Raw genomic sequence first — 57,671 nt, forward strand, 5'->3', positions numbered from 1 at the left:
AATGGTATTGTTGCGCAGGTAAAGATAATGCCCCAAACCGTCATACAGTGGCATGTTCAATTTCGTGGTCCCCATACCCAGAATCATCTCAGTGGCATTGCTGCTGAGATCCGCCACTTTGGCATTGGGGAAGTCGCAAACCCGCTTCAGATAATCCACCACCGCGGCCGGCGGCATCCCTATGCCAAATTTAGGATCACGCTGGTCCGCCCCATTGACGACCACGGCATTAATACGCTCGATGTAGGAAGCGATGGTCCAATTATTAAACCCGGCAAAGCTTTGGGTAAACTGCTCGATTGAATCCAGAATGTCCTGCCGCCCATCGGCCTGCAACATGCGCAGATAGGTTTTGATTTCAGCCAGGATTTTAGTGGGGCTTTCGCCACCCGCCTCCAGCGCCGCATGCTTACTCTGGGGGCTGTGGTTATGCAGGGCATACAGTGAACTGGTGAACCCACAAATGCCCCATGGCGCATTCATGAGTCCCATCTTGTTTATTGGCATTGCTTTGTCCTCAAGCACGTTCTTATGGTCGATGTCGATGATCTGCGCTGACACATCCGCAGGGGTTATCTGACAACTGAGTATAGGTGGGAAAGGCTGCTTCGTCTTAGGTGATATTGCCGGTTTTCACTGGTCAATTACTACAATCCGATCACAGTCTGTCCGGCCACAACCAAAGCACCCCCACCGTGACCGGCGGGGGCCTTTGGCAACGCCCATGAACGGGTTGTCGCCTAAGGATGGACACTATTGCCAACGGGAACCGAAACGCTCATCCCCATCGGCCACACCATCGGCGTCACGATCGATGGCGATTCGGTAGCCTGTCCCCACCGGCACGCAGGTGAACGTAATCGCGTGCCGGTCGCTGGTGGCAAGGCTCAGCAGTTGCGCCGGGGTCAATGGCGGGAACAGCGAGCTGTCACTACGGTACAGGCCGGATTCGTAAATAAAGCCACGTTCGCGCCCTAACAGATTGGCTTTGGCCACCAGATCGCATTCCCCCATTGCTGCCCGCGAGGCCATCAAACCGATGCGATCGCCGGCATCGCCACCGGCCTGGCGGGTATAGGTTACCTGCTGCCCGACAATGGGCTTGAAGTTGGAATCGAACGCAAACAGGTAAGCACTCAGTGCCCGGCGCGCCTGGAACCCGGCGGGATCGGGAATCGGCAAAGGCTCGCCGAATTCGTCCAGCTTGAAGGTGGGCAAACCACCGGGATTGGGCCCGATTGGATTACTGAAATTCATATTTTTCACGAATACCTGGCCGGTGAGGTGATGTTCCACACTGCCCACGGCACCATCGGGCTGGAAACCATAACCCCGCACCGCCGGAATGGAGGGATTGATCTGCGGACTGGGTGTCAGGGTGCGGTTGCTGTCCGGCGAGGACGCAAACATACCCACCTTCTGGTACATATTGCGGAAGTGCGCCACCTTAAACACCATCGGCAGATTTTCGAACGAGAGGCGGCCACTGGTACCAAAGAACCCGGGCTTGTCCGTGAACCCAAGATTACCCTGCGGATCATAGGTGTGGCAGCCATTGCAGTTATGCAATCGGTCCACCGGTAACTCGGTCATCACCATATTGCCGTTCTCATCCAAAACCGGAATACCGTCTTCATCCAATTGCGGCATCTTCTGGTGATAGATGGCTTCCCCCATGGCTTCAATGGGCGACAGGGAATTATCCAGCGCCCGGATTGGATTGGGTGGGTACATCAGCTCCAGGGCAAAGCGGGTGAAGGCGCTCATCTCAGCCTCGGTCAACATGTCATCACGGCCCACCAGGCCGGGGAACGCAACATTGAACGAGCTGAACGCCAGAAACTCGTTGAACATACCGGAATCAGGCTGTGCGGATACTACCGGGTTGCCGCTGTCATCCAGGTAAGGGGTACCGTCCTGCTGAATGGCGCCATTACGGTCGCCCCGCCAGTGCATGGCACCGTGGTTGGCCAGCCCACGCAGACTTTGGGTGGTCATAGGCCCCTTCACCGGCAGGAATGCGTCAAACAACGGCGCGGCTGTGGGCAACAATGAAATGATGATCTCGGGAATAAAGGTGAAAATGCCTTCCGGCTCACCGTTGCGGGTAATGGGTAAAGGCCCGCCTCCGGGGTTGCCCAGATCCCAGGACAGGTGATCCATATCGCCGCCTACATGGCAACTGGCACAGGCCTGGGTACCGTTGGCCGAGGTATAGCGGGCGTCATACAGAAACCTGCGGCCGGCGATGATGTGTTCCGGCTCCGGGTTATACAGGGTGGTGTGCGCAACCTCTTTGCGCCCGGCCACATCCACCACGGAGATGCCGTTGTCAAAGCGGGTCATCACATAGGCTTGGCCGGTTTTATCATTGTAAACAACACCGCTGGGGCCACCGGCACTCAATGAAATCTGGTTATTCGCGTTGGCGGTAATGCTGCCTCCTTCCAGGTCCGCGGTATCGTAGATGGCCAGTTTTCCAGAGCCCTGGGCCACCACCATCAACTTGGCGCCATCGGCACTGACCGCCATGTCCTGGGGAAACGCCAGGCTGAGATCGCCCTCTCCCTCACCGTCTATGATGTGCGGATTGAGATCGTTGTATTGCATGGCGCCGGTGGCCGGATCCAATACCGTAATGCGACTGTCAACGATTTCGCCCCGCACGGAGGTCACCCCCATACCGGGGTTGTGACCTTCAAAGCGCACGTCATTGTTGGCATCGGTGTTGGAAATATACACCTTACCGTTCACCGGGTTTACTGCCATATTGAACAGGGTGGTGCCCACATGGGGATAGGTTTGCGCCTGAATCTGCTGCGGCGGATATTGTGTGGCATCGATGGTAAACACATCGTAATCCGGCAGTTGCACCCGCACCCAGGCATCGAAATTGGTACCCTGATCATCGTACCAATGGTAGCTGCCATCAGCACCGGCCTTGTATTTTACAACGCGCGAAGTCAGGGGCTGGCGGGAGCCGTCATTCTCGAAGAAAAAGAACGGATTGGTGGGGTCCACCCGATCGGCATACACCGTGGCCACCGCCTCCTTGGACGCAACGGTAGTCCGGTTTCCGGAGTAAAACGGTGCGGCATAGACACGGCTGCCATCGGCGCTCACGGCCAACGCCCGCGGAGTATCGGCGAACAATACCAGCTTATTAAGACGCTCACCGCCGGCCGCAGAGCCCAGGTTATCGGCATCAAACACCCAAACATCCGCGCGCCCTGTCGCCGGGTTGTGCAGGTCAGGATCATCCCCCGTATTCTGCCCCCGGTGCGCCGTGGTAATAAAAGCCAGATTGCCGTCCGGGCCGCCAAACACAATATCGCGGGGCTCATCCCCCACGTGCAGGGTACGCACCACTCGGGCCTGACCGTGCCTGCCGTCCAGCCTGATGATGCTGACCGAATCCGACAAATGATTCACCACCCAGACTTCATGTTGGTTGCGTACGGCAACGGATACAGGTTCCATGCCCACGGACACCGAACCCATGGCTTTTAATTTACTGCGCTTTTTGCCATGTACCCGGAACATTTCAAGACGATTATCCGGGGTGTTCACCGCAAACAGCATCTTACCGTCGGGCGATAAGGCCAGTGGACGCACCTGCAGAGTTTCAAACAACCGATAATTGTGTTCCGGCGTGGGCACTGTGTTGAACGCAAACGGCCCCTGGCCGTTATGATTCAGGAACGCAGAGCCCTGCCCGGCCACGGAACCGGTGCTGACTGCGGCTCCCACGCAGAAGGCACCTGCTGATAGTAATCCCAGTATGTTATTCGCTTTAATACTACGCATTGTTTTCTTCCTCAGTCCGACGGTGCGATCCCCAAAGACAGCGCGCAGGGCAGCGCACTAATGCACGGATCGCCGATGCATTGGTGTAAACAAACAATAAAAGTGGTTTGCATTCAGAAGAATAAAGCGAACAACACGTCTGATGATTGAGTCTGTCTGTTAGCGTTAGTGAGTTGCGACGGGCTTTGTTTTTAGTGTTGTGTGCTTCACATCATCATGAACATTATTGATTATAGTTTGACCAGACTGGTGCGCGAGGAAAGCGCAGGTGGATTATGCCAGGCCGTGACCAGGTTGGCACAGACACAACCTGTAACATTAGCTGGCACAGATTTCGCGATCATTGATAGATGCGCTGAAAACCTTTGACGCTAAAACCATTCATGCGCTTTTTACCCACCAGAATAACGGGTACGCCGGTGGCACCCAGCACCAGGGCACACACCATCACCACCCTCAAACTGTACCCACCATTCATATGCACATTCCAACCCTTGATAATCCCGTTTCACACCACAGTATAACCGCAAACAACCCAGCAGCGCCTAAGCCAGGCAAACACAATTTCGCCCCTGGTGTTTTGCCTGATACAACGCCTGATCCGCCTGCTGTATCACCTCCTCGCTGCGCGCGGGAACAGCATCGGGATCCACCACCATCACCCCCACGCTGATGGTCACCATGATGCGCTGGTGCTCGCAAAGGATCGGTGTCTGCGCAATGTAACTGCGTATATTCTCTGCCTTGACCATGGCCTCAGCCTCCCGTGTATCGGGCAGGATCAAGACAAATTCCTCACCGCCATAACGGCAGACTATATCCACACCATTGCGTAACCTGTCCTGCATCAATCGCCCCACGCTGCGAATGCATTCATCACCGGCCAGATGGCCATGGGAATCGTTGACCTGCTTGAAATGATCAATGTCCACCATGACAATGGCGAAAGAGCGTCCCTTGTCCTTGCAGGCTTTCAACTCTTGTTGAAGGCGATCCACCAGGTAGCGACGATTTTTAAGCTTGGTCAGCGCATCCAGTTCACTTACGTGCTCCAGATTCTGTTGCGTGCGTTTCAGTTCCAGTGTTCGCTCACGTACCCGGCGTTCCAACAGGCGAGCGTACTGGTCCTGAGCATCGGCTGCTTCCTGCAGGGCACGTTGAGCCTGCTGCTGTTTACTGATGGCCATTTCTTTCGCGTTCTTCTCCCGGCGCACAGCCTTGATGGCCATTTCCTGCGCCCGAATTTTCAGATTACGCTCATCGTGGAACTTGTCCCCCAAGGCAATGCACAGCAACACCATATCAAATACAGCGCCCCACAAAATCAGATTTTCGGACGTGGGGGTCACCTCAATCAGACCGAATTTGTTGAGCCCCATGACCAGGGCGCCAATGACATACATGGTCCACCCCATTACGAACAGGCGGGAGGGACGGTGACGCAGGGATACCCGCGCCACCATAGCACTGATGACCATCAACACGGCAAAGAAACTCAAGAAGGATGAACTGAATATCGCCCAGCTATAGGGCATAAACGGTGTGACCAACAGCCCCATAAAACCAAGATTCCGCACTAACCAGAACACCCTCGTGCCTTTGAAATTGTGTTGGTTGATGCTGAGAAAAACACCACAGAACCAGGTTGAAAAACCAATGACTGAAAAAGTGGACAAGGCCACGCTCATATTCTGGAAAGCGGGCCAGTGAGGCCATAGATAGCGACTACCCAGCCCCTGCCAGCTGAACACAAAAAACAACAAAGCGCAGGCATGCCCCACGTACAGAAGGAATGATTTATCCCGCACCGATACATACAGCACCAGGTTATACAGCATCATGGAAAACAGAATGCCCACAAACAAACCGAACAATGAATCCTGCTCTTCTTTCAGCGTCAGCAGTTCCGTTTCCGTCACCAGTTCCGCGGGCAACTGTAATGCGGTATTGGACTGAATCCGTAAATACAACACGTAGTCTGATCCGGATTCCAGCCGCAGGGGATACGCCGGCATGCGCATGGCGGCAGGCTGCACTTTAACGGGCGGCATCTGATTGCGCTGCACCCATACATCAACTTCCGTCAGGATGGCATTATGTAACCACAGGTACCAGCTGCCGTCCTGTACCGTCACAGACGGGATGGCGTAGCGAAACCAGTAGGCATGCTGCGTGAAACCCAGATTCGGTGCCTGCCACAGAGAACGCTGCCATTCAAGTTCAGAGGTTGCCACCTCCGTCACCGACAACCCCCTATCCTGCAGGTAGTACCAGGTATCGGTCGTGCCTGCCCCATAGGCACTTTGCATCAGCAGCGTCAGCATCAGACACACGGCACCCAGCAGGCATCTAACCATGATGTTGCCCCTCCTCCTGCTGGTAGGCCAGCACCCGGTTACGCCCACTGCCCTTGGCGGCGTACAGCGCCTCATCCGCCATCGCTACCAATTGTTCCGGCCGTTGCAAACCATCAGGGTACAGGCAGGCGACACCGATACTGATGGTAATGCGCCGTGGTCCATTGGCGTCCACAAAACTGGTGGCCTCCATGGCCGCCCGGATGGTCTGGGCCAGGGCCACGGCCGACTGCTGATCGCTCGCCGCAAGCAGTACCGCAAATTCCTCGCCGCCAAACCGCCACAGCTGCGCTCCGCTGCCCTGTACCAACCGTTTCAACACACTGGCCACTCGGGTCAGACAACGGTCTCCCCCCAGGTGTCCGTATTCATCATTAATCTGTTTGAAATGATCGATGTCTATCATCAGCAGACTACAGGGTGATTTGCTTTCACGGGCCTGCCGAAACAGGGCATGAATGGATTCATTAAAGTGATGCCGGTTCAGGGCACCGGTCAATGAATCCAGTTGCACCACCCGACTCAGTTCTTCGTTGGCGCGCTGCAACTCCACCGTGCGCTGGTCAATTTCCTGTTCCAGTCGAACATTGGCATCCTGTCGTATCTGCAGGGTTTTCTCTTTGGCTTTGCTGGCGGTCTCCTCGCTGATCAGTATTTTTTGCTTTTCCTCCCGCTCAGCGTTTAAGGCATGCAGGAGCGATGCCTTGGCCCGCATGGCCAACTCCTTTTCGTTGTTGATGCGATCACCCAAGGCCATGGAAAACAGGATAACTTCGATAATGGTTCCCACTGACATGGTCTGTTCTGTCCATACATTGACGGAGACCCACCCCAGTTTATTCAGCAAAAACAACATGGAGCCGATCAACAGCACGATCCAACCCGCAGCAAAAATCTGAATAGGCCGATCATCGGTACGGTAGTAGGAAAAGATAGCGATAAAGCCGAGCAGGATGGGCAATATACCCAAAAACACCATCAGGTATAATCGCCAGTCATTGGGAATCCAGCCCACCAGCAGGGCGCAGGCCAACGCACCCCAACGGCAAACCTCCACCAACGGCATCAGCCTGAAACCGCGCTCACGCAGACGCATGAAGCCGCTGGCAAAGGTGGTGGCAAAAAAGATCGTGACGTACGCTGATACAAACACCGCCACCGAGGAGACCGCATACTGATCCGGCCATAGAAACCGCTGCCCGAAGCCTTTAACCGACACCTGCAGCATCATGAATCCAAACACAGACCCCACATAGGCCAGATAAATAGGATCACGCAATGTGGTGTACAGAAACAGGTTGTACAACAACATAATGAACAGCGCACCCAACAACACACCGGTGATGATCGTGTCACGTTCATCGCGGGCGGCGAATGCCTGCAGGGGCCACACCGCCACCGGCAACTGCACTGAATGATCACTCTCAACGCGGATGTAGTAGGTCAGAATGCCCTGTTGACTCATCCTGATGGGCACCACCCAATAACGATGCCGGATTGCCTGATCCGTCTGCTTGCGTTGTGCGCCCCCTGAATACTGAGAGAGCCTGTCTCCGTCCGTGTCGACCCCATATACATCCACCAGGTCGATCAGCGGATTGGAGATAACCAGCACCCAGTTCCGCTCCCGCCGGGCCGCCTGCAGCTCAAGGCGAAACCAGAATACATCGCTGGCATGGCCATAGTTGGGTATCGCATCATTAACCGGTTGCCAGTGGTTTTGCTCCATGACCTGCTGCAAATCCGCCGTGCCGGACGTATCACGCCACACGGTCATGTATTCACCCAGGTACTGGCCTTGTACAGCACTGTCCAACGCCACCACCTGGCCGACGCTCACCATGGCGCCCGTCATCGCCCAGATCAACAACGCAAGCCGGGCGCAGCGGGATACCAGGGTAGCCATAATAGAAGTCAGGTTATTCATTCAGGTCATTTCTTAATCTATTCTTACCAATATAGAAGCCAATAGCATTTTCTCCATTACAAGCTGTAGCGTTTCGTAACCGGCTTATAACCCTTGAGACTAACGCTGCACCGGTCTATGCCTGACCCGGGCTGTACGCCATTGGAATTCAATTGCGGGGTGGGTGACGGAGACAATTTGCGACCCGACAGTCAGACTTGATGTCTCGATTTTAAAGGCCTAATCCACCATTCATTGGATGGGTTACCATTTTTACACCCTCTGTGGAGGTTATCGTCATTGCTATTTGGCCTGCAGCGGGTATGTTTGCCGGCCAGTGGATTATTGAAGAGACATTGAACACATGACCGCTTCATCGGATTCAGCATCGTTTTTGAAACAGACTTATTTTTTTCTGCGCAACGCCATCGAACGGCGCACGCATACCGAGCATTTTATTGTGGCGGACAAAACCAACCACGAAGTGCTGTTCTCGGATGGCCTGATGGAAGTTCGCTACTATCCACACCAGGATGATGCCCCATTCGAACTGGACGGAGATGCCGTCAATCCACAAACCCGGCAACACCGTACACCCATTCTGTTGGTTCCACCCCTGGGGGTATTCCACTGGATCTACGATTTGATGGCAGAACGCAGCTGGGTGCGGTTCCTGAATGCCCAGGGGTTTCAGGTGTACCTGGTGAACTGGGGCGCACCCTCCCGCCAGGATTCCGACCTTTCCATCGACACCTATGTGAATCACTGGATGCGTACCGCCGTGGCACAGGTTCAACAACACAGCGGTCAACAGCAGGTTTCCCTGGTGGGATACTGTATGGGTGGGCTGCTGACACTGCTCTATGCCGGTGCCCACGGCAATGGCGACATTCGCAATATCGTCACCATTGCCAGCCCCATCGATTTCCACGCCAGCCATGCCTACGGCAAAGTACTGAGCTGGGTGAAACGTTACAGCAGGCGCCTGCCTATCCCCAGGGCGTTCAGCGATTCCAGTCGTTTTCATGTGCCCGGCGATATGCTGTCGGTGCTGTTCAAGATGACCAATCCCCTGGCCGGGGTGGTGAGCTACTTTGACCTGGTGCGCAACCTGTCCGATCGGGACTATGTGAAAGCCCACCTCACCACGCGGGAGTGGTTCAACAACATGCCGGACTACCCGGGTGCAACCGTACAGCAACTGGTATTTGATTTCGGTATCAAGAACGCGTTGGCAGAGGGTTCAGTAAGAATCGGTGATCAGGTTTCAGATCTGACGGCGATCAAAAGCAGCCTGCTGGCGTTTGCCGGCGCCAGTGACAAAATCGTCAGCATCGACGCCGCCAAAAAAATCATGGAGCTGGGCAGCATGGACGATAAAACGTTTAAGGTGGTGCCCGGGGGGCATGCCGGTGTCTTCGCCGGCGGCAAGGCCCAGCAACACACCTGGGCCATTACCGCGCAGTGGCTGGCGCAACGTTCCGATTGATCGCGCAACCTAGATAGTAAATTCCGTCAGCCAGCAATCGTGCAGGTTGCACATGCTAAGCGCGTAGGCGATGCCGCTGTAATCTTTTATCTCATATTGGGATACCGCAGCCTTGACCTGCATGGGGTCAAACAGGGTCTCGCCTATCACCTTCATGTCTTTATCGAACAGGGTATGCTTCACGATATAGTGTTCATAGCCGTTCATTTCATGGGGCGTGGTCACCATCACCATACCCTTGCGGGATTCCACCACCGGCGCATGCCCCCCAGCTTTGGCACTCCAGCGACCGGGGTTGTCCTTGGTGTAATACACACTGCCGGCCAGCTTGGTGGCCAGGGCGCTGTCCGCCGGAGTGTCCGCCGACAATGCTGTACGGGAGGCAACCACTGAACCGGCAACGCCCGCCAGGCCCAGTGCGAAAAAGGTACGGCGTTCCATCATTCTCTCCTGATCAGTCTGAATCGTGCAGCCAGAGTATGCCAACGGCCGCCACCAGACAAGCGACTAATTCACGGTAAATATTAAGCTGAATCAATATTATGGGGCGCGGATGCTGTATTATTAGAAATCTCTAATTTAACATGGAGCGGAGCCAATGCGCATTGCCATCGTTTTTATCACAGCCTGCACCTTACTGGTGTCAGCGCGGGCGGAATCGCCTGCACCCCCCGACCTGACACAACTGGAACAGGAAGCACAAGCCATCACCCAGGCCTTTGGCCGGGAACTGAAGACCCTGCTGCAGGCCACTATGATCACCGGCGGCCCGGTGGAAGCCATCCAGGTCTGCAAATCCAGCGCCCCCCGTATTGCCCAGCGCTTGTCTGCGCAACAAGGCTGGGAAGTGGCCCGCACCAGCCACAAGGTACGCAACCCCGACAACAGTCCCGATGCCTGGGAACAACAGGTACTGACGTTGTGGCAGGATAAAATTGCCCGCGGAGCACCGGTACAGAACATGAAAGCATCGGAAGTTGTGGTGGAAAACGGTGTGGCAACCTACCGCTACATGCAGGCCATTGCCACCGGCCAGCAGTGCCTGAACTGCCACGGCACCCATATTTCAGGGCAGATCAGCCACGCCCTGAAAACCCAGTACCCACAGGACCAGGCCACCGGTTTCAGGGTGGGGGAATTGCGCGGCGCCTTCAGCCTGAAAAAAACCTTCTAGCGGTTTTCCACCTCATCCAGAACCGTGGGGAATAATGTGAGGGGATCGGTGCTGGCCCCGGCCAGGTATTTTTTCTTCAGCTCCGGCAGCAGGGGTTTGATGTCATCGCACAGAAAGGGTTCTTCCAACGCGATGATCTGGTAGATGGCCCGTTTGAGCAGCGCCTTACGCAGCGTTCCGGCTTCGTTGTGCTGAATGGAAATGGATTGCAGGAACGAGGACCAGGACACCACCAGTATCCAGATATTCAGGATCAGGGCGTCGATCTGCTCGCGGCTGGCCAGTAACACCCCGGAGTCCGCCATGGACAGCAATATGTTGCGGCCATCGGCGACAGTGCGGGACGAAAATGCCCGATAGGCATCACGCAGGGTGGCGTCGTCCTGCAGCAAATGCTGCAGATCCCGGTGTAGAAAGCGGTAATCCCACATGCTGTTCAGAATGGATTCCAGATAGTGGACTTTATCTTCATAGGTGATGTCGCCGTCCTGGGGCAGCGTCATGAAACTCTGCACCTCCGCCTGATACTGGAGGAACAGCTGGTACACAATCTCATTCTTGTTACGAAAGTGGTAGTACAGGTTGCCGGGGCTGATATTGAGATAGGCCGCAATGTGATTGGTGGACACATTGCGTTCGCCCTGTTCGTTGAACAGTTTGAGGCTGGTTAGAAGGATGCGGTCTTTGGTTTTCATGCCCCTATAATATAGGAAAACGACGATAAAAAAATGGCGTTGGATCGCGCCTTGGACGTCGACCCAACGCAAACATAAAAAACAACTTCAAATCACAGAGTTAGCGGCAATTCCCTCCCAGGCTCTCGCCCCGAATGATGGTGGGTGTCAGGCCGGCTGCCAGATCCTGCAGGAAGCAGCCGTATTGATGCTGGGGCTGGGGATACTGAAACGTCACATGGTGTCCGGTCATGATGCCGTCTTCCATATAACGCACCACCCCAACCGTGCGCCCGTCCCGGTTGGCGGACACCGGCGCAAAACGCTGCTCGTAACCGGCCACCTGAAGGTCGGGCAACAACTGACTCTGTGCCGGCAGCGGCAATTCCTCATTGACGAAATCCGCACCCAGACTGATCAGATACGGCCGCTGCATGGGCAGGGTCACCTGCTCATCGTAATGGCCTTCCACCACCATAATGTGCGGGGCGGGCGGAGCATCTTGCGGCGCCTGGAACCATTTTGCGGACTGCAGGGAAATGTTGGCCGGGGCTAAAGCCAGTTCCGCCATCGCCCAGACCGGATGGAACAGATCCCCCACCACGGCCCCGGGCTCAACGTTCAGGTAGACATCTTCAATCACACCCCCCACATCGGTGTCATCGATGGAATAGAACAGGGCCAACCCCAAGCCAAAATCACCGGCGCCGGTGGCGATCAATCCGGGATAACCTTGCGGGTCGTTGGCTGCCACCGCCGTGGCCGTCATGGAACCCAGGGACTGCCCCATCACCGCCTGGCGGCTACTGTCGAAGTAAAACTCGCCGCTGGCGGAAGTCGCATCGGGACACAACGCTGCATCCAGGGACAGGTTCATCACCAGAGAGCGGTACAAAGTACGTTCCGCCACCATCTGGGCAAAGTTATCCCGCATCGCCTGTGGATTGAGGAAATTATAGGTGGCGTGATTCAGGGTAAAGCCGGGAATCAGATCCAGTAGAATATCCAGCAGGCGCAGCTGCTCCTGGTGATCGGCCCCCAGGTGTCCTCCCATGCCCGCGGCCGACCAACCCCGCTGCGCCGCCACTTGTGCCGGGCTCCCCAGATAGCTCTGGCTGCCATCGGCCTGGGTCAAGCCGCGCTCAAAGACCTGGGTCGCCAAGCCGCCGGTACCATGGTGATAATGCAGCATGGGGAAACCCGTGCCGGGCATGGTCTGTTTGGGAATGGTAATGATGATCGGCGTGGTACGGGTACGTTGCACCAAAGGGTTGCCCTGGTCATCGTATTCAATGGTGCCGCCGGTAAAAAACGGTATCACCCCTTTCTGCAACACCGGCGCCTGCCAGCTGGATTCCAGTACGCAATAGTCGGCGGTTTCTTCCCGCAACTGCCAATCAACCAGCGGTGCCGAGGGTTGCCACTGGGCGGTTTTCTCCACCACGTTGCGGATATAACGGCTGGCCTCGCCGGTGGTCCAGACCGTGGCGCCGATAATGTCATCGGCGGCCCAATCCTGCGCCGCAATAAACTGCGCCAGCGGTGCGTAGACCTGCTTGGCCTTACTCGCCTGGCCGGGCAACAACAGGGGGTTCACAAACCAGGGGTTACGGCCTTCCAGTAACGCCGTTAATTCAGCGTTGGCCTCAATGGTGTCGGCATTGGCGGCAAACTCGCGCTTAACCACCAGCGCATAGGTGGTTTTCTCACGCAGCGGCTTGCCCACAGGGCGCACTTGCAGCAGATTCTGTGGGCGATACTGATCAGCGGCTGTGGTCACCTCAATGGCCAATGGGTAGCGTGCCCCATAATCCGGCGACTGCGGATCGATATCGATTACCTGTACCGGTGCATCGCTGCTGTCAAAATCCACTGGACCAAGCATTGCCATGGTGGGCGACACCTGCAGACCGGTTTCAAACTGCATATACAAAGGCATTGCCGGTGAGAAACCAAAGTCTGTGTTGTTAATCAGATTCTTATAGGTTAATGAAAAGAGTTGCAGTGGCCGTGGAAAATCAGCCACATCGATATTGTTATCATCATTGCGCAGATCCGTGGGAAACCCCTGCGAGAAAAATCCATCACGCCAGGATATTTTCAATACCATTTCCTGATCGTTTTGCCAGCCCGCGTTACATCCGGCGGCAAAGGAAAACAATGGGGTAAACAAACATAATCTTAGCAGCGTGTTCCAGCTACGCGGTCTTGAATTGAGCACGGTTCATCTCCTTTAAACTCGGCTTTGATTGTTGTTATTCAGCACAGAGTAGAAGAAGCGAACACCGGGATAAATCACCCAATAGGGTGATGAAATTCACCGCGCCCCACTCGTTCCATTCAGAATGCCAAACGGAAATATTTTCCCTGAGTGAGGTGACGCCGGTAACTGACCTGACGCGCCAGTCTTTTTTAATAGCTGTCTAAGAGGGGAGGGTTATCTCAATGGCGTTAGCGGTTTTCAGACAAAAACATATGACGGAACGCGTGGTTCAGCATGGGAGGAATCATTTTCAATTGCTGCGTATTGCGGCTCCACAGGCGCAGGAACCATTGATTGATGGAAATATTATTGTCATAGGTGGAGGCCACATAATGCCACCAGCCGGCGGGGATAAAAACCGAATCGCCGGGGCTGACCACAAACTGAATCGGCGTAGCGCGGCTGAACGCAGGAAAGCGGTCAAGGTCCGGTGCGGCCACATCCACCAAACTGATGGCCGGGATCTTCGGATTGGGATACAAACCGGCAGCATCTTCCGGAGCGAACAGCGTGATCTGCTTGTGGCCATAAATCTGATGGTAAAAATTATGCGCAAAATCGTAATGACAAGGTGTCGCCAATCCGGGTGTGCCCACCCAGATATTACTTTGCAGGTGATAATCCGCCGTGCGCAGGTAGTCCAGCCGCGGCACGTACCGTTCCGGCCGATACACCATCCTGGCGAGATTGGTTTGCGCCAGGTACATGGGTGTCCTGTTGGCGCCGGAGCGCAACAGGTGCAGGTACTGGTGCAAGGGCATGTCCGCTGCCTCAAATGCCATGGTATTGGCATCAAACAGCACGCCGGATTGATTGTTTCGCACCGACACCTTCTGGTCCGGCAGATACTGGCTGAGGTTATCCAACGTCCAACTGGCGGCGGTCCAGCCGGCAGTGGCACCCTCAATAATCAGTGGGCGGTTGGGAAGAAAATAATCACGCACAAAACGCTGCGGCGAAACATCGGAAACGTGGCGACGGTCAATCAATTCCTGCCCTGTTAATACTTCGAGTTTGACGGAGTTACCCATTCAGCCCAGCCTGTCTTGTTTTTATTGATTAATAATCCATCAATGATAGCAAATCCAGGCGGAAATTAACGGAATCATTCCGCACAGGCAGACAAATTTACATAATTTAACCGCGATTCACGCACTTAAGCTGCTGTTTTTAGTCTGGATTGACGCTGAGCGCCGGGGTATGGCACCGCTGCCTGCGGTCAGAGCCCGGCCCGTGACTGGGCAGCCGGCGCCCGCACACTCCGGCTGGTGACTCCCGGCGGCTGTTGCTGCCGGGGTTTGTGGGCCAGCATCATCAACGCCGGCGCCAGCAGATAGGTGGCCAGTAGCGCCAGCACAATGCAGCCCGCGGTGATCATGCCGAAGGCAACCATATTGGACATCAGGGATTGGGTATAGATGGAAAAGCCGATGCTCAACACGATGGAGGTAATCAGCATGGCACGCCCGGTGGACAGCAGGGTGGTTTGCACCGCATAAGCAGGGTCACCGGTTTTCAAATACATTTTTCGAAACCCATGCATAAAATGGATGTTGTCGTCCACGGTCAGGCCGATGGCGATGGACCCCACCAGCATGGTCAACATGTCCAGCCGCACACCCAGCAACTGCATGACCGCCAGCACAATCAGAATCGGCAGTAGTGCGGGGATCATACTGAGTAACCCCAACTTAATGTTGCCGATCAACATGATCATCATCAGAGTTATCACAATGGCGGCAAAGCCATAGCTTTGCGCCGTGGATATCAACATTTTTGCAAAGGTCACGCCCATAATGGGCGCTACTCCGGTGAAGCTGATATCCACCCCATAAGGTTGCAACTCTGTTTCAAGCTGAGCCCGCAGCCGATCCACTACGGCCTGGGTATGAATGGCGTCAAACCAGGGTGTAGTGACGGTCAAACGGGCGACCCGATAAGTCTTGTCCACCACACTCAACACATCTTCCGGTTCATCCAGTTCCACCAGAAACAATTCCTGGCTGATCAGAGCAGGGTCATCGGGCACGGAAAACGCAGCGTCATCATTGTCATGCAATGCCCGATTGGCCTCCTTGATAATATTGACCACACTGAGCGTTTTGACGATGCGCCAGTTGTCCGTTTCCCAGGTGACAATTTGCTGCTGAACCCTGTCCAGCGCCTGCAACAGTGGCGCATTGATCACGCCACGATCCTGCCCCGTATCCAGCTGAATTTCAAAGTTGATGGTGGACCCCATACGCTGTTCATAGTTGCGAATGCCCTGCAACGCCGCATTGTCCTGCGGCAACCAGGCTAGAGGATAGTGGGAGAAAGTAAGCTGGCTGGCAATGACGGTGGCGACAACAAACAGCAACATACCCGCACCGACAATAGGTTTGGGATAGTGCGTGGAAACCCGGGCAAACCACGCCAACACGGTATGCAGGCCTTGACGTTCATCCGGGGGCAATGGCCTGCGTTTTATGGGCAACAGGGTAATCAGACAGGGCAATACCAATACTGTCAGCAGGAACGCAATCAGGGAACCGAGCCCGCCGTACACACCCAGGGCGGAAACCGATGTCAGATCCGAGGTGGCAAACGAAGCCAATCCGGCGGCGGTGGTAATACTGGTGAACAGCATGGCCAGTCCGGTATGACCCAGGGCACCGGCCATGGCGTGCACCTTGTCATCACCGGCATCGTAATTACGATAGAAAATGGTGAGCAGATGAATGCTGTCCCCGACGCAAACGGCCAGCAGAAAAGCCGGTAAAATCGAGGTGCTGACCTGAATCGGCGTACCCAGTATGGCCATCAGGCTCATGGTGACCAACACTCCCAGCGACATCACGATGAGCGGCATGAAAGCACCGGACAAACGCCGGAAAATCACCAACAGAAGCGCGCCGATCAAGAGATTGGCCAACGCGGAAAAGACGGTAAAATCCCGTTCCAGAATGTGCGACAGGGTAATGGCAATGGGCATACTGCCGGTGAGCCGGATGTCATCGGAAAGCACGCCCTGATACGGCTTCAGTATTTCGCGAATGCGGGCATCGGCCTGCCGGGTTTCATCTTCCCCCATGTACCCCCGCTGCCAGTCACCATTGGCATCCTGGGTGTAGGTAAATGAGCTTAAGCGCACCAATATGGCCAGCATCCGGCCATCACCGGAAATGAGGAAATTGCGATAGTTCTCGTTTTGCAAGGTATAGCGTTTGAGCTGCTCCAGTGCAACGGGATCCTCCGGCAACACCTCGGGCAACAATGGTTCGATGTAAAGTGTATCGTCCTCGCCATAGGTGTAACGGGCATTGGCCAGGGATTCCACTTTATCAACATAGGGAACTTCGTCCTCAAGCTGCCGGTGCAAGGCGTGGAATTGCGTGGCAAAGGCCTGCGTAAACGGCGTCTCCACGTCCAGGGTGATAATAAAAATCTCATCCCGGCCAAAGGTTTCCTTAAACGCGTCATAGCGCTGGATTTCAGTTGAGCCTTTCTCCAGAAACCCTTCGATGCTGGTGTCTTTTTCCAGTCGGCCCAGTTGTGACGACAAGGCGCCCACCACCAGCACACAGCCCAGCAACCACAGCCAGGGATGTCGGCCCATCATCAAGCCCAGCGCCTCAAAACCGCTTTCCACCCTGACTTTCCAACTGTTGCGTGTGTTTTTTTTCATGCGTGGACATCCACCTCTCGATACGCCGGCTGGCAATAATGAAATCGGACACCGTGGCGGTCAATAGACCATATGGGTTAGTTGCGTATCACGGACATCCAATGGCCTTACCGTTTTAGCCAACGGCAAGCACTCAGCCAATCCCCGTCACCCGCCGCCATTGACTAACTAGAGCAAAAGCTCTAAAACAGGATATGTTGTTTACCCGGGGCGCTCCAGAGGCTGTTTTGTGTGGGGTTTTCCACCAACCGTCGCGCTCCCACATATAATTGACACGAAAACACAGAGGGAAACTCACATGGTCGCCAAGGTTGCCAAAATCGCCGATCACAATCCGCAAATGGTCGAAATGGAGCGTATCTTTAAAGCCCAGAAAGCGGCTTATAACGCCCACCCCATGCCCAGCGCGGAAGAGCGGATCAGCACCATCAAACGCATGAAAAACGCCATTATCCGCCACGAAGACGCGCTGGTGGAGGCCGTGAACCAGGATTTCGGCTGTCGCTGCCCCACGGAAACACGCTTTGTGGAACTGGTTTCACTGGTGGAAGTGATCAAATATCACGTAAAGAATGTACGCAAATGGATGAAACCGGAACGCCGCAGCATGCCGGTGAACATGCGCCCGGCCAAGGCCAAGATCATTCGTCAGCCTTTGGGTGTAGTGGGCATCATCGTACCCTGGAATTATCCCTATTTCCTGGCACTGGATGCCGCCATTGCCGCCCTCACCGCCGGCAACCGGGTAATGATCAAAATGTCGGAGTTTACCCCCAATGCAGCGGACGCCATGCAAGCCATGCTCGCCGAAATCTATCCGGAGGATCAGGTGGCGGTGATCAGCGGTGAAGCGGATGTGGGCATTGCCTTTACCAAGCTGCCCTTCGATCACCTGATCTTTACCGGCTCCACCAATGTGGGCAAGCACGTGATGGCCGCAGCGGCGGAAAACCTGACTCCGGTAACGTTGGAGCTGGGGGGCAAATCCCCGGTGGTGATTCATGAATCCTTCCCCATGAAAGAAGCGGCCGAGCGCATCAGTTGGGGCAAATGCATCAACGCCGGGCAAACCTGCGTCGCGCCGGACTACGTAATGGTACACCGCTCCCAGCAGGAAGCGTTCACCCAGGCCTTCACCGACGTGGTGTCCACCTGGTATCCGAGCATGCGGGACAACGATGACTTCACCTCGGTGGTGAACGAGCGACAACTGAACCGTCTCAAAAGCTATCTTCAGGATGCCGAAGAAAAAGGCGCCCGGATCGTGGCCATCAATCCCGCCAACGAAGACTTCTCCAGCTCCGGCAAGATGCCCATGACGATGGTATTTGATACCACCGAAGACATGCTGATCGAGCAAAACGAAATCTTCGGCCCACTGCTGATCGTGAAGGCATACGATAATCTGGAGCAGGCCGTACAGTACATCAATGATCGCCCCCGCCCCCTGGCACTGTACTACTTCGATTACAATCAGGAACGGGCCGATTACGTGATGACCCACACCCACGCCGGCGGCGGCTGCATCAACGACACGTTGTCCCACGTGGCGGTGGAGGATATTCCGTTTGGTGGCATCGGCCCCTCCGGCATGGGCCACTATCACGGTTACGAAGGTTTCCTGACCTTCAGCAAATCCAAGGGCATTGTGCAGAAAGGCAAGATTAACCCGGCCAAACTGTTGTTCCCGCCCTGGAATCGCCGTATTCACAAAATGGTATTAAAGATGGCCTTCAAGCCCGACTGAACCTGACACCCCGCCCCAACAGGCGTACCCCCCCCGGTGCGCCTGTTGGGGCCAAGGCTGCGTTTTCCGGCTACTATTTTCCTGCTACCGACCACTCTGCTGCCGACCACTACACTCTGCTGCCGACCACTAAAGGAGCGTCTAATCAAACGGCAATCTTTTTGTGTCGTTCCATCCGCCTTTCACCATACTGTTCGATAAGCGCCCTCAAACGCGCCACCAGTGCATCCGCCCCCTCATCGTTCAACAGCGTGCGATTGACGGACACTACCATTTCCGTACTGTGCTGATTAGTCATCATCACCACCATCACCGGAGTACCCAGCGGCGGTACCGGTATTCCAAACACCGTGTGCGCAGCAAAGGTTGCGGTGGAACACGCCTGCAGGTCCACAAAACCAATATGTGAGGTCGTGGCACTGCAACGAAAACGGGGCCGCTGCAACACGCTGCGGATAACCAGACTCTGCAGACAGTGCAGCACCATCAGCGGCACCGCAAAGGCCAGTTTTGAGGTAATGGAATTCACCGCCACCGGGAGTTCCTGCTGTTCTCCCATGGCCTGCTTGATCTTACGTACAACCGCTTTGCAATCATCCGCCACATCAATATCCATTCTCAGCATACCGATCAGGTTGGACAGAGATCGCTCCTGGCGAATATGGCGCCGCAGGCTCACCGGCATATGAATGCGAACCGGTGACACAGGGTCGCCACCGGCCAGCCGGGACAGTGCCAGCATCGTCTTGAGCAGAATTTTGTTGTCCGTACCCGGCAACGAAACACGCCGCCAGAGTCTGCTGCGATCGAGCGCCGCGGCGGCCTGTGGCACAAAGGGTATCTGCGCCCGGCTAACCGGTGACGGTATGGCAGCAACATTACCCGGAGGCAAATCTTCCAGGCGCACCTTGGAATCATAGCGCTCAGGTTCAATGCCATTGAGCAACTTAAACAGAGCCCGTGCAAAATCCATCAGGCCGACACCATCCATCACCGCATGATGGGCTCGGAAAACCAGATAAGTGCTGCGTCCCACCACTTGCACGACTTCCGCCACCGGCCCGGCAATCAAATCCAGAGACGTATCAATAAAATCCAGGCCGGGATGATACAGTCCATCCCACTCCCGCTGCACCACTCTGACCCGGGGCAGTGGCCCACAGGCAGACCAGCGCTTGGCGACCCACCAGCCCCGGAGACGCACCCGTGCCGCCGGACAGAATCGAGCCACTTCCTGCACCGCCTGCAGCAAGGCTGGTTCAGCTATCCTGCCCTGCCCCTGAACCACCAATTGACAGACCAACTGATGATCATGATGCTGGCGATAACCGCTGGCAGCATAGCTGACATCGGACAAAGACAATTTACGGCTAAACGACGTTTCATCCATGACTCAAACGACTCGACAACAGCATTCGGGGCTCCTATGACCGGAAACACCTCAGGAGGTCGGCAACAAAACGACCGCCAAAAGCCAAACTGGATGTGCACTGTTACGAGCCAGCACCGGGATCATCAAGCTCTACGGGGAACATCACAGACCTACCCGCCCATAGGGGGAATGAGACATAATACTTTATTTGTATCACTACCTCAACGCGATCACAGTCCATCACCCGTTACTCAAGTAGAAGCGGAGCACAGATCAGTAATAATGATTGATATCTGGTCGCAAATCGGTCTAAGCTGATTGCTTTAAAAAGAAGCGTACGATCCGGAATCGGGATAGAACAGAGGGCTGCCCCCGGATCCAATAACAATAATGTTGAAGCAGGTAATATCATGCACCCAAACCAAGACCCCGCGTTTGCCCGCCGGTCGTTTCTGAAGTTGGGTGTGGTTGGAAGCAGTGTGCTGGCCGGTGCCGGTATGCTGGGTTCACTGCAGGGTTGCAGCAGCCACACCATTGAAGACGACACCACTCGAGCATTCCATTCACTGAGCTATCTGCGGCAAAAAGATGCGATCATCCTCAGCGCCGTCGCGCCCGCTGTGCTGCAAGGCAACTTTCCCACCGATCCAGGCACGCGCCAACAAAAGCTGGATGCTTTGCTGCAGGATATTGACCAGTTCCTGATCCACACCACCTCACAGACCCAAAAGCAGGTGCACGAACTGTTTGATCTGCTTTACCTGGCGCCTTTCCGGGTTCTGGCGGCAGGCGTCTGGCCCAGCTGGCAGGAAGCCGGTGAAGCGGACGTGTTGGCCTTTCTGGAGCGCTGGCAGACCAGCCGTTTCAATACGCTGCGGCAGGGCTATGTCCTGCTCACCCAGCTGCCCACCCTGATGTACTACGACCAGCCTGACAACTGGACCGACGCCATCTACCCAGGCCCACCCCAACATATCCCCAGCTGAGTGAGAACAACATGAGCAATAAAACCATCGTCAAGGATATCCCCGATATCTTTCGTCAGGGCATGGCCAATGGCTGGGTTACCTACAACGGTGCCACCCTGGAACAACCCCTGCATCTGGACTGCGACGTGCTGGTCATCGGCACCGGTGCCGGTGGCGGTACCGCCGCTGAGATCTTCGCGCAACAGGGATTGAAGGTCGTGATGCTGGAGGAAGGCCCCCTGCAGACCTCCAACGATTTCGACATGCAGGAAAAGAAAGCCTACAGCAGCCTGTATCAGGAAGGGCTTACCCGCGGCACTGCCGACGGTGCCTTCACCATTATGCAGGGTCGCACCGTCGGCGGCTCCACCACCGTAAACTGGACCGCCAGCTTCCGCACCCCGGATCAGACCCTGGAGCACTGGACCCGGGAACACGGTTTGAAAGGCTTCAGCAAAGCGGAAATGGCCCCCTGGTTCGAGAAAATGGAACAGCGCCTGAACATCAGCAAATGGAAAATGCTGCCCAACGCCAACAACAGCGTCATTTCCAAGGGCTGCGAAAAACTCGGCTACGACTGGCAGATCATTCCCCGCAATGTAAACGGTTGCTGGAACCTGGGCTATTGCGGCACCGGCTGCCCCACCAATGCCAAGCAGAGCATGCTGGTCACCACTATTCCCGGTGCCCTGCAACAAGGAGCGGAACTGGTCTACCGCGCCCGCGCCGACAAACTGATCATCGAAGGCGATCAGGTCAGGGGTGTGGTTGGCTACGGTTTGGCGGAAAACGGCATCGACCGCACCCAGAGCCTACAGGTGCGGGCCCGGCATACAGTGATGGCCTGCGGTGGTATCAATGGCCCCGGTCTGTTGCTGCGCTCCGACGCACCGGACCCGCATCAACGCATCGGCAAACGCACCTTCCTGCATCCGGTGCCGGCCACCCTGGGGGATTTTCCGGAGCGCATTGATGGCTATTACGGTGCACCCCAGTCCGTGTATTCCGATCATTTCCAATGGCGTGACGGCGTCACCGGCCCCGTTGGCTTCAAACTGGAGGTGCCCCCCATGCACCCCGGTTTTGTGGCCTCCATCGGCATGCTGCACGGCCAGGCGCACTCGGATCAAATGAATCGCCTGCCCCATCTGAATATGATGATCGCCCTACTGCGGGATGGCTTTGTGGAAGCAAGCCAGGGCGGCGAAGTGTTCCTGCGGGACGACGGCATCCCCGGTATCCGCTATGAGATCAACGAATACCTGCGCGAGGGGATTGTGCGGGCCTGGAAAACCATGACCGAAATCCAGTTCGCCGCCGGTGCCCAATCCGTGCGCCCGGTACACAGCATGAGCCGCTACACTACTTCACTCGGCGCGGCCCTGCAGCAGATCGATGAACTGGATATGGACATCAACAAGATGCGGGTGGGCAGTGCCCATGTCATGGGAGGGTGCGGAATGGGCGAGGATCCCCGCTCATCGGTGGTGGACAGCATGGGTAAATTCCACCATCTGGACGGTCTGCACATTATGGACGGCTCCACGTTCCCCACCAGTATCGGCGCCAATCCACAGCTTTCCATTTACGGCATGGTGGCCAAACAGGCAACCGCACTGGCGCAGCAACTGCAGGGTTAAGCTGCCCGCACCACCTGCAACCGGAGTCGGCAGAGCCATTCTGCACCGGCTCCGATGTGCTATCATTGCGCCTCTTTTGGACAGCGACCGGATCAACCTGCAGCAATGAGTGCCTACAACATCGAAACCCGCCACTATCATCCCCGCTTCTGGCCGGTGTGGCTGCTGCTGGGTCTGGGCTGGAGCGTGGCGCAATTGCCTTTCCGGTTACAGTTGGCCCTGGGCCGTGGCCTGGGTCGGCTGGTCAAAGTAATCAGTGCCGAGCGCCGCCACGTGACCCGTCGCAACCTTGAAGTATGTTTCCCGAATTTGAGCCAGGCCGAACAGAAACAACTGTTCCATGACGCGTTTGATGAGCTGGGCATCGGCTTCATCGAAATCGGCCTGGCCTATTGGGGCAAGCCTGCACGGGTGGACCCGCTGTGCCACTTGAGCGGCATGGAACATATCGAAAAAGCCCGGGCGGACGGCAAGGGTGTCATGCTGATCGCCGCCCACATGACCTCCCTGGAACTGTGCCTGCGCATGTTTTCGGAACGCCAACCCACGGCCGCCATGTACAAACCGGCCCACAACGATTTGTTCGAGCAGTACAGCGCCCTGAAACGGTCGCGCTACACCATTCCCGTGCCCAATCGCAGCATTCGCCCCTTCCTCAGCCACATGCGCAAGGGTGGCGTGGCCTTCTACCTGCCGGATCAGCACTACGGATTCCGCTTCAGCGTGTTCGCCCCCTTTTTCGGTGTGCAGACCGCCACCATCGCCAAAACTCCGGAATTCATCAACATCACCGGCGCCGCGGTGATCCCGGTTCTGTTCGGGCGCCGCGACGATGGCTATCACATCGAGGTCCAGCCCGCCCTGGACTACCCCACGGGAGATGCGGTGATGGATGCCACACTGCTGAACCAGTGTATCGAGAACAATATCCGTCGCTACCCTGCCCAGTATCTGTGGCAGCACCGACGCTTCAAGAGCCGCCCTCAGGGCGAGCCGTCCATATACTGATATGCAGTTGGGAGGCTGGATCGACCAGGCGGCGGTGGCGGTACTGTATCGGTACCGTGAGCAGGGCTGCGAATTGTTCTTTATCCAGCGGGCGAAAAAACCCGGTGATCCCTGGTCCGGGGATATGGCGTTTCCCGGTGGCCGCAAGCAGATCGAAGATGCCACCCTGCAAGACACCGCCATTCGGGAGACCTGGGAAGAAACCGGATTGGACCTGTTTCATCACGGCCGCCTGCAACAGAAATTACCCCACCAGCTGACCCGCAGTCATCGCAGCGGAGCCCCCATGCTGGTTACCCCATACCTATTTCACTGGCTGGGCGGTGACGACCTCAATCTTAATCACGAATGCGACGATGCCCTGTGGATACCGTTGGCATTTTTCAATACGGCGGCTGAACGCAGTTCGCTGACCTGGAAGCAGGGGCATTTTTCCCTGCAGCTGCCCTGCTATCGTTTTGGCGATAAAACCGTGTGGGGGTTAACCCTGCGCATGCTGGACCGGATTCGTCAGCAAGAGGCGTTGTTCCGGGGTTCAGATTAGTTCCTGCTCCGGGCGGAACTGTTTGAAAAAGGCAGTGATCTTGTCGGCAGTCAGCGGCCGGCTCAGCAAGTATCCCTGCATGGCATCACAGCCGATGCTTTTCAGGTAGGTCAGTTGTGCTTTGGTTTCCACCCCTTCGGCAATCACTTTCTTGTCAAAGGATTTTGCCAGATCCACCACACTGCGGGTGATGGCCTCACTGGCATCGTTATCGCCAATGCCCGCCACAAACTGTTGATCAATCTTCACCAGATCGAAAGGCAGGCGATGCAGATAACTCAGCGACGAATAACCGGTACCGAAATCATCAATGGCAATGGTGACCCCCAAAGCATTCAACTGGCCCAGTTTACGGGCCGCGCTTTCGGAGTCCATGATCAGAATGGATTCGGTTACTTCCAGTTCCAGATCGGTGTAATCCAGTCGGGCGTCGTCCACCGCCGATTGCACCACCGACACAAAATCCATCCGCTCAAGCTGTAAACCGGACACATTCACCGAGATGCGTTTTACCGGAACGTCTTCCATGCGCCACACCGCCATCTGCCGACAGGCCTCCCGCAATACCCACTCGCCCACGTCCAGAATCAGGCCGGTGTCTTCCGCCACGTCGATAAACTCTGCGGGCACCAGCAGGCCGGCTTCCGCATCCCGTATCCGTACCAGCGCCTCAACACTGAACTCGGCGCTCTGCCAAAACCATTGCGGCTGATACCGCAATTCAACCTGCTTGTTTTCCAGCGCACTGCGAATACGATGCTCCGCCGTGACCCGGCGTTGGGAAGCCCGGTTCATTTCCTCTTCAAAGTAGCGGTACTGGCCCCCGCCCTGTGCCTTGGCCCCGTGCATGGCGGTATCCGCCTTGCGCAACAGGGTTTCCACATCCAAGCCGTCGCTGGGGAACACCGCAATGCCGATGCTGCTGTTGAGAAAAAACTTTTTGCCATCAATGGAAAAGGGCGACCCCAGCATGGTAATGATTTTATCCGCCACCCGGGTGGCCCGCATGGGCGTGTCAATGTTGTTCAGGACAATCACAAACTCATCACCACCCTGCCGTGCCACGGTATCTTCCAGTGTGACACACACTTGTAAACGCTCGGCTGTGCGAATCAGAATCTGGTCGCCCAGGGAATGTCCGTCGGTGTCGTTCACCTGCTGGAATTTATCCAGGTCAACAAACAGCACCGCGCCGGCGCCGTTGCTTTTGGTGGCGTGCTTGATGGCCTGATCCAGGCGGTCTTTCAGCAACTGACGATTGGGCAATTGTGTCAAGGTATCGAAATGCGCCTGCCGGTAGAGTTTTTTCTCACGGCGCACTGCGGTAATGGCAACGGCCAACCGATCGGCAAAGTCTTTCAGCAGACTGCGATCCTGTTCCGACAGCCGATGGGATTTTTCCCACGCCAACGCCATCACGCCACGGTTTTTTCCCGCCGCCAGAATCGGAAACAAATAGGTGCTGCCCCCCAGCAATTCCTTGCGCTGCGGCCACAGCCAGCCCAGGTATTTGGCATCGCTCAGCGATGCCCGGTGACTGGGTGGCAACACACAGAGCCAGTGATTTTCATCGTCGCTCAGGGTCTGTTGCAGCATCTGATAGCGGCCATTACTGCGGGTAAAGGTAAACAGCCACATCTCGTCCACGTTATCCGGATTACGCAGCGCCACCGCCGCCGCATCGCTGGTCACCAAATCCTGCAGGGTGTTCAGGGTTGATTGTGCCACCTGATCCGGATCCGGTACGTTCAGAATCAATTGATCAATCCGCGAAAGCCCGGTTAACAACTGAAACTGCTTACCGATTTGCTGGGCCATGTCGTTGAAAGCCTGCGCCAGATCACCCAGCTCATCCTTAGTGGGTATGGACAGACTGATTTCAAAATTACGATTAGCTACTGCATGGGTTGCATCAATCAGCTGGCGCAACGGCCGCAGAATGCGGCCAATCTGCATCACGCTCACCAACGCCGCCAGCAACACCGTCGCCGCCACCATCAACGACAACACCCGCTGCATCACCTGCAGGGTTTTGAACACATCCGCCCGCGGGTGGCTCACCCACAACCGCCAGGGCTGGGCCACACCAAACTGCTGATCCAAAAAAATACTGCGCACGCTCACCTGCTGCACGGCGGTACCATTGTTCCAGTCCACCTGAAAGTTGGAACGGTTACCCTGCTCCTGCGCCAACACGATAAAACCACTGCGGCTGATTTCCTGGATGCGGGAACAATACAAAGGCCGCGCATCGCTGCCGAATACGCAATAATTCAGATCAGGATTGCGGGATTCACTGTCACCCAACAGAAACGCAACGTCCAGTTCCGCCAGATACAGGGGCAAACCATCGTCCGCAGCGTCAGCCCCCACTGGCTGCAGCAGCAGAGCCCGGCCATCGGGAGTGGTCAGCAGAAACCGCTGCCCCTGCTGCAATCGTTGGCGCGCCGCCAGCTGTTGCTGTGGGGGCAGATGTGCGCTTGCAGTCTCAAACGCTTCCCAGTTGATGCGGAGCAGGCGCTTAAAGGGGGCCGCCGGTGTCTTCGGTGCCGTGTCGAACGCCTGCGCCTGGTAGGCAGCCGTCACCTGACTGCTGGCCAATAACAGGCGCTCGTACAGAATGGTGCTGTAGAAGCGGGCCTCTTTGCGCAGGCTGACCTGACTCTCCCGCAGCAGGGCATTGCCCACATAATTGTATGAGAATGAGGCGAACAGCAACATCGGCAGCAATGCCGCCAAAAAGACCAGGATAAAAAACTTGCGGCCAAGCCCGCTACGTAATTCTTTTATTCGAACAAACATACCGCCAGCTATGGCTCTAAGTGACTGAAAAAGGGTTTAAAAAAGCATAGCATAGGCGCCTTCGGCCACACCGTGCCTATGTCGAATTATTTAACAATTCCCGATGGCGCCGGGGCGCGCCTGACATTGCCTAACCGGGCCGGAACCCGGCCAAGCACCCCAAGCAAACCGTTAAAACCACCTATTTTACTTCGAATATGAAAGTTACTGGGCGTCGATAAATTTAACAGTTATCATCAGGGGCTTATGGCGCGAAAGCGATATGGTACTGTTTTTACTGTAGAAAAACTAATTGGCTTAAGTGTTGCTTGGCCATGCGCGATCGTTTTACAAGGATGACCCCGGAGTAGAAAACATGAAACCCCTTGCATTCACCGCACTCGCCCTGGTGAGTACGCCCGGATTGGCCGCGCCTGCGATCACGGCGCAGTATGGTGACCTGATCGGTGCCGGGGCCATGATGCTGATCGGTACCATCACCCTGATCCTGGCCCGGCGCCGTACCTCGGCCTAGCCCGCACACCGGTTGAGCTTGACACTGGCTTACGTTAATCTGCGCCCTCATTTTGACAAGGTGAGCGTAAGCCATGACCACACACACTCGCGTCGTATACCCCGGAACCTTTGATCCCATTACCAATGGCCATTTAGATCTGGTGGAACGGGCCTCACGTCTGTTTGACGAAGTGGTGGTCGCCATCGCCGCCAGTGAGAAGAAAAAGCCCCTGTTCGATCTGGAACAACGCATCCAGCTGGCCCGGGAGGTGGTTTCCCACCTGCCCAATGTGGAAGTCAAAGGCTTCAGCAAACTGCTGGTGTTCTTCTGCCAGGAGGAAAAGGCCAATGTGTTGCTGCGCGGATTGCGGGCCGTATCGGACTTTGAATACGAATTCCAGCTGGCCAACATGAACCGGGCGTTGGATCACAGCATCGAGACCGCCTTTCTGACCCCGTCGGAGCATCTCTCCTTCATCAGCTCGTCGCTGGTACGTGAGATCTCCTCCCTGGGTGGTGACGTCAGTCCCTTTGTACCGGGCCCGGTACTGAAGGCATTGCAGGCAAAACACGGTTAATATCCATACGGACTGTCCGTGGATGAACGGGCAGCTCACCAGTAAACTGACGCATACCGTCATTCAGCAGAGAGAACAGTATGGCCCTGATCATCACCGACGATTGCATCAATTGCGATGTCTGCGAACCCGAGTGCCCCAATGGCGCCATTTCGCAGGGTGACGAAATTTACATCATTGATCCCGGCAAGTGCACCGAGTGCGTGGGTCACTATGACGAGCCCCAATGCCAACAGGTCTGCCCCGTGGATTGTATCCCCCTGGATCCCGAGCACGTGGAGTCCGAAGAGGAGTTGATGGAAAAGTACGAGCGCTTACAGGCAGAAGGCTGACCTGCAACACTGGACTTCTGCGACCGGAACCACTAAAAAGGCCACTGGGCCTTTTTTTTCGTCTGCTCTAAGGAAGGAACATGTTGATTCGACTCTGTTTTTTGCTGGCCATTCTGGCCGGTTCACACGCTTCTGCCAGTGTGCTCCCCAAGCAGGCGGCGGTGGCCAGTGCTCACCCGCTGGCCACAGAAGCCGGCATCAGAATTCTGGAATCCGGCGGCAACGCCTTTGACGCGGCCATTACCGTGGCGGCAGTGCTGGGTGTGGTGGAGCCCTACAGCGCCGGCATCGGCGGTGGTGGGTTCTGGATGCTGCAGCGGGGTAAGGACGGCAAAACCATCATGCTGGATGCCCGCGAGAGGGCACCGGGGGCCGCCCACAAAAATCTCTACCTTGATGAACAAGGCAAGGTGGATCGCGATAAAGCCACCAATACGGCCCTGGCGGCGGGCATTCCCGGGCAGGCCGCGGCCTTCGTTCATCTGTCCGACCACTATGGCACCCTGGCGCTGGCAGACACCCTGGCGCCGGCCATTCGCCTGGCCGCCGGCGGCTTTCCGGTCAACAAGGTCTACCGGCATCTGGCGGAAATGCGCGCCTCCACCTTACGCCGCTACCCGGCCAGCAAACGGATTTTCCTGCGCGATGGCAAGGTTCCCGATGGCGGCCTCATCGTGCAGCAGGGCCTGGCCAGCACCCTCAAAACCCTGGCCGAAAAAGGCTTCGACGGCTTCTATAAAGGCGAGCTGGCGAAACGTCTGGTGGCAGGCGCCAACGCCCACGGTGGGATCTGGTCGTTGGAGGATCTGGCCAACTACCGGGTCATTGAGCGTGAGCCTGTCCGTTTCCAGTACGCCGATGCGGTGATCTGGTCCGCCCCGCCCCCCTCTTCTGGTGGCGTGGCCCTGGCGCAGATGTTCGGCATGCTGTCGCTGTTCAATCTGGACACCAAATCCAGTGCCGATCGCACCCACCTGCTGATCGAAGTGATGCGCCGGGCGTATCGGGATCGCGCCGAGTATCTGGGTGATCCGGACTACGTGGACATCCCCATCGCCCGCCTCACCAGCGCTGCTTACCTGGACAACCTGGCCAGCTCCATCTCCATGGCGCACGCCACCCCCAGCAGCGAATTGGGATTGCCCAAGCAGACCGGCTCCGGTACCCACACCACGCATTTTTCCATCATTGACCGGCAGGGTAACAAGGTCGCCGCCACCCTCTCCATTAATCTGCCGTTTGGTTCCGGCGTTACCGTCGCCGGTACCGGAGTGTTGCTGAACAACGAGATGGATGACTTTTCAGCCAAACCCGGCAGCCCCAATGCCTATGGCCTGATCGGCTCCGAGGCCAACGCCATCGCCGGGGGTAAGCGCCCCCTGTCCAGCATGACCCCCACCTTCATGGAATACGGCCCCAAGGATAATCGCCAGTTCGCCCTGATCGGTACCCCCGGTGGCAGCCGCATTATCACCATGGTATTCCTGGGCTTGCTGGAGGCACTGCAACAACGAGGCCCCCAGGCCTGGGTGGACCGGCCCCGCTTTCATCACCAGTTCGCACCGGACGTGGTACAACACGAAACCGACGCATTTGACAGCGCGGCCCTGGCCGACCTGAAGCAACGGGGCCACCAGCTGAAGGACGTGGGCCGCCACTACGGCGACATGCATGCCATTCGCTGGTACATGCACAATGGCAATGTGGAAGCGGCGTCTGATCAGCGCCGCCTGGGCAAGGCCATGCTGGGCAAGGCGCAATAAGGTTTACTCATCATACTGTTATCGACCGATCTGGAGATCACCATGCAACACCGTATTATTGCGTTAAGCGTGCTCGCACTGAGCCTGTTACTGGGCGCCTGCGAAAAGAAAGCGCCACCGGAGGCGCAGGCGCCGGAAGTGTTCGTGGTGATTGCCAGCGAACAGCCCTATTACCCGCAGCGCGGTTTCAACGCGCACGTCGAGTCCAAGAGCGACGTCAATATCACTGCGGAAGTTACCGGCAAACTGCTGGCCATTCACTTCAAGGAAGGTGACGATGTGAGCGCCGGCACGCCCCTGTTCGACATTGACCCTGCCCCCTACAAAGCGGCACTGGCCCGGGCCAAGGCGGAACTGGCCAAGGCAGAAGCCAATAAAGCCAATGCCATCAAGAATTTTGCCCGTGGCAAAAAACTGGTGGAAGACGGCTACATCTCCGCATCTGAATACGACACTCTGGAAGCCCGTGAACTGGAAGCCACGGCGGCGGTGGAAGCGGCCAAGGCCGCGGTGGAAAGTGCCGCGGTGGATCTGGAGTACACTACCATCAAGGCCCCGCAGGATGGCCGCGTCGGCCGTGCCAAACCGTCTGTGGGCGATGTGGTCAGCCCCGGCTACGGGGTGCTCACCACCCTGGTGGGCAAAAACGATATGGAAGTGGTGTTCCAGTTACCGGAGCGGCTGTTGCTGGTGGCGCAGCGGCCGGACGCCAAGGCCAAAGTAGAGGATTTCGAGGTGGCACTGACCATGCCGGACGGCACCGAGTACCCCCACACCGGCACCATCCACTATTTTTCCAATCGGGTGGACCCCTCCACCGGAACAGTGGAAACCCGGGCCGCCATCCCCAACCCCAATGACCTGCTGCGCCCCGGCCTCTACGTGCAGGCGGTGGTGCGGGTGAAGGAGCCCATCATGGGGCTGATGATTCCCCAGGCAGCGCTGCAGGTGGACCAACGGGGTACTTATGTTCTGGCAGTGGGCGAGCACAACACGGTGAAGCGCATCAACCTCACCACCGGTGAGCGCTTTGGCGAAAACGTATTGGTGAACTCCGGCCTGGATGCCGGTGAGCGGGTCATTGTGCGCGGCGTACAGAAAGTCCGCCCCGGTACCGAAGTGAAGGTTTCCGAATACAAACCGGCCACCGAGCCCGCTGCCGGGAGCCCAGCCCAGTGATCAGTAAAACCTTTATTGAACGCCCCAAGTTCGCCATGGTGATCGCACTGATCATCACTCTGTCAGGCCTCATCTCCATGACCCTGTTGCCGGTGTCCGAGTATCCCGAGGTGGCACCGCCCCAGGTCAAGGTGCAGGCCAGATGGCCCGGTGCATCGGCACTGGTCATGGAAGAAAGCGTGGGCCAGGTAATCGAAGATGTGGTCAACGGGGTGGAGGGCATGGAGTACATGTCTTCCAATTCCGCCAACGACGGCAGCTATAACCTTACCATCACCTTTGGCGTGGGGGACGATCCCGACATGGCCCTGGTGCGGGTGCAGAACCGGGTGAAACTGGCGGAGCCCTCCCTGCCGGCGGAAGTGCGGGCCCAGGGCCTGACCATTGACAAGATTTCTCCGGACATCCTGTTCACCATCAACCTGTACTCCCCGGACGGCAGCCTGGATGAACTGTTCATCGCCAACTATGGCCTGATCAATATTCAGAACCGCCTGAAACGGGTACCCGGGGTATCCGATGCGGTGATGTTTTCCACCGCTGATTATTCCATGCGCCTGTGGCTGAACCCACCCCAGATGACCGCACTGGGCATTACCACCGACGACATCAACGCCGCACTGCAGGAACAGAATGTGCAGGCACCGGCCGGTAAAATCGGCGCCCCCCCCTATGACGGCAACCTGAGCACGGAATACACCCTGCAACTGAAAGGCCGCATGAAAAGCCGGGAGGAATTCGAGAACATCGTGCTGCGGGTGTCCGATCAGGGCGCCATTGTGCGGCTGCGGGATGTGGCCCGGGTAGAACTGGGACAGCTGGATTACAAGGTATCCGGCAGTTTCCGTAATCAACCGGCCACCGTCATGGCGGTGTACCTGCTACCCGGCGCCAATTCACTGATTACCGGCGACGCGGTGAAAGCCCAGCTGGCCGAGATGCAAAAGACCTTCCCCGATGGCCTGGAATATGTGGTGGGCTACGACACCACCCGCTATGTGGAAGTCTCCATCAGCCAGGTGACCACCTCTCTGCTGCAGGCGGTGGCACTGGTGATTCTGATCACCTTTGTTTTTCTCGGCGACTGGCGCCCGACCCTGGTGCCGTCAGTGGCCATTCCGGTTTCGCTGATTGGTACCTTCGCGGTGATGCTGGTCTCCGGTATGACCATCAACACCGTCACCCTGTTCGGCCTGATCCTGGCCATTGGTATCGTGGTGGACGATGCCATCCTGGTGGTGGAAAACACCGACCGCCATCTGCATGAAGACCCGGACATCAGCACCAAGGACGCCGTTACCCGCACCATGGAAGAAGTCAGCGGCCCCATTGTGGCCACCACCCTGGTACTGTTGGCGGTATTTCTGCCGGTGGCCATGCTGCCCGGTATCACCGGGGTAATGTACAACCAGTTTGCCATCACCATCTGCGTGGCGGTGGTGCTGTCTTCGGTCTGCGCCCTGACCCTGAGCCCGGCGGTGGCCAGCCTGGTATTGCGCCGCAGCAGCAAGCAGCCCCGCTGGTACCGGGGCTTCAACAAGGGCTTCGAGGGGGTCACCCACCGCTACTCTTCGGCGGTTGGTTATATGCTGAAGCGCCGCTCGCTGGTGGCCGTCGGCTTTGCCGCGCTCATGGCCCTGCTCTTAGTAGGCACACGGGTCATTCCCACCGGTTTTGTACCGGTGGAAGACAAGGGTGTGCTCATGCTCAATGTGCAATTGCCCGATGCGGCCTCCATCACCCGTACCCAGAATGTCATGGAAAAACTGCAGGCCATCGTCGATGCCGATCCCGCCGTCGAATCGGCCACGTTCCTGTCCGGGTATTCGATCCTGGCCGGGGCCGCGCAAAGTAACGGCGGTGCCGGCTTTCTGGTGCTCAAGCACTGGGATGAGCGGCCGGATATGAAAGACATTTCACTGGCCGTTTCCCAACGCCTCAATCGGGCTGCGTATCAACAGGTGCCCGAGGCGCTGGTGCAGACGTTCCCGCCGCCGTCGATTCCCGGCATGGGCCTGGTGGGCGGCCTGGAACTGGTGGTGGAAGATACCCAGGGCCGCAGCCACGAGGAGCTGGCCGGCGCCATTCAAACCCTGGCGGCTGCGGCCAACGAATCGCCTCTGATCGTGGATGCCTTCACCACCTTCCGCGCCAACGTGCCGCAATACTTTATCGACATCAACCGTAACAAGGCCAAAACCCTGCACGTACCGCTGACCAATATCTTCTCCACCCTGCAAAGTCAGCTGGGTTCCAGTTACATCAATGATTTTTCCCTGTTCGGGCAAACCTTCCGGGTAATGATGCAGGCCTCGCCGGAGTTTCGCTCCAGCCTGAAAGACATCGACGGCCTCTATGTGCGTTCCAGCAACGGCGATATGGTGCCGTTGGCCACCCTGATCACCGTCGATCCCATCCTCGGGGCAGACGTGGGCACCCGCTACAACCTGTACCGTTCCGCGGTGCTGCGGGCCAGCACCGCACCCGGAGTTTCCAGTGGTGAGGCCATGGCGGCCCTGGAGCAGATTGCGGCGGATGTCCTGCCCCGCGGATACCAGGTGGAGTGGACCGGCATGAGCTATCAGGAAGCCCAGGCCGGCAATCAGGCGGTCATTGCCTTTGCCCTGGCCATGGTCTTTATCTATCTGTTCCTGGTGGCCCAGTACGAAAGCTGGTCGGTGCCCGCGGCCATCATTCTGGTGGTCCCTATTGCCGTGGCCGGTGCCATTGGCGGTTTGCTCATGGTGGGCCAACTGGGCATTCCGCAACTGGGGGCCCTGGATCTGTTTGCCCAGGTGGGGCTGGTACTGCTTATCGGCCTGGCGGCCAAGAACGCCATTTTGATCGTTGAATTTGCCCGCGAACGGCGGGAACAGGGGGGGCTCACCATTCTGGAAGCGGCGGCGGAGGCCGGCCGCCTGCGTTTCCGCGCCGTTTGTATGACCGCACTCTCGTTCGTACTGGGGATCCTGCCGCTGGTACTGGCCTCCGGTGCCGGTATGTTCAGCCAGCTATCATTAGGGCACACCGTGCTGTGGGGGATGCTGGCAGCGCTGTTGGTGGGCACCCCCATGATTCCCGTGTTCTATGCCATTGTGCAGGCGCTGCGGGAGAACCTGAAAGCCAGACTGGATGCCTGAGCCGCCGGGGCCGAACCACCGACACAAGAATTAAAACCAGAAAATTTAAGGGACAGCAATGAGTGAAGCTCGTTACAACGTGGTCCTGACCGGCCACATTCAAGCCGGTCAGGATCACACTGCGGTAGCCGCGCGTCTGGCGGCCCTGATGAAACAGCCACAGGAAAAAACCGCTAATCTGCTGCAGGGGCGGGCCAGCAGGGTCAAATCCAACCTGGATACCGCCAGCGCCCAGCGCTACCAGGCAGCGCTGGAAAAAACCGGGGCCCAGGTTGAACTGCAACAGCAGGCCAGCCCACCACAGGCGCCTGCTTCCGACCATAATGGGGATTCCTCAACCCCATCGGCGGCGCCCAACCCAGCGCTGCAACTGGAACCGGTGAGCACACCACAGCCCGCCGCCGCTGCCGCGGCTGACACCCCCTATTCTCCCCCCACCGATGACCATCTGCACCCGGATGAGATCCGTTACTGCAGCCATTGTGGCGGTGAAGCCCCCCGCCTGGCGCGGATCTGCCCCCACTGTCGACGCCGGCTCCCCACCCTGGGACGCAGCCGCGAGGTGGCGGCGGTGTTGGCCCTGTTGCCTACCGGCTCCTGGGGCTTCCACCGCTTCTATCTGGGCCAATGGTGGGGCATTTTTTATCTGCTGTTCAGCTGGACCCTGATTCCCAGCCTGGTGTCTCTCATCGAATTCATTGTTTTTCTCTGTACCAGCCGGGAAAAGTGGGATGAGAAACACGGCCATAAAACCGGTTCCAGCCTGTGGATCTGGGTGGTGCTGGGTCTGTTCATGATGATCATGCTGCTGGGTGTACTGGCGGCGGTGGCCATTCCCGCCTATCAGGATTACCTGACCCGGGCGCAGGTGAACCTGACTCTGCTGGAGGCGGATACCCTGGAGGATGAAATTGAAGCCTTCATTGAACGCACCGGCTTTGTACCCAACAGCGCCCTGGACATGGCCAAGGATGAACCCGGTCAATTTACCCACGGCAGCTGGGTGATCACGGACAATGCGGTGATTACCGTGACCTTCGATGACAGCGCCAGCACCATTCGCGGCGAGACCCTCACTCTGGTGCCGTACCAGGAGCCCGGTGGTTTGATCTGGGACTGCACCGGTGGCACGCTGGAGCCTGCCTACCGCCCCCAGGAGTGCCGCCCCTGACGGCGCAGCAGCAGGGCTGATCCGGCTTATCCGTTGCCCATAAAAAAGCCCTGGCCTGCCAACGCAGACCAGGGCTTTTTTATACTGAATGGGCTAAAGACTGAATGTGCTAAAGCGGCGTTATTATTCCGACGTGTTAGCGGTTTGCGCGGTGGACAAATGTTTGTTGGAACAACCCAGGCAACGCAGGAACGTGCTCTTGAAAGGCGTCACCACCAGCGTATTGCCTGCCTCACCGGCATTGCCACCCAATGCGGAAAACGGCAGTGAAACCACAAACAGGCCGGTTCCAATCACCGTGGCCACCAGGGTCAGGGGGCGAACCAACAGCACGTCACCGGTCATCTCCAGTCCGGAAGGACGATCGGTCACAGTTTGCGCCTGGGATACCGCGGGTGCCGCTGCAAACAGGGCCATGGACAAAGCCACCAACACGGATCTAAAAGTGCTCTTCAGGCTGCGCATAATCTTTCCTCTTTATAATTTTCTCTAAGGTAGCCACCTAAGTGCTTTATTCTAGTGTATTCCCTAATTTGGAAACGATCCACTTTTGACAGCCCGGTGGCCCGCTTTTTTCTGGCGGTTTATGTACTGGATCAACTTTTGGCGGCCATTTTTTCGCCGCTTATGCCGTTTAAGTCTGGCACAGTTTACAAAAAACGGTAGAACGTTGCCCCAATCGAATCTCGGTCAATGGGCCTTTACAACCAACACAGGGCTGCCCGGCCCGGCCATAAACCCGTAAGGTTTGCTTGAAGTAGCCCGGTTTGCCATCACCGCCAACGAAATCCCGCAGGGTGGTGCCCCCCATATCTATGGACGCCGCCAGCACCGCTTTGATGGCGGAAACCAGCCTGGCGTAACGGGCCCGGCTGATGCGTCCGGCCGGCCGTTTCGGGTGAATCCCGGCCATAAAGAGGGCTTCATTGGCGTAAATGTTTCCCACCCCCACCACGACATGGCTGTCCATGATGAAGGTTTTCACGCTGCTCTTACGCCCTTTGGCCCGCGCCACCAGGTAATCCACATTGAATGCCTCGGTCAGTGGCTCCGGCCCCAGCCTGACGATCAGCTCATGCTGCAGGGGATCATCACGGGTCCACAACCAGGCCCCGAAACGGCGCGGATCGCAGTACCGCAACAGGGTACCGTCACTGCATTCCAGATCCACGTGATCATGAAACAGCGGGGGTTCCCCCCGGGCGGCAATGCGCATGCTGCCGGACATGCCCAGATGGGCGATGATGGTGCCGTTACTGAAGCGCAACAACAGGTATTTCCCCCGCCGTTGCACGGCCTGCAGTTTCCTGCCCTCTGCCTCATGGATGGCCGGCGGCACCGGCCAGCGCAGACGGGGCTGGCGCACGTGCAGGGCTTTCACCCGCTTTCCCACAATGTGCGGCTCTATTCCGCGACGGGTGGTTTCCACTTCCGGTAATTCAGGCATTGGGTTACATCTTCTTCCGATTCAAAAATACCAGCGCAGGCTGGCGTAAAGGCTGACCGGGTAAGTACCAAACTCAGAGCCAAACTGCAACGTTGCTGACGCCGGATCCGGTTCCAGGCTGTCCCCTGCGCTCCAGTACACACCCACATCGGAATACAGATTTTCGCTCCAGCTTCTCTCCGCCGCCAGACTGATGAAACAGGAATCATCCTGCAGGTTGAAAAAACCGGACGCGGTGACATTCAACAATGGGCTTGCCTGCCAGTTCAGGGCGGGAATCAAATAATGTTGACCCAGCAGGTAGACACCGGCCCGTTGATAGGGTTGCAGCCGCAACAGCCCGGCGTAATCCTCCGGCTGACCGGCACCGGCGCCGTTGTAATGGTACTCCAGCATCAGCACCCACCGGGCATCCAGGGCATAATCGCTGCCAATGGAGTGACGCCAGTAATGGGCAGGTTCCGCATCCACGAAGGCCGTTTCCAGCCAGACCCCGAAATCCCCCAGGGCGGTTTCCACACCGCCGCCCACGAGCCAGGCTTCGTCCAGTGCAATCAATACCCCTTGCACATCCTTGCCGCGCCAGTTGTCGCGACCGCGCAGAAAGGCGCCACTGTTGGCTTTTTCCGCGTTTTCACCAATCACTGCACCTACGTCCAGTTGGGCGAAATCCCCCAGCGCCGCCTGATAACGAATCGCATCGATCCCCACCCGGTACTCCTGATTCAAGGTCTGCAGGGCAAAGGGTACGAAGATGTCCGTGGGGTTAATAAAGCGCGCCGAACCAAAACTCACCACCTGACGCCCCACTGTCAGATCACCATGCTCCGTGCTGTAACGCAGATTCAATCGATCCAGGTTGTGCAGCAGCAACCAGTGATCCTCTTCCCTGTCATCATCGTTTTGAATATCGTCAATACGATAACGGTTGTCACTGTTGTTCAGGGTGGAAAACGGGCTGCCATCGGCAACCGATGGAGTCGGTTTATCCCGGTACACCGGTTGCAACTCGTAATGCAGCTGCAGACTCCAGCGGGCGCCGGGAAAGTAATCCAGCATCAGCCGCAGGCTGTTTTGCCACTGCCATTGTTCGGCACTCACCGGTGCCACGGCATCCTGCCACAACCCATAGCTTTTCAGGTAACCGGCACCGAGCAATTGCTCATCGGCCTGGGTGCACGGCGCCATCAACAGCGCCAGGCTGGCCCAGGCACCGTAATGCCCCTTAACCACGGCGCTCATCCTCCACCACACGGCCATCCTGCAAATGGATAAGGCGGCTGGCCCGCTCCATGATTTTGGGATCGTGGGTGGAAAACACGAAGGTCATACTGCGGCTTTCATTGAGTCCTTTCATCATATCCAGCAAGGCGCTGCCGGTGACGGAATCCAGGTTGGCGGTGGGTTCATCCGCCAGAATGATACTGGGCCGGGATACCATGGCCCGCGCCACCGCCACCCGTTGCTGCTGGCCACCGGACAATTGGGCCGGGCGCCGATCGGCATAGCCTTCCAGCCCCACGGTATTGAGCATGGCCTGAACCCGCTGCCGCCGCTGCGCCGCCGGAACCCCCTGCAACAGCATAATGTATTCGATGTTTTCCTGCGCCGACAGCACCGGGATCAGGTTGTAGGCCTGAAAAATAAAACCGATATGATCACGGCGAAAATCCGATAGTTCGCGCCCACTCATGTGCGCGATGGATTTATTGTTCAGGTGCACATCACCTACGCTGGGCGCATCCAGCCCACCCATTAACTGCAATAGCGTGCTTTTACCGGAACCACTGGGGCCGACGATGGCTGTGAACTCGCCCCGCGCGATGGTGAGGTTGATGTCATCCAGTGCTTTCACCTGAATATCACCGCTGCCGAAGTAGCGCCCCACACCACGGATATCAAACAGAATATCGCCTTGCGCCTGTGGTTCCGTTTGCGATGGTGCTGTGGTCATGGGGCATTCCTTATGCTGGGTTTATTCATGGCCGCTAGAGCGTTTTGCGCATGGCGCGGGTGGGCTGTAAGCGGGCCGCATGCCAGGCCGGATAGAGACTGGCAACCAGGGTCATCAATACTATCGACAGCGGCATCCAGGTGAACTGGGCCCAATGCAGCATCGGGAAAATAGGCTCCTGCAACGTCACACCGGACATTTCCAGATTACCGTAATCGATGCCAGTGGCCGCTTTCCACCAGGTCAGCAATCCCCCCAGTACCAGCCCCGATAGCGCGCTCAACACGCCAATAAAAAAACCTTCGTACAGTATCTGCCAGAACAGCTGCACCGGGCGGGTTCCCAATGCCAGCAGCACACCGAATTCATACTGCCTTTCGTAGATGGACATGAACATGGAATTGATCAACCCCAGCGCCACCAGCATAAACAAAATTCCCGCCACAATCAGGGTGGACACATTGGACATTTCCAGCACGCCACTGAGCTGTGGAATGAGTTTTTCCCAACTCAGCGTTTGCAGAACTTGCCCACGCCAATCACCATTGTAACGCTGCCAGTCAAACGCCGGCGGCGCCGGCAAGCGCAGCGCGATTTCATGAACACCGGTGTCCATGCCCAACAGGCGCTGGCCTCGGGGCAGGGTGATGAACGCCAGATTCTGATCCAGCATCCGGTCGTTAAAGTGAAACATGCCCGACACGCGGAACAACTCCTGAGACAGATCGCCACCCTGTATCTGGGACACGGTAATCACCACCCGGTCACCCAGCTCCACTTCCAGTAAACGCGCAAGCCCCGTGCCCACCAGCAACTGGCGCTGCCCCTCTGCCGACCCGTTTCCGGCGTGCAGGTAATCCCCCGCCACCATGGCCTGCTGCAGCTTACCCAGTTGCGCTTCGGCGGCCCCATCCACCCCGTAAACCATGGCTGCGGCCACGTTTTCCGACGATGCCAACATGGCTCCGGTGATCACGCGGGGTGCCGCCACGGCAACGGCGGGATCATCATGCAACAACTGCAGCAGGTGATCGCTGTGGGTTATGTACAGATCCACATCGTTGTTACGGCGAAACCCGGCGCGGTGGATCTGGGCTTGCCCTAATAAAGTCCCGGTGGCAATGCGCACCATGGACTGGCTCATGCCCCGCACCATGGCATCGGTAAACATCAAGGCCGCCAGGCCGCAGGCAATCAGGCCTACGGTCAGCAACGTTCGCCGACTGTTGCGGAACACATTGCGTAATGCCAGGGTCAACATCAACATTTTGGGCATGCTATACCGCCTGCAACGCATTAATGGGTGTAATGCGGGCCACGCGCCAGGCCGGGAACACACTGACCAGCAACGTGCTGCCCATCACCACCAGGGCCGGAACCCCCATGGTGAACCAGGAAAACTCCCCCAGTAACCGATCAAAGCGAATGCCACCCATGTCAAAGCCCTGGGACAGTTGAATACCGTGATGAACGAAATAGGCGTTCACAGGCAACGCCAGTACAACACCCAGCACACAACCCAACACAGCCAGCAGCATGGCTTCCAATTGAATTAACCGAAACAACAACCCGGGCCGGGTGCCGATGGCTTTCAACACACCAAACTCTCGGGTGCGTTCCAGCGTACTCATCAGCACGGTGTTCAGTACACCGATGGACACAATAAACATAATGATGCCCATGGAAATGTACGTACCCTGCTTATCCGCCTGCATGCCATTGTAGAAACCCTGTTCCACCTCCTGCCAGGGCTTGACTGCCAGCGGCTGCTGTGGAACGCGGTGCGCCAGGTGTTCCTGTATGCGCTGCGCTGCGTCACGGGCATCAGCGGGCCGCTCCACCAACAGCGCCAGCTCATGAATACCCTGCGGCAAGCTGATGAAGTCGCGCATGGCGGTCAGGGGCAGATACACGTTCATACGCTCACTGGAATCTTCCGTTCCCACAATGGCACTCACCTGAAAAATATCATTGGCGATGGAACCGTCCGCCCCCTGGGAAATCAATACCAGTTCGTCACCCACCGATAGTTTCAGTGTCTGGGCCATGGCAAACCCCAGCATGGCCGGCCAATAGCCTGCCTCATTGACCTGATTCGGCAGCCACACACCCTGCTGCACTTTTTTTGCCAGCAATGTTGTGCGCGCTTCGCGCCCGGGATCGATGCCAATGACACTGGCCGGGGCGGATTTGTTTTCACCATAGGCCAGGGCCGGGCTGTACAGGCGCGGCGCGGCGGCTTTGATGTGGTAACGCAGCAGCATGGGCGGCAGCCAGTCGTCCACCTGTTGCATGCGCTTATGCAAGGCAGGGCGATCAAGATAGCCTGCCACATGGATCTGGATATGCCCGGTATGATCGCGGGTAAACAGATCGATGATGTTGTTGTAGGAGCCTTCGGAGAGTGACAGCGACAGACACAGCAGAAGATATCCGCCGCCCATACTGAGCAAGGTCAGCAAAGAACGTCGCCGCTGGCGCATGACATTGCGAAACGCCAGTTTGAACAGCATCAGCGAAACCGTTTTTGCAAATTACGCAGGGTAAAAATATCGTCCTCCACCGGCACATCCAAGGTTAACGACTGATACCGTACCACAGTCTTGTGGCCATCTTTATTGAGCGGTGTCATGGTCATGACCGAGGGCATTTCCCGGCCGGAAAAGGTTTTGTTCTCAGCAAACGTCATCACCCGTACCCGCTCTCCCTGTTCATTGAAATAGGTTTGATCCACCGGCAGCAGTTTATCGCGACTGACCCGGATGACTATGCGGGCCCACACGGTAACCGTTTGGGTTTTGGGGATCAGCGTCAGCACATGTAAAGCGTCAGCATCCTGCAGGGTCACGTGGTATTCTTCCACCAGGGATACTTCGCGCACCAGATCATCGTTGGTAAAATCCGACCCCATCCAGGCGCCCATCATCATGGACGGCGGCACCTTGATGACTTTATTGATCTTGGGGAAGTAATTCCACATTTCACGATCGATCTTCAGGGTGGCAACACCGCGGTCTTTTTTCGGTGACAGCACTCTGATAAAGGTATCTTCCATGCCCCGGGTCCAGGCTTCCAGCGCCATGGTGCGCTGCCAGTTGGGTGTCACGATTTCCATGGTCATGGTGGCATGGCTGCTGTCGGAGCGATACAGCTCATCGATTTTCCGCAGCAACGCCACCGCGTCCGGCTCGGATTGCGCTGCTTCCTGTGCAACGCTCGCCTGTCTAGCGCTCGCCTGCCCATCAGCCCCCTGCACCCAGCCGGCCACCACCAACAGCAGGATGCTGATTAAACTGCGGATTGCTGCTCGCTTCATACTTCGGCTCCCTTCATACTCCTGCCCCCAATGGGGTACACTTGGCGCTTCACCCTGATCCCGGCAATAGTCCCTGTTTTTGATTTTTATGGCAAATTCCGCTTCCAATCCTTCGGGCTCTGGCCCCCGCGCACCCACCCGTGAAGCTGTTCTCGGTGTGGACACCGGCGGCACCTTCACTGACTTTGTGCTGTTACAGGGTGATGCTCTGCGCATTCATAAAGTGCTCTCCACCCCGGATGCGCCTGAGCGGGCCATATTGCAGGGCATCCACGAGCTGGGGCTGGATACGGCGGTGGCGGCCGGCAGCGTCAGCATCGTGCACGGTTCCACTGTTGCCACCAACGCGGCCCTGGAAGGTAAAGGGGTCAAAACCGCATTGATCAGCAATATCGGTTTCAAGGATTTGCTCAGCATCGGCCGTCAGACGCGCAGGGAGTTGTACAACCTCCAACCTGCCCCGATCACACCCCCGGTTGCGGCGGCATTGTGTTTTGAAATGCCCGGGCGCATCACCAGCGACGGCACGCAAGTGGATGCCATCCCGGATCATGCGCTGCAGGCATTGCAGCAACAATTGCAGGCCGCCGGTGTGGAAGCGGTTGCCATCAATCTGCTGTTCTCGTTTCTGAATCCGGCACCGGAACGCACCATCAAGCAGGCATTGGCTGAACGCTGGTTCGTCAGCGCTTCCCACGAGGTACTGGCGGAAGCCGGTGAATATGAGCGTGGCATCGCCACCTGGCTCAACGCCAGCCTTGGCCCCAAAGTCACTCATTATTTGCAACGCCTGCAGCAACAGGTATCACCTTCCTCATTGGCGGTGATGCAATCCACCGGCGGCACCATGAATGCGGCAACCGCCGGCCAATCGGCCGTCAACATGCTACTGTCCGGCCCCGCCGGTGGTCTGGCAGCCGCCCGCTTTATTGCCCGCCAGACCGGATTCAGCAAACTACTGACCTTTGACATGGGAGGCACCTCCACTGATGTGGCGTTGATTGACGGTGACATCCGCCTCACCAACGAGGGCAGCATCGGCCCCTGGCCGGTGGCCGTACCCCAGGTGGATATGCATACCATCGGTGCCGGCGGTGGCTCCATAGCCCATGTGGATGCCGGCGGCATATTACAGGTAGGCCCACAATCCGCCGGCGCCGCGCCGGGCCCGGCCTGTTATGGCCAGGGAGGAACCCAGGCTACGGTCACGGATGCCAACGCCGTACTGGGGCGCCTGCCGGCGCAGTATTTTCTGGGTGGCAACATGCGCCTGGATCTGCAAGCGGCGCGGCAGGCACTGGATGCCCTGGCCGGCACACTGCGGTTATCCCGCCACGACTGCGCCCAGGGCATCATCGACATTGCCAACGAGCATATGGTGCGCGCCCTGCGGGTGATTTCCATTGAGCGCGGCTATCACCTGGATGACTTTCACCTGTGTTGCTTTGGCGGCGCCGGGGGGCTGCACGTCTGCGCACTGGCCGAAGCCATGGGAATGCAGCAGGCCATCGTCCCCAATCAGGGCGGTGTGCTCTCAGCCCTGGGCATGGTGGTGGCCCCCACATCCCGCCAACTGTCCCATGCCCTGCAACACCCCCTGGCGGAGGTGACCTTAAGCGAACTGGAGGACATTCTGGCCCAACTGCAACACCAGGGTAAAGCGGCCCTGCAAGAGGAAGGCATTGCCACGGAGCAGATGCACTGGGAATGCTCGCTGGACGTTCGCTACCAGGGACAGCGTTTCTACCTGAATCAAGTCTGGGATGGGCAACTGCAATCGGTGGCAAGCCGCTTCCATGCACAACACGAACAACGCTATGGCCACCGCCTTAACATCCCGTTGGAGTTGGTGAACGCCCGCTGCAAAATCAGTGCCGGGGCAGCGGTGAACCGTTTACCCCGCACCGGCCATCGCTCCCCGGCCCTGCCCACAAGCCACACCAGCCTAACCGGCCTGGCGCAGCCGGTTCCGGTTTATTGGCGGGAGGATCTGGGCAGCGAACAAGTCATTTCGGGGCCGGCATTGATTGCGGAAACCGTCTCCACCACTCTGCTGGCCGAACATTGGCAAGCCCGGGTCGACCCGTGGGGAAACCTCATTCTGTGCCTGAATAAAACACAACATTAAGTTGGTTAGCACTCAGAAAAGCACCTAATACAATTCAAATCACATAAACAGCCTTCATCCCATCACACCCCATTCGGCCTGTCTTCACAGTCTGAACATTTGCCGTTTTATAAACCTATTTAATCCTCGGCCCGACACTACACTTGCCCTTGTAAATTATCCCAGCAGTGTTTTTCAGGTATCAGAACGAATGAAGTTAAGCAGTTTAGTTTTCCTTGGATGTGTCCTTTCCCTTACCACCAGCAACGTGAGCCTTGCCGCCAGAGACAACAATCCCTGTGACGCCAATGGTGAACTCAAGGGCTGGGCCAAGAAGCAATACGACCCAAGTGTTTGCGCCCCCGTTACCAGCAACAGCGCACCCACCGTGCAGATTACCGCACCAGGTGACCAGGCGGAGTTTGCCGATGGCCAACTGATCGGCTTTCACGCAGCCGCCACCGATGTGGAAGACGGTGATCTGAGTGCCAGTGTGATCTGGACGTCTTCCCTTGACGGCAGCATTGCCGCCAACACCACCCTGTCACCGGGCAACCACATTATTACCGCCAGCGTCAGTGATTCCGGCAACCTGTCCGCCACCGATAGTGTATCGGTTACCGTGAGCGCCCCGCCGGCCACTAACACCGCCCCCACCGTTTCGATCGATTCGCCGCTTTCCGGCACCACCGTCGAAGAAGGCACCGCGTTGTTATTGAAAGGTTTCGCTGACGATGCTGAAGATGGCGATCTCAGCAACAGCATTACCTGGTACAGCTCCGTGGACGGTGCCATCGGCAACTTCACCACCCTGTCGGTGGGTGACCATCTGATCACGGCCACAGTTACCGACAGCAACGGTGCCAGCAGCAGTGACACCATTAACCTCAGCGTGTTTGAATCCACCGCGCCGCAAACCTATTCACTGGCGGTCACCTGGAGCGCCCCCGAGCAACGGGCCGATGGCAGCCAATTGGCAGCACAGGAACTGGCGGGCTACCGCATCAACTGGAACAACGACACCAATGGCGAATCCGGTTCGCTCCTGGTGCAAGATGGAACGGCGACCTCCTACCAGATTGATAACCTTAATGCCGGCAGCTATCGCCTGTCACTCAATACCATTGACATCAATGGCCTGGTGAGCAGCAACAGCACGGACATGGTGGTGGAACTGAACTAGGATTGAGCCACGCATATAAAATACCCGCATGAAAAAGGGCATTGTTAGACCGACCAACACTAACAATGCCCGACCTTGCCCGCTTTGCTACAGTTAGTCTTAAGGATCTTTCTAAATAGTAGTTAAGGCAATGGAACGTCATATCCTCATCGTGGACGATGAACCCAATATTCTCAATACGCTGCAACGGCTTCTGGAAGAAGAAGATTACGTTGTCTATCGAGCCGACTGTGGTCAAAAAGGCATCGATATCATCGATGCCAATCCCCAAATCGGTGTGGTGCTGTCGGATCAACGTATGCCCAACATGACCGGCACAGAATTTCTCAAGCAGATCAAACTCAAACACCAAAACGTCGTCAGAATGATCCTTAGCGGTTATTCAGAATTGAGTACCATTACCAATGCAATCAATGAAGGCTCTATATTTAAATTTCTCACCAAACCCTGGGAAGACGATTTACTACTAAACTCAGTGCAGGAAGCGTTTGAATACTTTGAACTGGCGGAAACCAATCGCCAGCTGACCCAGCAACTGCAGGACAGCAACGCCAAGCTGGCTGAATTCAATGCCGGCCTGGAACGCATGGTTGAAGAGAAAACCCAACGCCTGCAACTGCATATTGCTTCGCTCAATGTCTACCAGGATGCGATGGAGCAGTTTCCATTCGCCATTATCGGGCTGGACGAATCACTTACCATTGCCCTTGAGAACAAAGCGGCTCGAGAGCTGTTCACAGACAACACCACCAGTCTTCTGGGCTTGCCAACAGAGCAGGCCTTTCATAATCACTGGCGGGCACTAACCGATGCAATCAGTGTATTCGATGCTGATATTGACCAGTCTAAAACCAGGTTCAGCATCAATCGGTTCACATTCACACTGATCAAACTGAGTCATGAAACGGAGAGGCTTGGAAAATTATTGATCGCAATACCGGATACAAGCCAATGATCGCTCAATTTAAACAAAGGATTTCGGAAATCAACCGCGTCCAACCACTGAATCCAGTGATGATGGAACTACTGCAGGCCATTCAGGATTCCAACAGCGAGGCCGATGACCTGAAGCGCATCATTGATTCCGATGCCAACACATCCGCTACCATTCTCAAAATTGCCAACTCACCCTTCTATGGATTATCCGGAAAGATTCGCAATGTGCGTGATGCCTGCGTACTCCTGGGCTTCGATCAACTGAGAAACATAATCTATGCCACTGCGCTGCATCATGCCACCAGCAATGGGCCGCACCCGAAATGGCGCCTGGCACTGAGTCAACATGCCCTGGCCAGTGCTGTCGTTTCCCATACCCTTGCCCAACTGCCGGAAATACCGGTTGACCCAGGGCTGGCATATTCCCTTGGGTTACTGCACGAACTGGGAAAACAGATACTGATCTGTGAGATGCCGGATATTTTTGAAGCCTTTATGGAGCTTGCCGACGCCGATTCCGCCGCCGAATACGAACCACTGTTTGCCGAAGCCGGGGTGATTATTGCCAACAAGTGGCGCCTGCCGGATTCCTTCCGGGAAAGTATTGCCCATTGTCATACCCGCACTGACCAGCATGGCGAGTTTCTGGAAGACATTAAGCTGGTACGCTGCGCACATTCTGTTGCCCAGGCCTGTGGATTTCCTACTCCGGGCAATTGTAGCGAGGCAACCCCAAGTGAAACGCTTTCAAAATACTACCCGGATCTCGACATTGATAAAGTTGTTCAACATATCCAGGAAAAACTCTCGGAAAACCAAGACCTAACCAGGGAAAGTCAACATGACTAGTAACATTCTACTCGTCGACGACGAAGAGAATAATCGCAATGCAATTCGTCGTCTTTTCGAAGACTACGACATCGACTTTGTTGAAGCGGGTAACGGCAAAGAGGCGCTGCACCAACTCACACAACACGATATCGATCTGATTCTGTTGGACATCAAGATGCCGGTAATGGATGGCTTCACCTTTCTACGCCACCACTCAGACAGCAAAACCCGACCCAAACCGCCGGTGTGCGTGATGACGGCGTTCGATGATGCCGACACCCGGCGCAAAGCGATCTACCTGGGAGCGGATGACTTCATCAACAAACCCATCGACCCGGTTGAACTGGAAACCCGCATTGCCTCCCTGCTGCGTATCAGCCATCAACAAAGGGATCTGCTGACCTTCAACCAGAATCTGGAAAAAACGGTAGAGCAACGTACACAACAACTGCGTGAGGCCCATGAAAAGCTCCAACAGACTGAACGAGCCAATAACCAAGCCTATCGGGAAATGATCGCACGCATCAGCCGGCTGACCCAGTTCAATCAGTCGGTCAGCAACATCGACCCACGCAAGCTGGGCATCTGTACAGCAGCCCTGGGTTGGTTGTGCGAGCTGCCCCAGGATCAGGCCGAGAACTTAAGATTATCGGCGCAACTGTATAACATCGGCATGCTGGCATTGCCGGAAAAACTCAGAGAGACACCCATAGAGCAACTCAAAAAAGACGAACTGGCGGTGCTTTCATCCCATGCCAAAATGGGCAGCGATCTATTCAAGGGTTCCGACATTCCTCTACTGAAGCAGACGTATAACATTTGTCTTTATTGTCAGGAGCACTACGACGGTACGGGTTTACCAAACCGCGTCAAATCAGAGGCCATCCCGCTGGAATCCCGCCTGTTCACCACAGCAAAGCTGATCCTGGAAACACTCCACAACGATCCGCAGGCCAGTATTCAGCGCGTTAAAAACACGCTGCAGGATCATGCCGGCTCACTACTGGACCCGGTAATTGTTGAGACCATTCTGCAGTCGAATGATGCACTGGAAAACATCATCAAGGAGTTGAGCTAAGCATGCCGAATGATTCCAAAGACCAGATGCTGCTCATGGCCCAAATGATGGCCGACTCCGACTCGCCCAATGTGAGAGCACGCCTGGACAGCTACCTGCCACTGATATTCATTGTGGTGGTGGGCATCATCATCTCTGGAATTGCCTTGTATTCTGCAAAACTATGGGAAGATCACGTGGAAAGCAACATCAACAAAACCAGTGAGCTGGCCTATATCAACGAGGTCAATCGAAACCTGTTCAATATGCGCCAGAATACCAATGCCATGGCGGGCATGGTGGCCGCATCGAACTATATAAGCCAGGAAGAGTTCAGTGAATACGCAGACTGGCTACTTAAAAATCAGCTCACTACGCAGTTCATTACCCTATTACACTATAAAAACCAGAATTATCTGGAACCCCCCGGAGCGGATGATTCCAGACTCTTGATCAACCACATCAATGAGTTCATCAAAAACAATAAATATGATCCGGGCTTTGGCCCAACCAAAGAGGCGTTCTTCATCCTCAAGATCAACGACGGCGCGAAAAGTTTTATCGTGCATACGTTACTCTTTGATAATTCCAGTCTGGATCAACCGCTGATCCTGGCATCCGCAACCCGGGTGCAGACCCTGACCGAAGGCATTCACGATGATCTTCCCCTGCTGATCAATATCAAAGACGTCTTCGGCAATGAAATCAAGAAGTCATTCTTCGGTGGCGAAGATGATCCAACCTTGCATGTAATCCGGCATACCTATGAAAATCTCGATATCGAACTGGCGATCCCCAATTCCATATCGGTGTTACAAAGCGCCATTTACCTGAAGTGGATATTGATTCTGTTCAGCATCGCTTTTACCCTGGCCCTCTGCATACAGTTCATTCTGGCCAAACGATCCATGAAACAGCTTGCCAATCTGGCGGTTCAGAGAGCCAACGCCCTCACAGCCATCAACAGTGATCTAACCGATGAAATACTCAGCCGCATTGAGTTTCAGTCAGAGTTACTGGAAAAAAATCAGGAAATACAATCCATCAACTCGCAGCTGGAAGAGGCCCAGAATCAGCTCATTCAGCAGGAGAAGCTGGCGTCTTTGGGGCAACTGGCAGCGGGCGTGGCACACGAGATCAACAACCCGGTTGGATTCATCAATTCCAATCTGACCATGCTGGCAAAATACACCGACCGGGCACTGCAATTAATTCATCACATGGAGCAAACCATAGAATCCCAACACGACGAAACCGCCATCGCCGAACTGAATAAGGCCCGCACTGCTTATAAATACAAATCACTTAAAAACAACATCATGGCGGTCATCGATGAATCTTTGGAAGGTGTTGACCGGGTGAAGCAGATCGTTCAGGATCTGAAGAACTTCTCACGCATCGACGAAGCCGAATGGCAGTGGGCCGATATCCATGCCGGCATTGAAAGCACGCTGAACATCGCCTGGAACGAAATCAAATACAAGGCAGAGGTTCACAAGGAGTACGGCGAACTACCCAACATTGAGTGTGTGCCCTCACAGATCAATCAGGTGATCATGAACCTGTTGGTTAATTCAGCCCATGCTATGGCGGAACCCGGCAATATTTATATTCGCACGTCATCTCAGGAAGACAAGATCACCATTCAAGTGGAGGACGACGGCAGCGGAATATCAGACGACATCATTGGGAAAATATTTGATCCGTTTTTTACCACCAAAGAAGTCGGCAAAGGTACCGGGCTGGGTTTATCCCTGTCGTATGGGATCATCAAGAAACATAACGGAGAGCTGACGGTGGTTTCAACGCCAGGGAAAGGAACCGTATTCACCATCGTTTTACCCGTCTCCCGCAATCATTCTGATCATAAGGCCGCATGAAATGCAACCAGAAGACGCTGAAATGGAAACCACCGCCACGCTGCTGGTGGTAGATGATGAAGAAAACATTCTATCAAGCCTGGTGCGCCTGTTCAGCGATGAGGATGGTTTTGACGTCATTGCCAAGAGTTCCGCCACGGATGCACTGGCGGTTCTTGAAGACAGGCCGGTGGATATTATTATTTCCGATATGAGAATGCCCATTATGGATGGCGCCACCTTCCTGGCGCAGGCTGCACAGCGCTGGCCCGATACCGCGCGCATGTTGCTGACTGGATTTTCCGACATGGAATCCACGGTACGCGCGATTAATGAAGGCCACATATCACATTACATTTCAAAACCGTGGGATGACGACGATCTGGTTGACAAGGTAAAGAACGCTTTGGAGCTAAAGCGCCTGCGCGAACAGAACAAGGTGCTATTGCAGATCAAGGAACAACAAAGGGCCGAGCTCCAGGCGCTGACCGAAAATCAGGAAGCCATTATCCGCAGCCGGACAGAAGAGCTGCAACAAACAGCCTCACAATTGGATGTAGCCTACCAGGAACTGCAGGAAAGCTATTATCAGTCCATACCCCTGCTGTCGAACCTGGTTGAAATGAACGAGCGCCATAAAAAGAATCATGCCGCCCGGGTGGCCAACATTGCGAAGATCATCGGTGAAGAAATGCAGCTGCCCGACAGGGAAATGCGCCAGCTGTTTATTGGCGCCCTCCTCCATGACATCGGCAAACTTGGGTTGGAACAAAGCATCAGGGGCAAGTCCACCGATAGCATGTCGCCCCTGGAGCGAAAACGTTACCAGCAACACGCCATTCTGGGTGAAAGCGCACTGTTGTCGTTCGACCCGTTGCGGGATGCCGCACAGATTGTACGCAGCCATCATGAGCGATTTGATGGCAAGGGGTTTCCCGGTAAGCTCTCCGGCAGCGACATCCCGCTTGGGGCCCGCATTGTTGCTGTGGCCAATGACTATGACAACATCCTGCTACCCAACAACTTTCTTGGCAAGAACCTCAATGATATGCAGGCACATGAGTTCATCATTCAGGAATCGGGCAAACGTTACGACCCGCAGGTGGTTTCCGCGTTCGACGCCGTGATCGACAAAGTCAGACTGTTGCTCGCCAAAGACCGGGAAGCGTTGCTCCCCCTGGACAAGATCGAACCGGGAATGACCCTGAGTCAGGATCTTATAAACCAGCACGGTATGGTCATGCTGGTTGCAGGCCGCGTGCTCACCGAAGCCCATATCAAGAAACTGCAGCAATTCGAGCGCGCCTTCGACACCAAACTCATGATTTCAATCAAGCAGCCGCCGTCACCGGTGGAGTAGGGGTTGATAAGCAAACCGCAGGGCCAGCGCTCTGATGCCTTCATCGATGCCATCGGCGCCCAGGGAAATAACCCACCCCGGTGTTCGCCACTGCAATTGCAGCATCTCCGTTTGCGGCCAGTAACCCAGCTTTAACGCATGGGATGCCAATAACGCCACGGACGGGGCAAGCAGGGTTTTATCATATTGTTGTTGCAGCATGAGCCCCACCCCCAGCCTGTCTGATACTGCATAGTCGTAATCCGCCGTAATCCGGGTTTGCAACGGCTGGCGAAATTCATCAGACACGCCTTCATAGCCGGACAAGGTGGGATTAACCCGCACGTACCCTGACGCATCATAGCGTTTGTTATCCGAATTCAGGGTGCCCTCCGTATAAGGCGCATCCCGCCAATAAATGGCCCCCACCAGATCCGTCGCCACCACTGACAGCCGGTGTTGCCGGTATTCTGCCTGCAACGCAAGATCCACAGCGTAGCCGGTTCCCGACGGCGCCTCCACCTGGCGCTCAAACAGCCGGTCTTCGGAGTAGTGGTAATTCAGCTCCGCCACATAATCGTAATCACGGTTGTTAACGGTGCGGCCACGGCCCACAAGACGCCCGTCAATCAGATCCTGCGCTTCAAATCGCGCAAACCCCACTTGGTAATCCAGCGCCATCACTGCAAAGGCATGATGATTACGGAAAGCAAAACGCAACCCGGATGCCTGAAAGTGGCGGGCGCGCAGATCGATCTCATAGTCGGTGTTGGGTGCAAGATCCAGTTGATTGGCCGTGCGCCAGTACAGCTCCGCCGTATCCGGGCTGAAACGCAAGTCGTATTCCTCGCGCCTCAGATACCCCAGGGAAAAGTGCCCCCATTGCACCCCCATCTCAAGCCAGTTCCAACTCCATTGCCGGTCACCGGATTCGAAATCCGTGGTTTCCCATTCGTGCAGGGCAGCATCAATGGGAACCGTTTCACTGTAGGTAAAACTCTCCAGCTTGAAATACACACCCAGGCTGTCGTTTGCGTAAAGCGCGGAGCAATGCATAACCAGGGTCAGGGCCACCAGGGCAGCCCTGACCAACACAACAGAATTCACCATCTCAGAACAGAGACTCGAAGGTTCCGTCATTATAGCGAATCAGGGTCAGGCCATCGCTGGTGGTGGATACCGTGCCAACCTGTTTGCCACCCACCCGGGCAACCCCGCTGATGTCATCTTCAGCCTGCACATCCAACACCAGCTCAACGCCATCGGCATTGCTTAAGGTAATGACACCGGTTGCGCTGTCTGGCTGCTCAATCACATCCACTTCCAGGCTGTAACTTTGGCCGTCATAGGCGATGGTCAGGATCGCATCGGCCATACGGAACTGATCGCGGTTAATGGCCAGGGTGGCGGTGGCCTGCGGCAAATCAGGGCTGTCCACTTGAGCAGTGACACTGAGACGGCCGCTGATGAAGTTGTCTTCGGTTTCCACCATTGGCGTCAGGTAGGCTTGGTAGTACACCCGGTAGCCGGGATTTTCATATTCCATATACTGCAGATCCACGTATTGCAGACCACCGCCATAGCCCAGGCTTGCCTCAACCAATGGACGGGCGTCCAAAAAGAACTGCTGGGTAAACTGCAACGCTTCGTCACTGTCGTCTGAATAATAGAAGGTATAGGGGCCGCTACCGCCGGGCGCCAGATAATCGATCTGCATTTGGCACCACAATCCCCCACCGGTGCCACCGTACCAGACAAAGGTGTCCGGCAGGGCCTGGGAACCATCCCCCCGGGCTTCTTCGAATGCCGTTGCCAGGCGCTGCCCGGGGTTGTCATAGGCTTCCGGCAACCCTTCCACCAGCATGCTGCCCACAAGCTGCGACTCACTGCTGACATAGGCGAACAGATCAAACCGGGTGGCGTTGTCCAGATCCAACTGCACGCGGGCATTGGTGCTGGCACTGCCGGTGGAGAACGCGCCATCCAGCAAAAAATACTCAATGTTCAATTGCTCATCACGGCGCGCCACCCCCTGATCCAGAGTCACCAGATCAAACGCCAGGCGTCCGGTAAAACTGGCATCACTGACCGCCACCTCAACATCGCCGGCAAAACGGGCACGGTCAAACCAGGCCAGCTCGTAAGCCGGGTCTGATTCGTCCGTTATCACCAGGCCGTCATCGTAGTCAAAGCTCAGCGCCATACCATTGAAGATCAATTCACTATTGGTATCTGCCACACCACCGGACAAGGTCAACATAACGCTGTCCGCAGTGAAGGCTTCAATCACACCGGCATTCACCGTCAGTTTGTCTTCGGTGATATTGGTGCCCAACACCAGGTCAACCGATATGGCAGGGGCATCACCCAGGGTACCGGTAATACCAAGCGACAACCCGGTGGCATCAACGGCAAACTGCGCTGTCATCGTGCCCACCGCCACTGCTTCCTCGTTGAACACATCGATCACATAGGTTTGTGGATTATCCAGTTGCTGCTGCAGGTCAAGGTTACGCTGGGATAAATCCTCCAGCACCTGGTCGAGCACCACACCCACCAGCCTCAGATTGGCCTGGGTTTCAAGGCTCACAACCGCGTCCACTGCCTCCAGATCGGCGGCCATGGCATCCATGGGCTGTTCGTAGTCATCGGCAATCACGCTGAGGAATGAACGGGCATCGGTAATCAATGACTTGGCCTGAGCCACCTCGCCGGCATTGATCTGGCTGGCAGGCTCGGGATCAAAGCCACCGGCAACAACCTGACTGGCAATCACATCCAGCACCTGCTGCACATCATCGGCCGCCTCTTCCAGCAGACCCGCCACCGCAGGGTAATCCGGCAGCTGGTCGGTTGCCAGGGCCACTGCGGACAGGATGTCGTTGATGGTGATGGCATCGCCGGCATCGAAGGCGCCATCGGCAAAGCTGCTCGCCAGGCCATCCAACGCGGTGTTGACGTTTCCGCTGTTCACGATCAGGTCAGCCAGGCCGGCATTAAACAGGGCCAGGCGTTTTGCATCGGCAGCGGCCGCCGCCAGCGCAGTGGCGTCAGTAATATCCACAACGCCGGTGTTCTGCACGTTGATTCCCACCAGCTGGTTGACTTCACTGACCGCCTGATTGAGGGACTCGGTGCTGACCGTCGGCTGGGACAATACCCGCGCGGCCACCATATGGGTAAGCGGCGTAATCTGGCCTGTGAGACTGGAGCCGGTTGGTGCCAGCACGGCATTCATGGTGAATCCATCCGGTGGGGATAAGGTGTCGCCAAAGGCGGCCCCACCGCATCCGGAAAAGGAATCGCATTTCATGCGGGTGTTGACGTCCGCGGTCAACACCAGCTTGATCAATCCACCCTGATACTGGTCGGATAACTGCAGTTGGTAGCCGCCGGCAGCATCGGTAACCGCGCTGCCCACAGCACCCAATTCAACCCCGCTGCCGTTCAACTCCATGGCCGTGACAATACCCTGCTGGACCACCCCTTTTGCCGCCACGCCGGAAACGCTGTTGGCAACCGGTTGCGGATCGTTCCTGTCATCGGAACCACCCCCGCCGGAGCCGCCGCCACCACCACATCCGACCAACGCGGCCAAGGCCAGCGCCATACTCAAAGCAGACTTCTTCATCGAAAACTCCATATCTAAAGGGGATATGGAACAGAACAAACAGGCTGTAGTTGATTTATAAAAGGCCAGGACAAGTCCGGGTGAACTCCTCCTTCACTCACTGCATTCCCCAATACAGACGATACTTCTGATCCCTGATACCCCAAAACTGCTGAAAAGAAAATTAACCAGCACGCCCGTGCGTTGCTGGGATCGTTTTTATAGCATCTCCTGATGCGAAAGGTAAGATTTCAGCCTCTAATTTATATCTCTATCAAGCGCTCAGCATACTGTGCCGTGCCACATCGGACCATTCCAGCGCCTGCAGGTAGACCTCCCACATGTCGGTTGACTCCAGGCCCAGGGACGGAACCTCATCGAAGCGGCCTTCATCGTAGGCTTTCACCGAGTACAGCACCTCACCGACGTCGCCGCTGCCCGTTAACAGCGCCAGCTCCAGATCCGCCGCCAACGGCATCTGTGACAACACCTCATCCAGAGGTCGATCCAACAGGGCATCCAGCATCGAAAACAAACCCGCCGTGAAATAACGGCTGGGGTGCTGGCGCTTGAGGCGGGTGGCCACCAGCTCACACATTTTGGCGCGAACGATGGCCGACACCAACAACTCATGGGGCTTGGAATCCACGGTGGCCAGGGCAAGCATGGCCGCCCAGCGCTTTAACTCATTGCCCCCCAATAGCACGACCGTATCTTCAATGGATTTCACGGTACGGGATAAGCCAAAGGAGGCCGAATTCACCACCCGCATCAACTTGTAAGACAGGCGCGGATCCTGGGCAATAATATGCGCCACCCGATCCACATCATAATCGTCCTTACTCACCTCCCCCAGCAGGGTGGTCAGCACGTGGTGGGAGGCCGGCACCGATTGCCCCACCATGACATGGGGCTTACTGAGAAAATACCCCTGAAAGTAATCGAAGCCTAATGTTTTGTAGAGTTCAAACTCCTCATGGGTTTCGACTTTTTCTGCCAGCAGCTTGCCCTGTACATTGCCGCAGGCCTGCAGCCGCGCCAGCTGCTCTCGCACACCCATCACCCCCAGCGCCATCACATCCAGTTTGATGTAGTGGGCGTACCCGAGCAGCGGACGCCAGGAATCGGAGTACACAAAATCATCCAGCGCCACCTTATACCCCAGGGCCACCAGGTTTTTCACTTCCCGAATCACATTGCCATCCACCACCACGTCTTCCAGTACTTCGGGAATGAGCAGCTTCTGCAGGCCCTTGGGCAGGTCTCCCCGCACCAGTATATCGTGGGTAATGTTGACCAGGGCGGGCTTGCCGTTGGTGATTTTTTCCAGGCCGATCTCGGAAAAGGCGTTGACCATCACCTGCATGGTGGCGCGGGTAGGGTCATCAATGATGGCAGTGCCGACGTTACCGCTGCGAAACAGCAGCTCATAGGCCACCGCGTTTAGATTACGATCAAATACCGGCTGCCGCGCCAGATAGATTTCCATTCCGTTACTTCTCACCCAAGCGGATCCAAACCCCTGTTAAGTTTGGCAGAAAACCGCAGAAGGTAAACTCAGGCAGTGCCTTTAACGAAAAAAGCCGAGCTGGTTTACCCAGCCCGGCTCCTCGCAATTCAGCTTGAAAATCAATTACTTGATCTTGGCTTCCTTGAACATAACGTGCTTGCGAACAACGGGATCAAACTTTTTGATCTCCATTTTCTCAGGCATGGTGCGCTTGTTCTTGGTAGTGGTATAGAAATAGCCAGTACCGGCGCTTGAAACCAATCGAATTTTGTCACGCATGATCCTGACTCCTTACACTTTCTCGCCGCGGGCACGGATCTCGGTCAACACCGTATCAATGCCTTTCTTGTCAATGATACGCATACCCTTAGAGGATACACGCAGCCTTACAAAGCGCTTCTCGCTCTCAACCCAAAAGCGATGGTGGTGCAGGTTGGGTTCAAAGC

Annotated in this window: 45 protein-coding genes (2 of these 45 cut by a window edge); 21 read left to right on the forward strand and 24 right to left on the reverse strand. The window is 56.4% G+C overall.

Annotated elements, in window-relative coordinates; translation table 11 throughout:
• The 5 genes from D9N13_RS07845 to D9N13_RS07865 all read right to left on the reverse strand — a co-directional run.
• A protein-coding gene (locus tag D9N13_RS07845; RefSeq protein ID WP_290587962.1) for a hypothetical protein crosses the window boundary here: on the reverse strand, nucleotides 1–507 show its 5' portion. It extends 102 nt beyond the left edge of the window; the window shows 507 of its 609 coding nt (coding positions 1–507); its start codon is at nucleotides 505–507; its stop codon lies beyond the left edge, outside the window.
• Between the two features lie 246 nt (nucleotides 508–753).
• Nucleotides 754–3,807, reverse strand: a complete 3,054-nt coding sequence (locus D9N13_RS07850; RefSeq protein ID WP_290587964.1) for a beta-propeller fold lactonase family protein — start codon at nucleotides 3,805–3,807, stop codon at nucleotides 754–756.
• Nucleotides 3,808–4,147: 340 nt separating this feature from the next.
• Nucleotides 4,148–4,285, reverse strand: coding sequence for a hypothetical protein (locus D9N13_RS07855; protein WP_290587966.1), 138 nt, complete (start codon nucleotides 4,283–4,285; stop codon nucleotides 4,148–4,150).
• Nucleotides 4,286–4,352: 67 nt separating this feature from the next.
• On the reverse strand, nucleotides 4,353–6,164 hold the full coding sequence (locus D9N13_RS07860) for a diguanylate cyclase (RefSeq protein ID WP_290587968.1): 1,812 nt from the start codon (nucleotides 6,162–6,164) through the stop codon (nucleotides 4,353–4,355).
• The gene (locus D9N13_RS07865) at nucleotides 6,157–8,091 is read right to left on the reverse strand and encodes a diguanylate cyclase (protein WP_290587970.1); all 1,935 of its coding nucleotides are present in this window, start codon (nucleotides 8,089–8,091) and stop codon (nucleotides 6,157–6,159) included. The genes D9N13_RS07860 and D9N13_RS07865 overlap by 8 nt, the downstream gene beginning before the upstream one ends.
• A gap of 343 nt (nucleotides 8,092–8,434) precedes the next feature.
• On the opposite strand from D9N13_RS07865, the gene D9N13_RS07870 reads away from it, so the two are divergent.
• Entirely contained in the window at nucleotides 8,435–9,559 is a 1,125-nt protein-coding gene (locus tag D9N13_RS07870) for an alpha/beta fold hydrolase (protein ID WP_290587972.1), read from the forward strand.
• 9 nt (nucleotides 9,560–9,568) lie between these two features.
• On the opposite strand, the gene D9N13_RS07875 is transcribed toward D9N13_RS07870, so the two are convergent.
• The gene (locus tag D9N13_RS07875) at nucleotides 9,569–10,000 is read right to left on the reverse strand and encodes a desulfoferrodoxin family protein (RefSeq protein ID WP_290587974.1); all 432 of its coding nucleotides are present in this window, start codon (nucleotides 9,998–10,000) and stop codon (nucleotides 9,569–9,571) included.
• A gap of 157 nt (nucleotides 10,001–10,157) precedes the next feature.
• Between D9N13_RS07875 and D9N13_RS07880 the strand changes: the two genes are divergently transcribed.
• On the forward strand, nucleotides 10,158–10,733 hold the full coding sequence (locus D9N13_RS07880; protein ID WP_290587976.1) for a DUF3365 domain-containing protein: 576 nt from the start codon (nucleotides 10,158–10,160) through the stop codon (nucleotides 10,731–10,733).
• On the opposite strand, the gene D9N13_RS07885 is transcribed toward D9N13_RS07880, so the two are convergent.
• The 4 genes from D9N13_RS07885 to D9N13_RS07900 all read right to left on the reverse strand — a co-directional run bounded on the left by D9N13_RS07885 (nucleotide 10,730) and on the right by D9N13_RS07900 (nucleotide 17,337).
• Nucleotides 10,730–11,428, reverse strand: a complete 699-nt coding sequence (locus tag D9N13_RS07885) for a TetR/AcrR family transcriptional regulator (RefSeq protein WP_290587978.1) — start codon at nucleotides 11,426–11,428, stop codon at nucleotides 10,730–10,732. The genes D9N13_RS07880 and D9N13_RS07885 overlap by 4 nt on opposite strands.
• A 100-nt stretch (nucleotides 11,429–11,528) precedes the next feature.
• Nucleotides 11,529–13,628: a hypothetical protein gene (locus D9N13_RS07890; protein WP_290587980.1), complete on the reverse strand. Its 2,100-nt coding sequence runs from the start codon at nucleotides 13,626–13,628 to the stop codon at nucleotides 11,529–11,531.
• Between the two features lie 230 nt (nucleotides 13,629–13,858).
• Entirely contained in the window at nucleotides 13,859–14,701 is an 843-nt protein-coding gene (locus tag D9N13_RS07895; RefSeq protein ID WP_290587982.1) for a cupin-like domain-containing protein, read from the reverse strand.
• Nucleotides 14,702–14,889: 188 nt separating this feature from the next.
• Nucleotides 14,890–17,337 carry an efflux RND transporter permease subunit gene (locus D9N13_RS07900; protein WP_290587984.1) on the reverse strand — a complete coding sequence of 816 codons (2,448 nt, stop codon included), beginning with the start codon at nucleotides 17,335–17,337 and terminating at the stop codon, nucleotides 14,890–14,892.
• A gap of 298 nt (nucleotides 17,338–17,635) precedes the next feature.
• Here D9N13_RS07900 and D9N13_RS07905 point away from each other — a divergent pair, with 298 nt between their 5' ends.
• Nucleotides 17,636–19,084 (forward strand): coniferyl aldehyde dehydrogenase, encoded by a 1,449-nt coding sequence (locus tag D9N13_RS07905; RefSeq protein ID WP_290587986.1) that lies wholly within the window; start codon nucleotides 17,636–17,638, stop codon nucleotides 19,082–19,084.
• Nucleotides 19,085–19,229: 145 nt separating this feature from the next.
• Here the strand turns inward: D9N13_RS07905 and D9N13_RS07910 are convergent, their stop codons facing one another.
• The gene (locus D9N13_RS07910) at nucleotides 19,230–20,474 is read right to left on the reverse strand and encodes a hypothetical protein (RefSeq protein ID WP_290587988.1); all 1,245 of its coding nucleotides are present in this window, start codon (nucleotides 20,472–20,474) and stop codon (nucleotides 19,230–19,232) included.
• 392 nt (nucleotides 20,475–20,866) lie between these two features.
• Here D9N13_RS07910 and D9N13_RS07915 point away from each other — a divergent pair, with 392 nt between their 5' ends.
• The 4 genes from D9N13_RS07915 (at nucleotide 20,867) to D9N13_RS07930 (ending at nucleotide 24,616) form a co-directional block, all read left to right on the forward strand.
• Nucleotides 20,867–21,442 (forward strand): hypothetical protein, encoded by a 576-nt coding sequence (locus tag D9N13_RS07915; protein WP_290587990.1) that lies wholly within the window; start codon nucleotides 20,867–20,869, stop codon nucleotides 21,440–21,442.
• An 11-nt stretch (nucleotides 21,443–21,453) separates the two neighbouring features.
• On the forward strand, nucleotides 21,454–23,064 hold the full coding sequence (locus tag D9N13_RS07920) for a GMC family oxidoreductase (RefSeq protein ID WP_290587992.1): 1,611 nt from the start codon (nucleotides 21,454–21,456) through the stop codon (nucleotides 23,062–23,064).
• A gap of 105 nt (nucleotides 23,065–23,169) precedes the next feature.
• Nucleotides 23,170–24,072 carry a lipid A biosynthesis acyltransferase gene (locus tag D9N13_RS07925; protein WP_290587994.1) on the forward strand — a complete coding sequence of 301 codons (903 nt, stop codon included), beginning with the start codon at nucleotides 23,170–23,172 and terminating at the stop codon, nucleotides 24,070–24,072.
• Between the two features lies 1 nt (nucleotide 24,073).
• Complete coding sequence (locus tag D9N13_RS07930) at nucleotides 24,074–24,616, forward strand: NUDIX hydrolase (protein WP_290587996.1); 543 nt, start codon at nucleotides 24,074–24,076, stop codon at nucleotides 24,614–24,616.
• Here the strand turns inward: D9N13_RS07930 and D9N13_RS07935 are convergent.
• The gene (locus D9N13_RS07935) at nucleotides 24,608–27,418 is read right to left on the reverse strand and encodes a putative bifunctional diguanylate cyclase/phosphodiesterase (RefSeq protein ID WP_290587998.1); all 2,811 of its coding nucleotides are present in this window, start codon (nucleotides 27,416–27,418) and stop codon (nucleotides 24,608–24,610) included. The genes D9N13_RS07930 and D9N13_RS07935 overlap by 9 nt on opposite strands.
• 355 nt (nucleotides 27,419–27,773) lie before the next feature.
• Here D9N13_RS07935 and D9N13_RS07940 point away from each other — a divergent pair, with 355 nt between their 5' ends.
• The 7 genes from D9N13_RS07940 to D9N13_RS07970 all read left to right on the forward strand — a co-directional run bounded on the left by D9N13_RS07940 (nucleotide 27,774) and on the right by D9N13_RS07970 (nucleotide 36,076).
• A complete protein-coding gene (locus tag D9N13_RS07940) occupies nucleotides 27,774–27,932 on the forward strand; it encodes a hypothetical protein (RefSeq protein ID WP_290588000.1) in 159 nt (52 codons plus the stop codon).
• Nucleotides 27,933–28,005: 73 nt separating this feature from the next.
• The gene (coaD, locus tag D9N13_RS07945; RefSeq protein ID WP_290588002.1) at nucleotides 28,006–28,491 is read left to right on the forward strand and encodes a pantetheine-phosphate adenylyltransferase; all 486 of its coding nucleotides are present in this window, start codon (nucleotides 28,006–28,008) and stop codon (nucleotides 28,489–28,491) included.
• An 80-nt stretch (nucleotides 28,492–28,571) separates the two neighbouring features.
• Complete coding sequence (locus D9N13_RS07950; RefSeq protein ID WP_290588003.1) at nucleotides 28,572–28,823, forward strand: YfhL family 4Fe-4S dicluster ferredoxin; 252 nt, start codon at nucleotides 28,572–28,574, stop codon at nucleotides 28,821–28,823.
• Nucleotides 28,824–28,903: 80 nt separating this feature from the next.
• Nucleotides 28,904–30,586 carry a gamma-glutamyltransferase gene (gene ggt, locus D9N13_RS07955; protein WP_290588005.1) on the forward strand — a complete coding sequence of 561 codons (1,683 nt, stop codon included), beginning with the start codon at nucleotides 28,904–28,906 and terminating at the stop codon, nucleotides 30,584–30,586.
• Nucleotides 30,587–30,628: 42 nt separating this feature from the next.
• Nucleotides 30,629–31,765 (forward strand): efflux RND transporter periplasmic adaptor subunit, encoded by a 1,137-nt coding sequence (locus D9N13_RS07960; RefSeq protein ID WP_290588007.1) that lies wholly within the window; start codon nucleotides 30,629–30,631, stop codon nucleotides 31,763–31,765.
• Complete coding sequence (locus D9N13_RS07965) at nucleotides 31,762–34,905, forward strand: efflux RND transporter permease subunit (protein ID WP_290588009.1); 3,144 nt, start codon at nucleotides 31,762–31,764, stop codon at nucleotides 34,903–34,905. Before D9N13_RS07960 ends, D9N13_RS07965 begins: the two co-directional genes overlap by 4 nt.
• 58 nt (nucleotides 34,906–34,963) lie before the next feature.
• Nucleotides 34,964–36,076, forward strand: coding sequence for a pilin (locus D9N13_RS07970; RefSeq protein ID WP_290588011.1), 1,113 nt, complete (start codon nucleotides 34,964–34,966; stop codon nucleotides 36,074–36,076).
• Between the two features lie 123 nt (nucleotides 36,077–36,199).
• Here the strand turns inward: D9N13_RS07970 and D9N13_RS07975 are convergent, their stop codons facing one another.
• The 7 genes from D9N13_RS07975 to D9N13_RS08005 form a co-directional block, all read right to left on the reverse strand.
• Nucleotides 36,200–36,541, reverse strand: coding sequence for a hypothetical protein (locus D9N13_RS07975; protein WP_290588013.1), 342 nt, complete (start codon nucleotides 36,539–36,541; stop codon nucleotides 36,200–36,202).
• Nucleotides 36,542–36,710: 169 nt separating this feature from the next.
• On the reverse strand, nucleotides 36,711–37,523 hold the full coding sequence (mutM, locus tag D9N13_RS07980) for a bifunctional DNA-formamidopyrimidine glycosylase/DNA-(apurinic or apyrimidinic site) lyase (protein WP_290588015.1): 813 nt from the start codon (nucleotides 37,521–37,523) through the stop codon (nucleotides 36,711–36,713).
• Nucleotides 37,524–37,544: 21 nt separating this feature from the next.
• Nucleotides 37,545–38,765 (reverse strand): hypothetical protein, encoded by a 1,221-nt coding sequence (locus tag D9N13_RS07985; RefSeq protein ID WP_290588017.1) that lies wholly within the window; start codon nucleotides 38,763–38,765, stop codon nucleotides 37,545–37,547.
• Nucleotides 38,749–39,477 (reverse strand): ABC transporter ATP-binding protein, encoded by a 729-nt coding sequence (locus D9N13_RS07990; RefSeq protein ID WP_290588019.1) that lies wholly within the window; start codon nucleotides 39,475–39,477, stop codon nucleotides 38,749–38,751. The genes D9N13_RS07985 and D9N13_RS07990 overlap by 17 nt, the downstream gene beginning before the upstream one ends.
• Before the next feature lie 34 nt (nucleotides 39,478–39,511).
• The gene (locus D9N13_RS07995) at nucleotides 39,512–40,753 is read right to left on the reverse strand and encodes an ABC transporter permease (protein WP_290588020.1); all 1,242 of its coding nucleotides are present in this window, start codon (nucleotides 40,751–40,753) and stop codon (nucleotides 39,512–39,514) included.
• A 1-nt stretch (nucleotide 40,754) separates the two neighbouring features.
• Nucleotides 40,755–41,990, reverse strand: a complete 1,236-nt coding sequence (locus tag D9N13_RS08000; protein ID WP_290588022.1) for an ABC transporter permease — start codon at nucleotides 41,988–41,990, stop codon at nucleotides 40,755–40,757.
• A complete protein-coding gene (locus D9N13_RS08005) occupies nucleotides 41,990–42,793 on the reverse strand; it encodes an outer membrane lipoprotein-sorting protein (RefSeq protein ID WP_290588024.1) in 804 nt (267 codons plus the stop codon). Before D9N13_RS08005 ends, D9N13_RS08000 begins: the two co-directional genes overlap by 1 nt.
• A gap of 88 nt (nucleotides 42,794–42,881) precedes the next feature.
• Between D9N13_RS08005 and D9N13_RS08010 the strand changes: the two genes are divergently transcribed.
• The 7 genes from D9N13_RS08010 (at nucleotide 42,882) to D9N13_RS08040 (ending at nucleotide 52,126) form a co-directional block, all read left to right on the forward strand.
• Nucleotides 42,882–44,921, forward strand: coding sequence for a hydantoinase/oxoprolinase family protein (locus tag D9N13_RS08010; RefSeq protein ID WP_290588027.1), 2,040 nt, complete (start codon nucleotides 42,882–42,884; stop codon nucleotides 44,919–44,921).
• Between the two features lie 190 nt (nucleotides 44,922–45,111).
• On the forward strand, nucleotides 45,112–46,083 hold the full coding sequence (locus tag D9N13_RS08015; RefSeq protein WP_290588029.1) for a fibronectin type III domain-containing protein: 972 nt from the start codon (nucleotides 45,112–45,114) through the stop codon (nucleotides 46,081–46,083).
• A gap of 130 nt (nucleotides 46,084–46,213) precedes the next feature.
• Nucleotides 46,214–47,038 carry a response regulator gene (locus tag D9N13_RS08020; RefSeq protein WP_290588031.1) on the forward strand — a complete coding sequence of 275 codons (825 nt, stop codon included), beginning with the start codon at nucleotides 46,214–46,216 and terminating at the stop codon, nucleotides 47,036–47,038.
• The gene (locus tag D9N13_RS08025; protein WP_290588033.1) at nucleotides 47,035–47,868 is read left to right on the forward strand and encodes an HDOD domain-containing protein; all 834 of its coding nucleotides are present in this window, start codon (nucleotides 47,035–47,037) and stop codon (nucleotides 47,866–47,868) included. The genes D9N13_RS08020 and D9N13_RS08025 overlap by 4 nt, the downstream gene beginning before the upstream one ends.
• A complete protein-coding gene (locus D9N13_RS08030) occupies nucleotides 47,861–48,928 on the forward strand; it encodes a response regulator (protein ID WP_290588035.1) in 1,068 nt (355 codons plus the stop codon). Before D9N13_RS08025 ends, D9N13_RS08030 begins: the two co-directional genes overlap by 8 nt.
• A gap of 2 nt (nucleotides 48,929–48,930) precedes the next feature.
• Complete coding sequence (locus D9N13_RS08035) at nucleotides 48,931–50,787, forward strand: ATP-binding protein (protein ID WP_290588037.1); 1,857 nt, start codon at nucleotides 48,931–48,933, stop codon at nucleotides 50,785–50,787.
• Nucleotide 50,788: 1 nt separating this feature from the next.
• Entirely contained in the window at nucleotides 50,789–52,126 is a 1,338-nt protein-coding gene (locus D9N13_RS08040; RefSeq protein ID WP_290588039.1) for an HD domain-containing phosphohydrolase, read from the forward strand.
• On the opposite strand, the gene D9N13_RS08045 is transcribed toward D9N13_RS08040, so the two are convergent.
• From D9N13_RS08045 to rpmB, 5 genes are all read right to left on the reverse strand, one after another.
• A complete protein-coding gene (locus D9N13_RS08045) occupies nucleotides 52,112–53,245 on the reverse strand; it encodes a DUF5723 family protein (protein WP_290588041.1) in 1,134 nt (377 codons plus the stop codon). The genes D9N13_RS08040 and D9N13_RS08045 overlap by 15 nt on opposite strands.
• A complete protein-coding gene (locus tag D9N13_RS08050) occupies nucleotides 53,217–55,736 on the reverse strand; it encodes a hypothetical protein (RefSeq protein ID WP_290588043.1) in 2,520 nt (839 codons plus the stop codon). Before D9N13_RS08050 ends, D9N13_RS08045 begins: the two co-directional genes overlap by 29 nt.
• Before the next feature lie 253 nt (nucleotides 55,737–55,989).
• Nucleotides 55,990–57,204: an EAL and HDOD domain-containing protein gene (locus D9N13_RS08055; protein WP_290588045.1), complete on the reverse strand. Its 1,215-nt coding sequence runs from the start codon at nucleotides 57,202–57,204 to the stop codon at nucleotides 55,990–55,992.
• A 144-nt stretch (nucleotides 57,205–57,348) separates the two neighbouring features.
• Nucleotides 57,349–57,504 (reverse strand): 50S ribosomal protein L33, encoded by a 156-nt coding sequence (gene rpmG / locus D9N13_RS08060; protein WP_156870890.1) that lies wholly within the window; start codon nucleotides 57,502–57,504, stop codon nucleotides 57,349–57,351.
• A 12-nt stretch (nucleotides 57,505–57,516) separates the two neighbouring features.
• Nucleotides 57,517–57,671, reverse strand: the 3' portion of a protein-coding gene (gene rpmB / locus D9N13_RS08065) for a 50S ribosomal protein L28 (RefSeq protein ID WP_290588047.1). Its footprint extends 82 nt past the window's final position; only the last 155 of its 237 coding nucleotides appear in the window; the start codon falls outside the window, past its right edge; it ends in the stop codon at nucleotides 57,517–57,519.

This window comes from Ketobacter sp. GenoA1, from assembly GCF_003671475.1.
In the GTDB taxonomy this organism is placed as follows: domain Bacteria; phylum Pseudomonadota; class Gammaproteobacteria; order Pseudomonadales; family Ketobacteraceae; genus Ketobacter.

Bases quoted from the DNA above. Each gene is read 5' to 3' on its own strand.
- D9N13_RS07850 (WP_290587964.1), bottom strand. From the start codon at position 3,807: ATGCGTAGTATTAAAGCGAATAACATACTGGGATTACTATCAGCAGGT.
- D9N13_RS07855 (WP_290587966.1), bottom strand. From the start codon at position 4,285: ATGAATGGTGGGTACAGTTTGAGGGTGGTGATGGTGTGTGCCCTGGTG.
- D9N13_RS07860 (WP_290587968.1), bottom strand. From the start codon at position 6,164: ATGGTTAGATGCCTGCTGGGTGCCGTGTGTCTGATGCTGACGCTGCTG.
- D9N13_RS07865 (WP_290587970.1), bottom strand. From the start codon at position 8,091: ATGAATAACCTGACTTCTATTATGGCTACCCTGGTATCCCGCTGCGCC.
- D9N13_RS07870 (WP_290587972.1), top strand. From the start codon at position 8,435: ATGACCGCTTCATCGGATTCAGCATCGTTTTTGAAACAGACTTATTTT.
- D9N13_RS07875 (WP_290587974.1), bottom strand. From the start codon at position 10,000: ATGGAACGCCGTACCTTTTTCGCACTGGGCCTGGCGGGCGTTGCCGGT.
- D9N13_RS07880 (WP_290587976.1), top strand. From the start codon at position 10,158: ATGCGCATTGCCATCGTTTTTATCACAGCCTGCACCTTACTGGTGTCA.
- D9N13_RS07885 (WP_290587978.1), bottom strand. From the start codon at position 11,428: ATGAAAACCAAAGACCGCATCCTTCTAACCAGCCTCAAACTGTTCAAC.
- D9N13_RS07895 (WP_290587982.1), bottom strand. From the start codon at position 14,701: ATGGGTAACTCCGTCAAACTCGAAGTATTAACAGGGCAGGAATTGATT.
- D9N13_RS07900 (WP_290587984.1), bottom strand. From the start codon at position 17,337: ATGAAAAAAAACACACGCAACAGTTGGAAAGTCAGGGTGGAAAGCGGT.
- D9N13_RS07905 (WP_290587986.1), top strand. From the start codon at position 17,636: ATGGTCGCCAAGGTTGCCAAAATCGCCGATCACAATCCGCAAATGGTC.
- D9N13_RS07910 (WP_290587988.1), bottom strand. From the start codon at position 20,474: ATGGATGAAACGTCGTTTAGCCGTAAATTGTCTTTGTCCGATGTCAGC.
- D9N13_RS07915 (WP_290587990.1), top strand. From the start codon at position 20,867: ATGCACCCAAACCAAGACCCCGCGTTTGCCCGCCGGTCGTTTCTGAAG.
- D9N13_RS07920 (WP_290587992.1), top strand. From the start codon at position 21,454: ATGAGCAATAAAACCATCGTCAAGGATATCCCCGATATCTTTCGTCAG.
- D9N13_RS07925 (WP_290587994.1), top strand. From the start codon at position 23,170: ATGAGTGCCTACAACATCGAAACCCGCCACTATCATCCCCGCTTCTGG.
- D9N13_RS07930 (WP_290587996.1), top strand. From the start codon at position 24,074: ATGCAGTTGGGAGGCTGGATCGACCAGGCGGCGGTGGCGGTACTGTAT.
- D9N13_RS07935 (WP_290587998.1), bottom strand. From the start codon at position 27,418: ATGTTTGTTCGAATAAAAGAATTACGTAGCGGGCTTGGCCGCAAGTTT.
- D9N13_RS07940 (WP_290588000.1), top strand. From the start codon at position 27,774: ATGAAACCCCTTGCATTCACCGCACTCGCCCTGGTGAGTACGCCCGGA.
- coaD (WP_290588002.1), top strand. From the start codon at position 28,006: ATGACCACACACACTCGCGTCGTATACCCCGGAACCTTTGATCCCATT.
- D9N13_RS07950 (WP_290588003.1), top strand. From the start codon at position 28,572: ATGGCCCTGATCATCACCGACGATTGCATCAATTGCGATGTCTGCGAA.
- ggt (WP_290588005.1), top strand. From the start codon at position 28,904: ATGTTGATTCGACTCTGTTTTTTGCTGGCCATTCTGGCCGGTTCACAC.
- D9N13_RS07960 (WP_290588007.1), top strand. From the start codon at position 30,629: ATGCAACACCGTATTATTGCGTTAAGCGTGCTCGCACTGAGCCTGTTA.
- D9N13_RS07970 (WP_290588011.1), top strand. From the start codon at position 34,964: ATGAGTGAAGCTCGTTACAACGTGGTCCTGACCGGCCACATTCAAGCC.
- D9N13_RS07975 (WP_290588013.1), bottom strand. From the start codon at position 36,541: ATGCGCAGCCTGAAGAGCACTTTTAGATCCGTGTTGGTGGCTTTGTCC.
- mutM (WP_290588015.1), bottom strand. From the start codon at position 37,523: ATGCCTGAATTACCGGAAGTGGAAACCACCCGTCGCGGAATAGAGCCG.
- D9N13_RS07985 (WP_290588017.1), bottom strand. From the start codon at position 38,765: ATGAGCGCCGTGGTTAAGGGGCATTACGGTGCCTGGGCCAGCCTGGCG.
- D9N13_RS07990 (WP_290588019.1), bottom strand. From the start codon at position 39,477: ATGACCACAGCACCATCGCAAACGGAACCACAGGCGCAAGGCGATATT.
- D9N13_RS07995 (WP_290588020.1), bottom strand. From the start codon at position 40,753: ATGCCCAAAATGTTGATGTTGACCCTGGCATTACGCAATGTGTTCCGC.
- D9N13_RS08000 (WP_290588022.1), bottom strand. From the start codon at position 41,990: ATGCTGTTCAAACTGGCGTTTCGCAATGTCATGCGCCAGCGGCGACGT.
- D9N13_RS08005 (WP_290588024.1), bottom strand. From the start codon at position 42,793: ATGAAGCGAGCAGCAATCCGCAGTTTAATCAGCATCCTGCTGTTGGTG.
- D9N13_RS08010 (WP_290588027.1), top strand. From the start codon at position 42,882: ATGGCAAATTCCGCTTCCAATCCTTCGGGCTCTGGCCCCCGCGCACCC.
- D9N13_RS08015 (WP_290588029.1), top strand. From the start codon at position 45,112: ATGAAGTTAAGCAGTTTAGTTTTCCTTGGATGTGTCCTTTCCCTTACC.
- D9N13_RS08020 (WP_290588031.1), top strand. From the start codon at position 46,214: ATGGAACGTCATATCCTCATCGTGGACGATGAACCCAATATTCTCAAT.
- D9N13_RS08025 (WP_290588033.1), top strand. From the start codon at position 47,035: ATGATCGCTCAATTTAAACAAAGGATTTCGGAAATCAACCGCGTCCAA.
- D9N13_RS08030 (WP_290588035.1), top strand. From the start codon at position 47,861: ATGACTAGTAACATTCTACTCGTCGACGACGAAGAGAATAATCGCAAT.
- D9N13_RS08035 (WP_290588037.1), top strand. From the start codon at position 48,931: ATGCCGAATGATTCCAAAGACCAGATGCTGCTCATGGCCCAAATGATG.
- D9N13_RS08040 (WP_290588039.1), top strand. From the start codon at position 50,789: ATGCAACCAGAAGACGCTGAAATGGAAACCACCGCCACGCTGCTGGTG.
- D9N13_RS08045 (WP_290588041.1), bottom strand. From the start codon at position 53,245: ATGACGGAACCTTCGAGTCTCTGTTCTGAGATGGTGAATTCTGTTGTG.
- D9N13_RS08050 (WP_290588043.1), bottom strand. From the start codon at position 55,736: ATGAAGAAGTCTGCTTTGAGTATGGCGCTGGCCTTGGCCGCGTTGGTC.
- D9N13_RS08055 (WP_290588045.1), bottom strand. From the start codon at position 57,204: ATGGAAATCTATCTGGCGCGGCAGCCGGTATTTGATCGTAATCTAAAC.
- rpmG (WP_156870890.1), bottom strand. From the start codon at position 57,504: ATGCGTGACAAAATTCGATTGGTTTCAAGCGCCGGTACTGGCTATTTC.